The following is a 56,852-nucleotide window of genomic DNA, read 5'->3' as shown; positions in this document are numbered from 1 at the left end:
AGGAATGGTTTACCGTTCGCGAGGTTGCGGGAGAAGTCGAACGTGGCCTGTGTGGTGACTTGCGGGTTCGTGGTTCCGCTCTTGAGCTTAATCTCGATGACGAAGCTGTTTTGACCGAACATGTCCCAAGCGGTGGCCTCTTCGCCGATGACCGTTGCACGGGTAGGATCGGAAAAGAAGATGGGGATGTGGTCGGTGACAGCGACGCCGCCGAAATTGGCTTGTGCGAGCTTCACGAATTCGGCGGGCGTGAGGTCACGAATGACGACGCCGTTCACGATGAGCTTCACATAATCGATCACGTCGGCGGGATCGGTGGAGGGCGTGGCGTTTCCAGCGACGGTCTCCGTGACGGATGCAAATAGTTTCAGGCCGTGGTAACGGCGGTTGAGTGGCATGCGTAGCGAGGCGACGCCTCCAGCAGCTACGCCGCTGATGCCGTTGATGTAATTAACACGTCTCATATCGAGTGGGTTCCTTGGGTTGAGGTTTTCCGAGGCTTAGAGCTTCGGCAGTTCCTTAACGACGGGAACTTGATCGAGGCGGCGATTGAGCATGTAGCCCAGGAGGATGCCAACGGATACGGTGGCGACTTTAGCTTTTGTGATTTTCATAGCGGTGTGGATGTGTGTGAATTAAAGGTCAACGCCGAGCTTGCCGCGTAGATACCAAGCGGCGACGGCGACAGTGCCCCCGACGATGAAAACTTTAGCTGCGGTTTCGGCGTTCATTGAAAGCCCCCTTATCCACGATTCGGAACCGATCCGAAACAGTTTTGCTGTATTTGCAGGATTTGCGGTATTTGCGGTTCAAATACAAAAACGGGCACTAAAAAGCCCCCGGCCGTCATGGCTCGGGGGCTTCTGTGAATGTCTGTGCTCGATCTATGCGAACACTTTATCAATGAAGCGTTTAACCGGACCTTTTCGAATCTTTTTCAAAAGCTCTTCGCGCTCTTTCCCGTCAACTCGACGCATTTTGTTCAGGTCTGGCCCGCCGTATTCGTAGCCGTCCTTGTCTCGACGGATTTTAGTATGCCGTTTCGCCTTCATAATACTTCCTGTGTTTCCTCACCTTATTTGCTCCGAAAATACGGACTCTTTCCCGCATTGTAAAGCGAACTGTGATAATCTCCCCGTTTGCCATCCTGCCTACCGCATAAAACCTGTCTTCCGTAGTCGAATGCTTCTCGTCGTGAAAGAACATGACCCGCTCATCGTCAAAGACGCTGACAGCCTCCCGAAAATCAATTCCGTGCTTTTTCCGGTTGAGCGTGTTCTTGGGCTCATGCCATTCGTAATCTCCGTAGATTGTGTTCATCACTATATCAAATGAATGGAAGCGAACCTCCCGTTGCGCACAATCCTCATTCTTCGGATGCGCGAACAGGGCTGTTCGCTAAAAGAATTTAAAGAGTTGCTTCCATTTCTTCGATTCTCATCGCCCAAACATTAAGCATTTCGAGAAGGTTTTCTTTCGCTTCTTCTTCGGTCTTTCCTCGGCCTTCGATTTCGGTTGGCGTCGAGTTCGCTACGACACGGCCTTCTTTTTCAACTTCTCCGCTTGAAAAAGAAAGACGGCAAGTCGCCGCTTCGTATGTGAGGCCCTTTGTTATTGTGATTTCAGTTCTCATATCTCCAACTTCCTAAGCCTGGCCGGTTCATGCCTGCGTTTGTGGTAGAATAGATGAGGCGGCAGATCGGAGGCCTTCAGCAGTTCCTTATCGTTAAAGATCAGTGCCCAGTCTTTGGCGTCGTCGGGATTCACGTTGAAAAGGAACAGTTCCGAGAGTTGGTCCCTCATGGTCCGGTTCACCATTACGCCACGTTGCCCCATTAAGTGCGTGATATGGCCCCAGTGGCGCGCTCCGGTCGTCAGCCATTCAATTTTCTTCGATGGATGCAGGCCGATGTTCTGTCCCGCTTCGTCGATAAAGATCGCGCAACTTTTCGAGCGCTTTGCGATTTGCACAAGCTCCTCGATGTTGTCGGTGAAGATGTCGGCATGCCAGGCCGGGTCTTTGAATTCGTCGCAGACGAGGACCGGCACCCCCTTCGATTTGAAGGCTCGGGCTCTGGCCTGACCTAGCACTGACTTCCCGGAGAGCGATTGTCCGAAGATTCCGGCGTGTTTGAGTGTCGGCATTATTGCGCCTCCTTTCGTTGGTCGACTTGCGCGGGTGCTTTCGCGGTTCGGAAGTCGATCACCTTCTTTATCACCTTGGCTTTTAGCTTCCCGAGCTTTTCGCGGGTCTTTGGCTTATCGGCTCGGCTTGCGAAGATTACGGCGTGGGCGGCCCCGAGCTCCATCCACCAGGGCGTTTCGACGATGCCCTTTTCTTCGAAGGCTCGGCTCCAGGCCATGACCAGGCCCCGGCGCTCTTCATCGAGAAATTTCCACTCCTCGGAGAATACCATTACGGCAATCATTTCTTCCATCGCGACGAGTTGCGCGGCAGCGGCTTCGGCTTCCGCTTTATGGCTTCCGCTTTGCGAACTTTGCGAGGGTTGCGGAAGTCCGATCAGACCGCCATTAGAGAACTGTTGGCTTTGCGGTTCCGCTTCCGGTGCGGGTTCGCGGGTTTCGGGCTCTTTCGCGGGTTCTGGTTCCGGTTTGGGTTTCGAGTCTCCGAATAAGAGGCTTTTCGCCTTATTGAAGAAACTTTCTTCGCGTTCCGGGGCTTCGTCTTCGTAACTTCCGAAACCTTCCGCTTTCAGATGCAGTCCCGCTTTTTTATGTATCCGGCCCCAAGGTCGAAGATAGCCTTTATCGGATGCTCTCGGGAGGCCGTTGCTATGTTGATGCTTCTCTGGATCGAAGTATCGGCCCGATTGGTCACGGATGCCGCGCTCGGTCTTTTCGAGGCCTTCCGGTAGGCGGACATTTTGTCCGGTTTCATTCCCGGCGCGGGGTGTTTCGCTTTCGCGTTGCGGCTGCGCTTCCCGGTGTTGCGGGACATGATCGCGAACAACGTGCTCGGAGGGTTCCGGCAATTCGCCATCGACTAAGCTTTCGGGTCTCACCAGTTCGAGGGATCGGTCACCGCTCCCGGCATCCCCATCAGGCTGCATTTGCGGCTGTTTAGCCTGCGCCAAGTCATTTTGTGAGTTTTGGGCAGGAGGTTGGTCCATAGCCGGTCCTTTTGGCTCCGGCTCCGGCGCGGGATTTTCGGGAGATTGTTTATCTGCTTCATTCATCGGATGCCTTCTGTCGTTATTTTGTCTTTGTAGTAGGGGATGCCCTCCCGCTGGATGCGCTCAAAGTCTTCTTGGCTGACCAGTGGACCACTCCGGCCCACGCGGGTTATGCGGATTCCGGATTCGCGGACGGCTTTTTCAAGCGTGCGCGGATCGACCGGGATTTCACCGAGTAGGTCAAAGAGTCGTTTTCGAGGCATGGCGGGAGGGCGGTTGAATTAATCGCGCTTGTTGTTCAGTAGCGTAAAGTTCTCGACGCGAAGTTTGAGCTGGCTGCGCTTTTGGCCGCTCTCTTTATCTTCCCATTTGTCCTGTCGCATTTCGCCGGACAGTAGGACCGAATCTCCTTTCCGAAGGTACTTCGCGAGGATTTCGGCTGCTTTGCCGAAAGAGGTAAACGGGATGAAGTCGACGTCTTCGACCTTTCGGCCTTCCTTGTCTTTATAGACTCGGTTCACGGCCAGCGATCCATCGAGGACGGGAGTCGCTTTATCGCCGATTTTACGGAGTTCAGGGTCGGCCGTCAGGTTGCCGACGAAGGTGCATTGATTATAACTGCTCATGTTTTGTTTGATTTTGGTGTTTTGGTTCACGCGCCGAAGTATTCGACGGCGTTAAATTCGGGACTTCCAGGTGGAGCGGGATCGCAACTCTCCCCGGGAAGTGGACGGCAGGAACCAACTAGCTCGCTTTTTTGGCTTCGGTTGACGGCTCCGGGGGGTTCCGCTTCGACTTTTAGAGTGGTTTGGTTCGATGAAACCGCCGTTGGCGGCCCTACGGGAACTTCGCTCTGCTCGTTTTTCCCTCGATTGGGGGCTGAGAAGCAGGGAGCGCTGGAAATTACGGGTGGGGTGTGGGCAGAACGTTTAAAAGCCGCTCGATTTTCGACGAAATCGAAGCCCAAATCGGCCTTTGCCGGTGTCTGCGTGAACGCCGGTGCTCCGTTTAGAAACTCCTCTATAGTGCAGCCGTATATTAGCGGAAAGGCCTCTACAGCGGCCTCATAGGTGTCTTGCGTTTGCTGCAAAATCGCCAGCACGTCTTTTTTCGTTTCGAGCTTCGGCCAGTCGACGCGGCCACGAATGAGGAAAACCGGCTCGCTGATGGGCGAGTGATAGGGGATCGGGTCGAGCTTGGCGACCAGAACGCACTGGTCACCGTGGTAAGGTGGCTTCCAGGGCTTCTCTAAATCCTTTTTCACCACTTCGACGTGGTGCGACGGCCTTTCGACGAAGCGGGTTTTCTGTGTCTTCGCGTCCCACTCGGATTTGATGCGTATGCCGTCGCGCTCGATGCGGGCCTTGCGCTTCTTCGCGGTACCGTAGAAGGATACGAGCCGGCGCTTATAGGTCCACTTGAGGAAGCGGAGGAAATCGATGTCCCTCACGTCGTCGAGTTCGTCGCATTTGAGGACATACTTGCAGGCCTCCCGGGGATCGTAGATGAAACCGGCGTCGAGCTTCGGGGTATGGAAATGGTTCTGTGCTTTCTGGATCACCGCGGTAAAGGCATGCTCGGGATTGATCCATCCGAGCTTTTGCGGCCGCGTCAGCGCCTGATGCCTGGGGATCGGGCGGAAGGTGGAAGCCTTGCTCACACCATCGGACCACATGAGGAAGTTTGCCCAGGGGCCATAATAGCCGTCTTTCTCCATGATGATATGGGAGTGCGGGTGCCAGGTCTGGCGGTCCTCTTCGTCGCGAACAGGTATGCGGTTACCCTGCTCATCGCGGATATACGGGCGCTCGAAACGCTCCTTTTCGGGGTTCCACTCTTTTTTCGAGGCCTTGAGGACGGGGCTTCCGGCTTCCGCGCTCCGGAAGATTGCGCGCATGCCCCATTGATCCGCGAATTCGGATTCGTTCCAGTTCGTGACCTTTGCGGCCTGCCCGCTCCAACGCTTCGGCAGGTGCATAGCGTGGCAGCGGGGGCCATCATGGATGACCCACATGCGGTATCGCTTGCCGCTCTCGATGCCGTCCTGCATGTGGAGCGCAAGAGACTTGAAAATCTTCCGGCGTTTCTGACGCTGGACGTAAGGATTCGCGTTCGACCTCCAAAACTTCGGCACTTCTTTTTCGATCCGCGAATTCGCGCCAACGAAATAAACGTCGTCGCCGTCGTGGTAGCCTTTGCGGCGAAGCCGTTGCAGGCGCTCGGCTACTCGGTGCCCCATCATTTCGAGCTGACTTTCGCCCTTGTCGCGGCGTGCGTATTCCTCCGGGGGGATGATCCGGCCGGTTTCGTCAAGGCCGTCGAAATAACATTGCTCGCGAAGCTGCTTCTCTTCGTCGATTTGATCCTGAAAGGGTAAAACCTCTGGGTGTTCCGGCGTATGTCTGGCGTCGATACTCCTGAGAGCTCTATATTTCTCATTAGCATCTTGCGCGTCGCGAAGCTTATATTCGCGCTCGCGCTTCGACTTTAAGTGCACCCGCTTTTCTGGGGCACTCAACGAAGAGAATGGAATTCGGCATGAATCCTTATCCATCACTTATATAAACGCCTTTCCAGTTCCTCTAGGATCTCTTTTGCCGCTTTATATTCGTGCTCGATATGATCCTTAACGCTTCGACCCTGATTGTGCTCGGCGATAAATCGTATATGCCGAAGTCTTTCCACCATCGCGGAAACTTTTCCGTGCAACTGGAAGTCGTTCATAGAGCCATCTCCACTTGTTCCGCCTGTTCCGCTTCGGCGAGCTTACGGCAGTAGTTGAAATCGTCGCGAATAAAGAGGGGGTCTCGGGCATCCATCGGAAAGCCCGCGCGGTCGAAGGCCTCTGCGAAGTCGTGCGAGCTGTCGCCCTTCATTACGAATTCGCCGATCTGCGAGCAGGTACCGATTTCATAGACGGTGAAGCTGCGCTTTGGGCAGCTCGGGATCCGCACATTCTTTTTTCGTGCCATGCCGAACTTGCCGAAACACTTGCGCGCAAACTGGCCCGCAAGTGCTTCATCGCGTATGGGTCGAGTCGGGGCTCTCATGCTCCCGCCTCCATCATTTCGAGTTCTTCGTTGAGCAGGTCGACTTCCTCGCCCGCGTTGTTCAGCTCGTGCTCCAGCCAGAAGAAATTCACTTCCGGATGAGCCTCTTTGAGCTTGTTGAGTTCGCTCCATACTTCGGAAGTCATAGAAGCCCCCTTTCTTTTAGGTAAATTCTACGGTGGGCCTTTGCCCGTCTCGGACCTCCGAAAGCTTTCGGGCAGCGTTTGAAGTGTAACGCTTGCCAGTTCTTGCTTTGCGACCGGCTAACCCCTCTGGATGGGCCAGTCGGAAAAAATGGGAATCCTAGCCAGTTCATGAGCAAGCCTCCTTTGCATCTTTCTCCAGGCGGTAGCCGTGGAGGGCATTGCTGAGATTGCGGAAAAGCGCTTCCCCGGTCGGCACACCGTTTTGCCAGGCGTTCAGCAGGTTTCCGGCTGCATGCTCCATGGCGTCGGCGGCTTTAAGAAGATCACTCTTCGCCCTGGTTGCAGGGGCCGGAATCGAACCGGCGTCGGCGGGGTTATGAGCCCCACTTGGCGAACCAGCAGCCTCCCTACTGTGTAAAACGAGAACGTCGCCGATGCGGCAAACGCGCCAGCCCTGGCTTCCGTATTCGGCAGTGAGTAGTCGAATAAGTTGCTCCGATACGTTCAGGCGAGTGACGTGGCCCGCAGGCACATCGACGACGGTAAATTCTTTGTGGCCGCTCATAGTGAGGCCTCCTTTACAGATTGACGGCCTACGCGCTCTCCTTTGCCTTTGCTCTGATGAGTAAGTTTGAACAGCGGAAGAAAGGAAAGCGCGCGGCCAAAAGTGCTTTTAATAATCGAGTGGATTGGGAGCAGTTTCCTGATCCGCTCCGTTCCTTTGCCGAGGAACTCATGACAGAAAACCCGGAGACCTTTTGGGGCGTATCTGAGGATGGCTGTCGTCTTTTCGCATTTAATGAGGATGAAGCGAATGGAACCGTCCTCATTAATGAGGTTCGCATTCCGAACTACAGCGGCCCGCTTTTGGAAAGCTGGATAGCCGAAGTTAGCGAGCTCTGATCGGTTCCAGCGTTCGATTATCGAGCGAGAACGTGTGAATCTTTCCCCGCTCATGCCCGCACCTCCGATTGATCGTCAACCGGGGGGACGATGCCGTTCTCGTGGAGGCGTCGCCATTCGGCGCGGGTGATACGGAAGTCGAGGATTTGGCGGAATCCTTTGCGGATCCTCGTCCGGGTGGGGACGCCCTGGATTTCTCCACGGCGGAATGCCTTGATGATGGGGCGGTTGTACGGCTTCCCATCGGGGCGGTTTTCCGGTTCGCACTCGGGGAAAAACTCCCGGCGAACGTCGGCCATTTTGATCACTTTTGCCATGTCTGGTCTCCTTTCATTTGGTTTTATCTTGCGTATAGTGCGTTGCCTGCTTTTAAGGACAACATACTGGATACCAATACACCTAAACCCTGACTGGCAAGTCTGAAAACTGGAATGCAATACGTTACAGCATGTTCCAGTTCTATAACCGCTTGAACTGCAATGCACTACGTTATTGCACAAAACTGAAAAAAGTTTTCATTTGAGTGCATGACGGGAACTACAAATCTAACTATGCGCATCGCTCGGGACGAAAAAGCGCGTCTCGATGAGATGTCGAACTACACGGGCATCCCCGTTTCAACGATGGCGAAGATGGCGACGATGGCCGCCCTGGAATACTACGAGCGCAACGGCTCGATCAGTGTCCCGCTCACCATCGTCCCAAAGGACTCCTACCACCAGAAAGAGCAAGACTTCATCTCCGGAAAAGGTCACGATACCCCCACCGCTGACGAACGACCGGGGAAGACAAGCAAGGCAATCTAGCCGAGATTATCCCTTTTCCGATTCAATGAGTCGGCTCAATCAAACCCTAAATCACACAATCATTATGGAAAAGATATTCATACAAATCGGCACGACCTTCATCAATCCCGAGCATATCGCTTACGCCACAAGCACAGACATCGAAGAGAAAAACGATGCCGAATTGGTTTTGCACATGTCGGGGATGCCTAAAGCAGTTCGACTCACTGGAAGTCACGCGCAAGCGATTTACGGCGAACTCAACGCTATGACGCAGATCGAGTTGACCCCGAAGGATTAAAAAAACCTCAAAAAAGGTGTGCAAAACGGAATTGACAGGTAGGGCTTGTTTCATCCGTAATCCCGCCGTTTATGTTGCATTGCATAGCTTAAGTGCTTTATATAGCAACGGAGCATTTACAAAAATTAACCCAGTAACAAATACCCATGAAACTTGCAGAACTAAAGGATATCGTAGCTGAAATCAGAGACGAAGACGTCCCGGTATGCTCAGACATAAAAGCGCCTATGCCTGTGAACGGCATGACGGATGAGCTACATGCTGCAATCCGTGATCAAGACGGATTTAAAGCCCACCTTAAAGACCTTAAGGAAGGTGCTCTTTAAACTCTCTTCTCAATAATGAATATTACTGATGAAGAACTTAGACAAATCGAAGAAATTACCGACCTGCTGGAGGTCGCGTTTCGTTCAAATGAAGTGAGTTTTGATAAGCCTGAGTGGCGTAAGGCTGTAAAAGATTCAATTGCTCATCACGAAGGGCATTTGCAGAGTTTTGGTGTCACCCAAGCAACGGTTGATCCTTATAAGATACTCACTTGGGTCGGTTACTTTTTCGGGGAATCCGACAACTCCCAACGTCCTCGGATTGTCGAGGCGATGTTAGATACATTAAACTATTGCTTGGGTAAAGAAACCCCTCCAGGTGGGCTTGATTCGACGACGAAAAATTATCTCCATGCCTATGTCTTGAATGAGATGAATGATCAGTCGGATCACGGCATAGGCAAAAACGGTGTCTTTATGTCTTTCAATTGTGCTAGTCAGATGAAGCGCATGGCTAATAGAAGACTTCAAAAAGGATGGGGCGGCTCTTCCTCTGGTTGGGGTGGATCGCGTTAAGTTCCAAATTCTCTTATCGACCTATGGTTTATCCAGCCTCATAGATTGCTCTCATGAGCGCCAATTCCCAACCAGTAATAGATGCTATACAAGGCGCTGTCGGGCTATATTCCCTGCAGGAGGCCGCGTATTATGCTCGAATACCTGAAAATACTTTAAGGTATTGGTTTCTAGGGCGTGGTGATTATCAGCCCGTTCGCACTCCTTCTGTGGACAGAGAAGGTATTCCTTATTTATCCTTTCAGGACTTTATTGAGTCTCTAGCTATCCGCTTTCTTCGGGTTGAGAAGAAGGTTCAAATGAAAGAGATAAGGGACTCGATCCTAAGGGCTCAAGATGAGCATGGTATTGAATATCCCTTTTCGGACCGTAGACACAAACTCGCAATAGATAAAGTGGATCGTTCCCTTCATATTTATATTAACCGGGAGGGTGATCCCTTTAAACTGGCTGGATCAAACATCGGACAGCGCGGGATCCAAAAAATATTAGAGCCCTACATGAATGATCTTCTTTTCGATGATGAAGATTTCCTTGCAAGGCAATATCGCGCTTACACCAGTGGCGGCAGGAATGTCATAATGAACCCCAGGTTCCTTTTTGGTCAGCCAAAAGTTGAAAACTCTCCGTATTCTGCGCGGGCTTTGTGGGAATCTTATATCGCGGAAGGTGGTATCGACTACGTTTGCGACTATTACGACGTGTCGCGATCAGTAGTGGAGTTGTCTTGTGAATACTGTCAGCATGTCGGAATCGCAGCCTAAAACCCCTCTCTGGTTGTTCTTCGATGAGTGCATGAGCCCCAGGGTTGAGGAGCGTCTAAGAGAATTCTATCAGCATGATTATGCTCCAAAATGTACCAGCTCGGAATATGACTTTCGAACACTTCATCTTACTGATTTTACACGAGCTGGTGAGGATGATCCGGAATGGCTTCAAAAACTAGGCGATGAGCCAGACTGGGTCGTTGTGTCAGTCGATTACGGGAGGGATCGAAAAAAGCCGCGCTTGCCGCTCTTGTGTGAAGAATTAGGTCGTACCTACGTCCTTCTTTCGCCAGATCTTCGGCCTTACCTGCGCCAGAAGCAGTCTTTGGTTGAGGTTTGGAGGATGCTTAAACTTGTTCCTTTTCTCCCGAAAGGGTCTAGGGTGAAGCTGAGGCCTAGGAATATCAAAGGAGATGTGAAGGTATTCCAACTAGTAGTATACAGTCCTGGGAAAAGGGATAACTGGGAGCTTATTCATCAATGGTGTTCCAGGAACGAAATTCCCTTGGCCCCGATCCAATAAAAAGCCCCCCGGCTACGCAACAACCGGAGGGCTAAGAAAGGATCAGATATGGCTGTCTGACAAGGTAGAGCCAAGCATTTGGCCCCAACCTTGTCAAATCGAACAGCAGGCACCCGGAAGGGGAGTAAAGGCCCCGAGCTGCCGAGCTTCGGCCTCCGTCATGAGCTGGAAGTAGTTTGAATAGATCACGGCCGGGGAGTTGCCCGCTTCGCGGGAAGTCCTGTTTTCATCACCGGTGGCGGCCAGTCGGCAGGAAATCCAGGTGTGCCGTTCCAGATCGGTCCCGGTCTTTTCGATCCCGGCCGTTTTCTTCGCGCGTTCGTAGAGACGGCGGAAATTCGGGGGCGAAAAATCTGAAAATTTATTCGGATAGGCGTCCCACCAGGCGCGGAACTGCGGCGACATAGGCACGATACGCACGGAACGCCGTCCGCGAATCTTTCCGACTGACACGCGAATTCCGTCCGGAAGCATGTTTTCCGGCTTAAGGTGGTCGACTTCTTCCGGCCGGAGCCCGGCCAGCAAAAGCAGGCAGAGGCGGCGCACGATCCGGCCCTGATCGTAGTGCAGTTTTTTCCCGGTTCGATACTGGCTCCGCATGTTGGCCGCGACGTGGAGAAGCCGGTTCGCTTCTTCGACGGTGTAGACGGTCGGGTTTCCTCGGTCCAGCTTCGGCGGCTCGATCCCGTCGACGGGATTTTCGGCGATCCACTTCCGGCGCATGGCAAAATTCCCCAGGCTGGAAAGGGCCACGCGGTAACCGGCCACGGTCGACGGCTTCCAGTCTCCGGACGCGAGGAAGGCCTCTACGTTCTCCGCAGTGAAGTCGGCAAGGGAAGTTGCCCCGATGTACTCCTGATAGAGTTTGAGGCGCTTCTGAGTGCTTTTAATCGTCTTTGGTCGCCGGTTGGCCCGTTCGAGGCTTTCGACGAGCTGGAAAACGGCATCGTCCCACCGGATCGAGTCATGCACCGATCGGTGCCGATTGGCGTAGTCCTGGGCAACTTCGATCAGCGAGACCTTGAACGGCTGGAGGATATTCGTCGCGGCCCGCCATTCGGCCCGGGCGTTCGCGTCGAAGTAGACGCCTTCGGCACCTTCAACTAGAATCTTCTTTTCCAGCTCATCCAGCTTCTCCTTCGCGGCCTGTTCGGTCTTGAAGTAGTAGCGATCCCGTTTTCCCTGATGCCTCCAGGACACCATCCACGGGTGAGACTTCTTTCCCGAAGGATAGATTTTCGGCATTCCAATCCGTCGCCCACTTTTCGCCCGCTTTGCCATGTTTAAGACTCGTATCTGTCTTAAACTGCGTATGCCAATAGCAGGCAACAAAAAAACCCGCTAGGCCTTTATTCAAGGGCCATAGCGGGTGATAAAATGGAGCCACCTGTCGGGATCGAACCGACGACCTGATGATTACAAATCAACTGCTCTACCAGCTGAGCTAAGGTGGCATGTCCTACTGGATCGGGGACTCGAACCCCGAACCAATTGATTAAGAGTCAACTGCTCTACCAATTGAGCTAATCCAGCAGGTGAGCCATCACAAGTGACGACGAAGGGCGGGATATTGTGATCGAGTCCCGCTCTGTCAAGCTAGGGATGGCAGATTTTTTCCGCCTTCGCCCTGGTGGGTCTACGGCGTGACAGGGGGAGTGGGTGGACGTTTGTTTTTCGGCGCTATGGGCATGGTTTTTCAGGGGTATCGGCTGCTGGAGGCGGGGGAGTAATAAATGGCGAGCCGGAGTGTGGACATTTCTGTCCACTTTCTTTGGGCGAAGAACTGTGATCAGGACAGGAATGTTCTGACTCCGGTTCGCTTGGCCACTAAGCGAAAACGGATGAACCGGTAACTGCTGAACCCTGTGGGATTTAGTCCAAGGGTGGCGGCGGGCCTTCTTTGCCTTCGCGCTTTTTGCCGTGGTGTCTGGGCGGCATGAAGCCTGCTTCTTCCATGGCTTTGGCCCGCTGCTCCGGGCTCATATTGCGGAGCTTTTGCCGCCATTCTCGGCGTTCTTCGGGCTTCATCTCCATCCAGCGCTGGCGCATGGCTTCGCGCTTTTCTTTAGGGATCGCTTCGAAGCGCTCGCGCAGAGCTTTTCGCCTTTCGGGCGTCATGTCCTGTAATTTACCCAGACGTTTCCGCATATTGGCGCGCTCCTCCGGACTCATCGCTTCGATCCGCTCAACGGTCTGGCGGAGCTTCGTCAGTTCGGTGTCGTCCATCTTCAGCAGATGCATGAGCATGCGGGATTCGCGCTCTTTGGCGCGTTCCTCGTGGTGCTCGGCAAAACCTGCCTGTGGTAAGCTTGTCAGACTCAGGCCGAGGATCAGAATTTGAAATGTTTTCAATGTCTTCATGGCTTATATGGAGTAGAGGGTTTCGAGAGTAATTAGGAGGTCATCGCCACGGCTGAGTTCCTCGGCTTCGATTCGGGCGAAGCCGGCGAGCCCTTCCTGCAGGAGGAGAATCTCCTGGATTTCGTAGCTGTTAAGGTCTTCGTCAGATGAAATGGGGCTGTCCGCGACTTGGGCGGGTGCTTCGGTGCCGTCCGGCGTGAACTGTTTGTAGAGAATAAACGCCAGGGCAACGGCGGCAGCCATCGGCAGGGCGAAGCGAATTAATGAGGCAAGCCCGCCGGACTTTTTGAGCTCAGCGCGCGCATCAAGTTTGGCCAGGGTGCGGTCGGCAAAGTCATCCGGCGCTTTGGCTGGACGGCTGGCGAGCAAGTCGTCGATCTTTCGGTCTAGTGGGTCCATTTTAGGTATGAAGGTGGGAAGGTATGAAGGTGGAAAGGTATGAAGGTGGGAAGGTGGTTGATCCGCCTTCGCTCTAGATGAATTGGAGGCTACGGCGTGACGGGGTGGTGGGTGGTTGAGTGGTGGTTGGGATGAGCTGGAAACGGGTGAACCGCTGCGCCTGAAATCAGGTCAGGCAAAATCCTTGAGTTCCTGGCGTAGTTGCGTGCGGGCGCGGTGGATCCAGGTTTTGACGGCGCTGAGGCTGGCGTCGAGGGCCTGGGCGATTTCCTCGTAGCTGAGGCCTTGCTGCTGAAGCATGAGGATGGCGTGACGGTGGTTGTCGGGCAGGGTGCCCAGGGCGCGGTGAAACGCTTCTTCGATTTCGCGGGTTTGGTCGCTTTCTTCAGCTTGCTGCTGCATGGCGGAATCGGTGGGGTCGATATATTCCAGCGGGCGGCGGGCCTTTCTGCGAAAGCTGTCGATCATGCGGCGGCGGGCGAGGGTGAAGAGGAAGGCGTTGAAGGTACCGCGAGCCTGGTAGCGCGGGGCCACCCGATAGAGTTCGATCAAGGTATCCTGGGCGAGGTCTTCGGCGTCGGCCCGGTTGCCGGTGGAACGGTAGAAGAAGTTGATCAGGCGGTTCTGCCAGCGTTCGACAAGATCGGTAAAAGCCTCCCGGTCGCCCTCCGCGATCAAGCGCATGTCCCGGCTGTCGATGTCTTCGTCCTGCGCAGTTTTCACTTCCGGCATGCTTCGGGGGGTCGCTTTTTTGTAGGTGGGCTGGTTCGGCGTCCAAACGCCGGGTACGCAGTAACTGTTGATTATGGCCATTAGTAAGATGGAGATCGTTCTTTGGCAAAGAAAGTTGCAGATAATATAGTGGGGGTGTTTTGCCTCTCCTTCTGTTAAAGTATCCAGGCATGATTCGGTTGCTTTGATGCCGGTGTGATCTGGACGATTCGTCTGGCAAATTTCCTTGGTCGAGCGGCTCGTACGCGGTTCCCCGATTTTCTTCGGGAAAATACGAACCGACACTTGCGACTGGCCCCCAACTTGCTCACATTAATTTGTGAATAAGATGTGCACAATTACTATATCTAGTGCTAATACCTGAAAATTTTACAATATCTTGTGTTCGTTTTATTGACAGTGGAATTTTTCGCCTTCAGATTTTGGCCAGAATTTACGACTAATTTACCCTATAAGAGGCCCTAAATAACTCCTTTCCAACAACTTTCAGACGCTGCGTGAGCTGTCTCCAAATGCCGGTTCCCGCAGCCGAAAAATCTACTTTTAATTACAACACTCAACCCGCTCCTACTAAATATGGAAAAATCCTACACTATCGGTGATAAAACCTTCGTCCTCGACCAGACCAAAGCAGAAGAAGCTTTTCGCGCGAAAAAGGTCATTAACGGTAAAGATACGATGTTCTTTAACATCCTGCCGCTCAAGTACCAGTGGGCCTATGATCTTTACAAGACGATGAAGAACAATCACTGGGAGCCGGAGGATATCCCCATGCAGAAGGATGTGGAGCTCTGGCGCAGCAGTGACCTTGACGACGTCGAGCGCTGGATCATTAAGATGGCGATCGGTTACTTTTCGGCCGCCGAAGGGATCGTGGGGGACAATATCCAGCACGTGACCCGCGAGCTCGTAACCGCTCCGGAGCTCAAGCTCGTGCTCGGCCGCCACGCCCACGAGGAAAACATCCACGCCGACTCCCTGGTTTACATGATCAGCTCGCTGGGCATCAACCCGCACGAGTGTGAGGCGATGTTCGAAGATATTCCGACTATCGAGAAGAAGACCGAGTTTGTGGTGTCCAACTCCCGCGCCCTGCGTCGCGACATGGATCTGGAAACCACGGCCGATAAGCAGGCTTTTGCCAAGAACCTCTTCCTCTTCGGCCAATGCATGGAAGGCACGCAGTTCTACGGCCTCTTCGGGATGGTGCTCTCCCTTTACCGTCAGAACAAGTTCCCCGGCATCGGTCAAATGTTCCGCTACACCCTGCGCGACGAATCCAACCACATCGAAGTCTTCCGCAACCTTCTGATGGATCTGATCGAGGAGAACGAGGATGTTTGGACACCGGAATTCCGCGAAGAGCTGCGCGAAATGATGCGCGAAGCCATCGATCTCGAGAAGGAATTCATCCGCGACTGCCTGCCGGTCAACGCGGTGGGTCTCAGCGCCGACGAATTCTGCCAGTACATCGATTATATCGCGGATCGTCGCTTGGACGGTGTCGGCCTCAAGCCGCTCAGCGACGGTGTGGAGAACCCCTTCCCCTGGCTGGCCGAGATGATGGATATCAAGAAGGAGCAAAACTTCTTCGAAGGCCGCGTCACCGAATACCAAAAAGCCTCGGCCCTCGGTTCGGTCGACGACGACGAACTTTGATCGGGATACGAGATATGAGATCCGGGATACGCGATACGAGAGTCACGATCTTATATTTTTATCCTGTGTCCGGCCGTCAGACTGAAACAATTTAACGATTACCTACAACACCGCGGCGTGCGCTTTGCGCACGCTTCGTTGCCCTGAAAAAACCGTCCCCTAACAACCAGCAACTTCCAACGAACAACCACTCCATGATCCAAAAAATCTCCTTCGAAGAAGACCTCGAGCTCAAGCGCTTCGCCGCCACGCCCAAAGAAAAGAAGCCCCGTTTCGAGTGGGGCACCGTCCTCGGTGAAAATCGCCTCCATCGTCCGGAAATCAAGATCGAAGCCGACGGCTCCGAGCGCGATTTCGACCTCGCCGAGATTGCCGACACCATCGGCAACGCTTTGACCGACCTGCTGCTCTCTCGTCAGGAAGAGGAGATTTTTACGGAAGTGAACCGCAAGTTCGTCGCCAGCGTGGCTGAGAACGTGGGTGAAGTGCTGGCCAAGCAAATCGAGCAGGGCAGGGCGCTCAAGCTCTCCGCGCACGACGTGCACCTTCTGATCGAAAAGGCCCTGATTGAGAACGACGCGCACGATGTGGCCCGTAGCCTCATGTTCAGCCGCATCAAGTCGGCCAAGGATGACGAGCGGAAGCCTGTCTCCATCCGCCTGATCCGCCGCAACGGCCAAGTCGTGCCCTGGAGCGAATCGAAGATCGAGATCGCCGTGCGCAAGGCCTTCCTCGCGCTCCACCTGGATTCCGACCCGGCCGTGGACATTGCCCGCGCCGTGACCGACCGTCTCAACGCCGACGGCCAGGCCTTCATCAATATCGAGGATGTGCAGGACGCCGTGCAGGAAGAGATGATGCGTCAGGGGCACTTCAAGGTGGCCGAATCCTATATCCTTTACCGCGCCCACCGCTCCCGTATCCGCGAGGAAGAGGGTGTGCCCGCTGCCGACGAGTCGCAGCAGGAGTCCATGATCGTGGTGACCGAAGAGAACGGTGACACCAACTTCTGGGACGGTATCGACCTCAAGCGCCGCATCGACTTTGCCGCCATCGGCCTCGATCTCAGCCTTGATGCCGAGGCAATCGAGAAGGAACTCCGCCGCTCCCTCTATCCGGAGATGAAGCGTGCGGACCTGAAGAAGACCATCATTCTCAATGCGAAGACCCTGATCGAGCGCGACGCCGACTTCGCCCGCTTTGCCGGCCGCATCCTCTTGACTTACATCTACGAGGAAGTCCTCGACTGGGAGATTGTCCGCGACGGCGTGGAGAAGCTGAAGGAAGCGCACCGCCGGGGCCTCAAGCCTTATCTGAAGCGCGCGATCGAAATCGAGCGCGTCAATCCCAAGCTGCTCGACTACGATCTCGACCGGATCTCCGAGGCCCTCGATCCCTCCGCCGACCTCGACTTCGACTACCTCGGCGTGCAGACCATGTACGACCGCTATCTCATCGTCGACAAGACGAAGAAGAAGCACCGCCGCCTGGAAGTGCCGCAGTATTTCTGGATCCGCGTCTCCATGGGGCTCTTCCATCACGAGAAGTCCGACCGCGAGGGCTACGCCATCAGCCTTTACAACCTTTACAAGAGTCGCCGCTTCTGCTCCTCCACGCCGACGCTCTTCAACTCCGGCACGCTCCACTCGCAGCTCTCGTCCTGCTACCTCTACAAGGTGGACGACAGCATCGAGTCGATCATGCACCGCGGCATCGCCGACAACGCCTTCCTCTCTAAGTGGGCTGGCGGCCTCGGTGGTTCCTGGACTGCCGTGCGCGGCACCGGCGGCTTCATCAAGGGCACCAACGGTGAGTCGCAGGGCGTCATTCCCTTCCTCAAGCTGCACAACGACCAGCTTGTCGCGGTCAACCAGGGCGGCAAGCGCCGCGGCTCCGGCTGTGCTTACCTCGAGACCTGGCACAACGACATCGACGATTTCCTCGAGCTGCGGAAGAACACCGGCGACGACCGCCGCCGCACGCACGACATGAATACGGCCAACTGGATTCCCGACCTGTTCATGAAGCGTATGGAAGCCCGCGAGGACTGGACGCTCTTCCACTCCAACGAGACGCCCGACCTCCACGAGCTCTACGGCAAGGCTTTCGAAGATCGCTACTGCGAATACGAAGCCATGGCCGAGCGCGGCGAGATCTTCGGCCAGAAGCGTCCGGCTATCGACCTCTGGAAGGGCATGCTCCGGATGATCTTCGAGACCGGCCACCCCTGGATCACTTTCAAGGATCCCTGCAATCTCCGCAGCCCGCAGGACCACTGTGGCGTCATCCACAGCTCGAATCTCTGCACCGAGATCACGCTCAACACCAGCCACGAAGAGACCGCCGTCTGTAACCTCGGCTCCGTCGTGCTCGACTCCCACCTCGACGAGGATGGCAACCTCGACCACAAGAAGCTCCGCGAGACCATCAGCATTGCCGTCCGCGCGCTGGATAATGTAATCGATATCAACTTCTATCCCACAGAGGCGGCGAGGACGGCCAACTCGCGCCACCGCCCGATCGGGCTCGGTATTATGGGGCTGCAAAACGCGCTCTATAAGAAGAACATCGCCTTCGCCTCCCAGGCGGCGGTCGACTTCAACGACGAGTTCATGGAAGCCATTGCCTACTACGCGTACGAGGCCTCCTCTGATCTCGCCGCCGAGCAGGGCACCTACAGCACTTACAAAGGTTCCAAGTGGGACCGAGGCCTCCTGCCACAGGACACCCTCGACTATCTTGAGGACGAGCGCGGCGTGAAGGTCGACGTGCCCCGCGCCGGCAAGATGGACTGGAAGCCGCTCCGCGAGAAGATCGCGAAAAACGGCATGCGCAACTCCAACGTGCTCGCCATCGCGCCCACCGCAACGATCTCGAACATCATGGGCACCACCCCCTGCATCGAGCCGACCTACAAGAATCTCTTCGTGAAGAGCAACCTCTCCGGCGACTTCGTGGTCCTCAACGGCGAGCTGGTGCGTGACCTCAAGTTACGCGGCCTCTGGACCGACGAGATGCGCGACCAGCTCAAGTACTTCGACGGCGAACTCGAATCCATCCCGGAAGTGCCCGAAGACATCCGCGAGAAGTACAAGACCGCCTTCAGCATCGAATACCAATACTTCGTCGATGCCGCCGCCCGGCGCCAGAAGTGGATCGACCAGTCCCAGTCGGTCAACCTCTTCCTCGCCTCGCCCGACATCAAGACGCTCTCCCACATGTATCGCGATGCCTGGCGCAAGGGCCTCAAGACGACCTACTACCTCCGCACCCTCGGAGCCTCCAACATCGAGAAGGCCACCACCAGCGTGAAGAAGGAAGTTCGCGGCCGGGCCGGTGTCGCTACCAACGATGCTGCACCGAAAAAGGAATATACTGAGGCGGAGAAGAAAGCCTGCTCCCTCGAAGCCATGATGAACGGCGAAGAGTGTGAAGCTTGTCAGTAAGATTTAAATTGCAAAAGGCTCGCTCGAACGAGCGGGCCTTTTTGTATAAATTGCCTAATCTTTATATTTTGCGTTTGAACCTTCTGGGCCCTCGCGCTGGCCACGAGGGTACACCGGTTTTGATTCGTACGCGCACGCTGGCGCTACGTTGATCTGGACGAATGCCCATTTTCCGTGGCGTGCCCGGTGGTCGAGCGCTGTTGCGGCATCGCGCGTCGCACCCAACACTTGGGCGGGGGCGTCCGCGAGCGGACACGCCACATAGTCCATCGGGTCGAACCTTCTTTAAGAGCGTATAATTTGCTTATTGAGCCCTTTGGGAGGGTAGAACGAAAAAAGGCGGAAGAATCACTCCCGCCTTTTGATAAATTATATGTTGATGCGCTTAAGGACGACGACGGATCAATCCAAGCCCGGCAACCGCCACCAAGAGCATACCTACTGTGCTGGGCTCCGGAACGGATGTTACTATAATTCCGAAACCTCTACTTCCGCTAAAGGAGTAGTCAATTGAACTGTATCCGTCTTCATTCGTGAAATCTGCGCGGGCCAAATACCATTCTTCATTGTTGGCTTGGTCACCATTGTGCAGGCTTGCGATATCAATGTCAGACTCAGTTGAAGAACCGATCATGCTAGCTGTGAGTGAGGGTGTATTCCGATAATCTCCGTAAATGAAGTAAACGCTGCCAGTTGTCAGGCCGCTCTCGCGTTATGAATGGATCCGAAGCATGGCGCGTCAAAGCGGTCCAGCCAGCATGCAGTTTTAAATCTTACGGTATCTCAGTTCAACGACGCGCAAGCGACGCAGACCCGAATCATTCGATTAATCTCCGTAAATAATTTTCTGCAATTCTTCCTTGGTCAGGCGAGGTGGCATCTCAGAGGTAATATCTTCTGGGTAGAACCGCACGGCAAGTAGTGCCAGGTAGTCCATGTCTCGAAGCAGTTGGTCCAGGGGCGCAACAGAAACGTATTCCTCCGCACCATATATTGCGGCAATGACTGTCAAATCCCCGATCTGCGATGCCATGTTCATATTTGTGCCGCGGGTGCGTAACTTATCAGATGAAAAAATATCCCAGAAGTTGTTGTTCACCTCTGCTTGCTGGGAGGTAAAACTTGGATTAACCCGAAAGACGCTCTGCCAATCATCGTCCTTTTTCCGAATAACATACTCTGCGTGAATGGTTTTGGCGTATTCCTTTAGCCCACCTGAGTGAACGGTATGCAGGCCATTGCCGGGTTGCCATACGCTGATACCCACGACCTCCTCTTTCTCGATAAGAATCACGCCGACACAGAAACTCTTCATTCCTTCAGGCTTTTGAAATGAGTTTCTGAGCGTGTGGACGCCCAATAGCTCGCGAAGAATCATGTCATCTCCTTCGTGCCTTTCATAGTTATCGTTATAGGCAACTTTCTCTTCACAGCCCGTCAATAAAAGGAGTAGTGGAAGGAGAATGCGGATAGAGGCCGAGCTGGCTGAGGGGGGTAACCATTTCATTGCTTCAGAATCGTGCCAGCTTGTGAGTGTCATTTCAAATCATTTAACGTTAGGGATGGTTTGGAGGGGGGTAGGTCGAAAATTATCGTCTAAGGGGGGGGAGCTGGAAGCTCCCGCTACTATGGTGTCGGGTTAATGTGATGGGCCTGCTACGCGCAGCTCGGGAGAGCTGCGTTCCCGGGAACGCAAAACTCCGGTTTTGCGAGGGACGATAAAAGGGACGAACGCAATTTTTAGCTGCGAGTCAGTTCAGATGTTCCAGGTCGTCCAGGTTCCGGTGTCGCCCGGCGGCGATCTTTGCTTTTCGCAAGCTTTGGACACTGAGCAATCGGGTGGGCGCCCCATCGACCATGATGGATTCGCTACTTTGGTAGGCTTCATCAAACTCAAGACCGGCAACTTTAGTTAGCAGGTCAATGGCAACGGGCGGTCTGCCAAAGGTGAAGACGTCCTGTTTTTTGGTCGAAAGGAAATCGCTGAGGCTGATAGCATCGAGCGGCAGCCAAAGTTGGCAAAGGCGTTCTGCAGTCGTTGATAATTGGCTTCGGTCGGATTGACCCAAATGTCGATGTCGCCGGTGGTTCATGATAGCCGTGAAGGATCACGGCATAGCCGCCTACCAAAATGGCTTCAACTTCGCACTGGTTTAAGGATTTTAGGAAATCGACGAAGTCCTCGTTGAGCAGATTGGCTTCAATCTCTCTCATTTCCGGAGGCGTTTGGAGAAAGCGGTTTTATCCATTTTGGGCCAGTCTTTGCCGAGGAAGCCATAGTTCACCTGCATGAGATATTTGAAACTTTTGGATCGTTCCTCAGCTGACATCGCCTTGTAAGTCGCTTGATGCTCCGCAGCCGCTTCGGCGAAGCTTTGTTTCTTGAAGCTGGTTCGATCCAATCGCACGTTATCAGTTTCATTCTCGGGATGGGTCTGTCAAATCATGCTTTTGGGGGAGGATTCAAAGGGACAGGCTAATAATTAGTTTCTGAGTTAGTGGCAGCACACGCGCAGTTCGGGAGAGCTGCGTTCCCGGGAACGCAAAACTCCGGTTTTGCGAGTTTGTTTTCCATGGGCCGGAAAAACGGGGGCTTGCATCAAACAAACCTGAACCCATCGTCGAGCCTTTCTTTCGGCAGCTCAGGTTGCCGAAGCATTCGGGCCATCACCGTCCTGGCGACGGCGGTGGCAGATCTGAATGTCATTTCCAACCAAGAGAACCCGTCTCCATGTTTCACCGTCGATTCTTCGCCGCCCTAGCCACATCTTTTCTGTTCGTCTGCTCACTGGGAGCCGGCGATCTGCGTTTCAATCAGTACTACAGCGACGGCATGGTGCTCCAGCGGGACAAGCCCCAGGTGGTGCATGGTTTGGCGGATGCGGGCGCGTCTGTCACGGTCCGTTTTAACGGCCAGAAAGTGTCGGGCAAAGCGGACGACAACGGGGTCTGGTCCGTCAGCCTCGAGCCGATGCCGGCCAGCGACGAGGGGCAGACGCTGACGCTTGCCAGTGGCGGCGGTGAGGTGGCGATCAAGGATGTCCTAATTGGCGACGTGTTTCTGGTCGCCCGGCAGACAGCTCTTGAGGACGACATGAACCAGAAAGCGGCTGCCGCTTACGCGCCCTCGGCCAAGCTGCGTGCGATCCGGATCCAAACCGTGCCGGCCGCGGAGCCACAAGCCGACCTGCCCAATGGTGCCACCACTGGTTGGAACGTGGTGGCCGCGGAATCCGCCTCAGCGATGAGCGTTGTCGGGTTTGAGTTGGCGCAAGGGCTCGCGGGGCAAGTCGATGTGCCGATCGGCGTGGTCGACCTAAATATGGGCGATTATTTCCCCATCAGCTGGCTCAGCCGCGAAGCGCTGCTGGAGACCTCAAAGTATTTCAGTAACAGTTATGTCGACCAGATGATGAAACGCTTTGACGAGCTTCACGAGCTGGCCCAGCAGGGTGAACCGATGCCCAAAAAAGAGCCGGTCCGGACGGATCCCCTGAATTATCCGATTTGTCCGGCCGTCGGTTACAACGGTGTGCTGCATCCGCTGCGCGGCGTGGCATTCAAGGGGGTAGTGCTGCAACTGGGCAATAATTACCCCTATTCGAAATATACGAAACTGGAGCGCGAGGGACGAAATCTCGACCGCGAGGCCCTCAATAACGCTTATGTCCAGACCTATGACATCCGTAAAGTTGGCTTCCGCATGGATCCCGAGACGACTCCCCGCATTCCCGCGGTCTGGCGTTCGACATTCGGTGACCCCGACCTGCCGATCGGTTTGGTCATGACGCCGGGCTCCGATTTGACCACGCTGGCACGGCGTGCCCGTGAGATGCGTGAGCTGCAGCGTCAGATCGCCGAAGACAACGAAGCCGTGGACGTGATCATGCCGGGCATGGCGGCGACGCCCATGAGTGCCCAGCCCCGCGACCAGAAGCTCGTCGCCCAACGCAGCCTGAAGTGGGCCCTGGCTCAGGTCTACGCCCGTGAAGAAGTGATGGCGACCGGGCCGGTTTTTGATCGTGTGGAAACCTTTCTCAACACCGCTACGGTTCACTTCAAGCTCGGCACGGCCGAGGGGCTGCGCGCGACCGATGAAGTGCTCGAAGGCTTTGAGGTTGCCGGCGTGTCTGGCGATTATACCCCGGCGACAGCCCGCATCAGCGGTAAGGTCGTCGAAATTGAGAGCGACACGGTGCAACGGGTCGCGCGGGTGCGGTTCAATTGGAAGGAAAACCCCGAGGTTGAGTTGGTGAACGCTGCCGGTCTCCCTGCCTTGCCCTTCCGTTCGGCAGACGAGCTTTACGCCTGGTTCCACCGCCACGCTGAAGACGACCTGCCAATTGAATACGAGACGCCGGCCAACGAGTGGACGGGCGGCGATGTCACCCTGGTCAACGGCCAGACCAAGACTTTCGGCTACTCCAACTTTGCCGGATGGCTCGGCCCGGTCGGTGTCCGGGTGGGACCGTTTGGCCCGAACATGGCGGTTCGCGACGTGCTGGTCGACTCGCCCGCGGAGGGCAAGCTCAAGGTCGGCGACGTCATTTACAGCGCCAACGGCCACATGCTGGGAAGCGAGGCCGAGCGCGTCATGTCCGCGGCGATCACCGAAAGTGAGACGATGCAGCGCGACGGCAAGCTCACCCTCGGCCTGCGCCGCGGCGACGAGAATATGGAGGTCGAGGTAACTCTTGAGGTGATGGGGTCCTACAGCCCCACCGCTCCCTTCAACTGCCCCAAGACCGATAAGATCGTCGCTGAAATCGAACAGTGGCTGGTCCGGCGGGGTGGGACCGGTAATAACTTTCTCAGCAGCGATACCCTTTTCCTGCTGGGTGCGGGCAACCCCGAGCACCAGGGGCTGGTCCGACGCTACATCTACAGCGATCTGATCGGCAACCAACCTGGCGACAACAACTGGTATCTCGGGTACGACACCATGCTCATGGCTGAGTATTACCTCGCGACCGGTGACCGGAACGTGCTGCCCGCGATCAAACGCTACACCGATAAGATCGAGTCCAACCAGATCCGTCCCGAGGACGCCAAGGGCCTGACCGGCCGCATCGGTGGCTGGTATGGCAAGGGCCGGGATTTTCGGATGTATCCCGCGATGCCCCCTGCGGCCGCCGCCTGTATGCTGGGGCTGCACCTCGCGCGCGAGGCGGGGGTCGATGTCGATGAAGACGCCTATCAAAAGGGTCTGGAATATTTCCGCAAAAAGGGTGCGCCCGTCGGACAGGTCATTTACGGCAATGCCTGGCGGGACAAGCCGGAGCCTTTCGACCCCAATGAGATCCTCAACGGTACCGTGGGCTCGGACAACGGAAAGATCTCGGTGGCCGGCGTGCTCTTCGATCTGGCCGGGGAGGCAAGCGCCGCTCACATCTGCTCGTTGGCCAGTACCTATTCCTACAACCACACCTATCCCGGGCACGGCGGCAACTTCTGGAATAACTTCTGGACCCCCTTGGGGGCCAATGTCCACAGCACCAAGGCCTTCCTGCATTTCATGGACGGCCATCGCTGGTATCGTGAGCTCAATCGCATGTACGACGGCAGCCTGATCATTAATGAAAATGACCGGGTCGGTGCGGGCCACGGGCTCGCGCTGGTCGTTCCCGGTAAACGTCTGCGAATCATTGGTGCCGGCAGGTCGCCGTTTTCGGTCGATGCCCCGGACTTTCTCAAGCCGGCTGTCGAGGCTTACCAGGAGCGCGATTACGCCCGAAGTGAATCGCTTGCACGGGCCCTACTGGAGGACGGCACCGCCGCCAAGGCGGATAGGCCGATCGTGGAGAAACTCGTGCAGGAAGCCCGCTCAATCCAGCAGAGTATCGAAGCCGACCTTGCGCGACTGGAACGTCTCGTGGAAGCGGGGCGTTTTCATGAGGCGCAGCTCGACCTGCCGCAACTCCGAGGCGTGCTCCCCGAGGGAAGTGACCGGCTCACACGGGTTGAGAAAGGCTTGAAAGGTGAAGCCCGCGCCAATGACCAGCAGCTATACGAGACATCGCAGGCAGCCCTCGTGGCCGCCACCAGCAAACGCGTCCCACTCGAGGCCAACGAAAACCTCCAATGGAGGCCCCTGACGACCGAACTTGATGTCGAGAAGGGAAAAAAGAAAGGCATGTACGCCATGGGCAAAGTGCCGGCCGAGCAGGCCAGTGAATGGCGATTGAAAGTGATCGAACACATGTCGCAGGCCCCCGAGGGTTGGGCAAAGCCGGACTTTGACGCTTCCTCCTGGGATTCAACTCCTCTGCCGATTTCCTGGTATCTGAATCATACCGCGTTGCTGCGGACGACCTTCAATGTAGAGGACAAGGCGCAAATCGAAGCGCTGCGTTTCCGTGCCTGGCTCTTCCGCCAGCAGGCGATTGAGGTCTATTTGAACGGCAATCTGGTGGCCAAGGTCAACCAGCTCAAGAAGAAGACGGGCAATGTCAGCGCCATCCTCAACGCCGGGGCGGTGAACCATCTCAGGAACGGCGAAAACATACTTGCGATCAAAACCCGGCAAAACTGGCGCTGGGGCATGCTTTTCATGCGGGTCTACAATGACGGCTTCGGCTTCATGCTCGATGCCGGAGAAGCCGGGGAGTAATATTCTTTTCAGAAAGGTTTTGATTCGGTAGGGCGTCAGCGTCCTTGCTGCGCACAGAACTTGCAAGGGGGTACGAATGTTCGTGCGGACCGGAGCCCCGTCTTCGCTCTGAGAGCTACGCCGTGGCGCAGCGGTCCTGCGCTACCCCAATTAAATCCGATCATACCTTTGTAGATTTCGTATAAGCGCCTTTTCAGGAATCGGGATGGCCGTTCGCTTCGTAGAAAGGTTCCAGAGTTTCCAGGTGCTTGCGGATGATCCCTCCGATTTGGTCCGCCGGTAAGCGATCGCGGTGCAACTCAAAGATCGCGACCAGCAGGGCCAGTTCGATATCCAGGGGCTTGACGCTGGCCGTCTTCATTTCCTGAAGAATTTCGAGGGCCTGGCTTTCGGCTTTTTTGTAATCGTTGAAATTGGCATCTAGCGGATTCGTCATCATTCCAGAAAGCTCGGTCCGCCCCCAGCCTGTCAAGACCGCAACAAGAGCTCAAATAAAGCCGAATTAATATTTAGGGACAGGATAAATAATTTTTGCGTGCTGAGTTTTACGGGCAGGATCTTGTCGATGTGAGAACACGGAGAACAAATGTGAGTGGAGGCAATGTGGTGTATCACGACATGACGCGTTCGGTGAGCGTGAGAAGGAGATCTTGCGTAAAATGTCTGGCAGGTGGGTGAATTCTCAGGAGTAGAAATCCTGACTTACTGCATTATGGGGAATCACTTCCATGTTCTGGTGCGGGTTTTTGACGGATAGGAGGTCTCGGATACCGAACTGATACGGCACGACAAGGTGCTCTATCCGAAACCGACGAAGTATCAGGAGGCATCGGCGGTTCAAATGGCGAAGACCCATGAGGAAGGTGGCGAGGAAGCGGACGCGATTCGCCGAATGGAGGGGAACGGGCTCAAACGCAAAAACTAAATATTAAGTGCTTCATAATGAACTGACTCACGTAGTTTTCTGCCCTATTTGATGTTCTTGAGCCACTCATGGAGATAGATCGTGTTTCCTTTTCCAGTTGCGGTGATTTCGGCCTCTATCTCTTACTGCTTCGGCCTTGGGCGAGGGGAATGTGGTGAGATCTTTGCATTCCTCCTTTTTATGATGCCTGCGGCTTATAAGGGATATTAATGATTAAAATTATTGATCTAGGTTAAATTTTTTCCTTTACTTCGTATTTTAACATTTAATTTACCCACTACAATACCATACACAGCTTGGTGGCTTGTTCCGCCCGAAAGTAAATTTGAATTAGTAAGATTTCCTACCAATCGGCCTCTGATAAAGCGATTTCCTAGAAATCAATTGGCTCTGGTCCGGCGAAGCTGACCAGACTGAAGAAAAGCCATACCACCGATGTCACGGGCCAGACCGTTTCTCGTTCCTGTAGGCAGGGGCCAGATTTCGATTCTATCCCGACAGGCCATGACTTTCCTTCCTACGATCCTCCGTTACCTGATTTTCAGTCTATCCGCTCCCTTTGCTACCCTCGCCGCGCCGATTACAGTGCTGGAGGATGACTTCGAGTCTTACGCCACGGGGGTCGATACCCTGGTTTACCCGTGGTCTGTAACCGAAGTAGGTTCGGCTGGTGTGGTGGGCAGCGGGTTCGGCGTTGACGACGCCGCCGGATACCTGGGCGGAGGGGTCGCAGGTAGCCCCTCGGCTTGCTGGGTACGAGGTACGGCCTGGGTCGAGGACCCGACCAGTGACAACCGCCCGATCTGGAAGGCGTCGCTGATGATTGGACTGCGGGGCTCGACGAATGGTCAGGATGACCCCTTCTCTGTGGAAGTCTACAATCAGGATGGCAACCGACTGGTGCAGTTGGCGTTCGCCAACCTTGGGTCGACCTTTTCGCCTTTCTACCGGAGTTCGGCCGAGCCGGATGCGGTGACGAGTGGATTGGGGCTTGCGGAAAATACCGGCTACCAAGTCGAGCTTCAGCTCGACTTTGAGACGAACCGTTGGTCGGCCTGGATTGGTTCCACTGCGATTGTCACCGATCAGCCCATGGCTGCGGAAGGGGTGGCTGCTAATACGGCCAGCCTTGCTCTGGCATGGTTCATCACGAACCCGGGAACACCGGGGGACAACTTGGTCTATTTCGATGATGTCCGCGTCGAGAGGATCTCCGGTCCCTATCCATTCATCGACACGCCCCCCAGCGGAGTCGTCGCAGAGGCCGGTGAAACGGCTACTTTCGAGGTCCAAGCTTCGGGCGAGGCGACCTTGAGCTACCAGTGGTGGAAAGATGGGGCGCCATTGGATGGCGAAACCTCGGCGGCGCTTGTGATTTCCGACCTAGATCCAACCGATTCGGGCAGCTATTTAGTCGTGGTTTCAAATTCCCGCGGAAGCGTCGAGTCACCGCCCGCATCGCTTTCTGTCACCGCGCCGGGTTCGCGGAACCTTGTGGAATGGGGGCCTGCCGCGAGTGACTCTAACACCATGCCTGCGGGCATTTCCGACTGGATTCATGTCGCCTGCAGCCAGTCAACCGCAAGTGGCGGCCTGGCAACGGTCGGCGTGCGGGAAGACGGCACGGTGCTGGCTTGGGGCGATGGGGCGAATGCTCAAGTGAGCGCCCTGCCAGTTGGGATTTCGGCACGGCATGTGGCTCTGGGCACGGGCCACGGGCTCGCCGTTTTGCGTGACGGAGGGATTGTCGGCTGGGGAGATGACAGCTACGGTCAGGCGACCCCACCGACGGAACCGGACGAACCGGGTGCCCGGCGGGTGGCGGCCGGTGTGCGACACAGTATTGCGCTAATGGAGGATGGGACCTTGCGCGGATGGGGGAGTAACTACACCCCTTCTGGCTGGAGCTCGAGCTACACCGGCCAAGCGAGCCCGCCGAGCGGTTCATCTTTTGGCGCAATCGATTGTGGCTACTACCACGGCATCGCTCTGCGGGTCGGTTATGGTGGTGCCATCGAGACTTGGGGATCGAACGGCTCGGGACAGTTGGATGTTCCATACATGTCCTCGGTCAAGGCGATCGCCGCCGGGGCCTATCACAATCTCGCGGTTGATGGGAACGGCAATGTCGTCGCGTGGGGGCGGAATGCCGAGGGGCAGTGCGACGTGCCTGTAGGGCTGACGGACGTGATATCGGTCGCGGCTGGCTACAACTGGTCGGCCGCCCTGAAATCCGACGGGACGGTTGTCACCTGGGGTGGCGATGGTTCCGGCGAGGCCTCGCCTCCCGGCGGTCTTTCCGATGTTCGCCTGATCGCGGGCGGCGGTTACTCGGCGGCGACGATTTTTGGGAACCCGTTCTCACCGGTGATCGCCTCTGAGCCTGAAGACGTGACCGTGCCTTTTCACTCTCCAGCATCGTTTTCAGTCGATGCCTTTCTGCCGGTTTCCCAGGGGACGCCTGAGCCTTACGTGAACTTGCGATGGCACATCGGGGAGTCCGGCGACTTTACGCTGCCCGTCACTGGCTACATTGGTTCCCGGTCCGACTACTCCACGGGCAAGCTCGATGAACAAACCGACTTCTGGGTCCGTGCCTATGCCACGGATGACAACGGTGATGTCAGCACATCTATTTCCAGCCGGACGGCGACTGCTTTTATGGATCCTGTGCCGGTGGTTCACGATTGGAGCCCCCCAACAGCAATTGGTGATGGGGACTCCGCGACCATCGAAATTGAGTTTGGAGCTGGTTCGCCGTTCTCTGTTGAATGGTTCCGAGATGGCGTTTCTTTGGGAGCTGGAGAGGTCAATGGGTTCGTCGCACGGCTGGATATCACAGGTTTCTCGGAACTGGAGGATGCCGGTATCTATCAAGCAGTGGTCACGAATTCTCTTGGCGACGCGGCCTCCGGTGAGATTCCGGTCGAACTCCGGAGTGGACCCCCGGATCTCTCGGTCCAGTTGCTGGCCGATCTCGAAACGGCTCCGCAACTCCCCAATAGCTCGACGGCCAGCAACTTTAAGGTCGCGGAGGTGAATGGCTTGAAGGTCTTCTCTTCCCAGAGCGGTATCAACGAGAGCCACACCTATGCGATGGATGCGGCCGGGGAAGTGACCGAGATCCGGACCCGGGCTGCGACTATGCTGCGGGTAGTCAACGGCAGCATCGTCGGCCATGACTACGATGGACTCTATGCGATCTCACCGGGCGACGAGGTGCCGGTCGATCTCGCGGCCGTCAGCCAGGTCGGTTGGATCGGCGAGATCGGGGGAGTTCACTATTTCGCCGGCAGGACCGCGGAATATGGCAACGAGTTGTGGCGGACCGACGGCACGCCGGACGGCACCGAACAGGTTGTCGACCTCTATCCCGGTCCGGCTTCGGGCTTCTACAACTCAAGCTCGAACTATGTCCGGATTCTCGGTGATCGGATCTTCTTCGTTGGTTCGGACGCTGTCTCGGGTCAGGAGCCCTTCGCGTCGGACGGGACCGCCGAAGGGACCGAGCTGCTGGCAGACATCCGGGCGGGGGGTGGCAGCTCTCAGGTGCAGATTCAAGCGGTGAGCGAAGACCTCGTCATGTTCCTCGCGACCTCCGATGCGACCGGAGCCGAGCCATGGGTCACCGACGGAACCCCGGGCGGCACCTTCCTCCTTTCCGATTTTCGTCCCGGCAGCAACGGAACTTTCCTGAATGTGGCCGGTGTGTGGAATGGAGACTTCGTGTTCAGTGCCAACACCGGATCCGGCACCAAGATGTATCGGTTCGGTCCGGGCATGACATTGCCGCAAGTCATGGGCAACCACTCGGTTTCGAGAGGGAAGCTCTATCCGGTCGCCGGAGGATTTTTGTTTTCGGGATACATCGAGAATTCCGATGCCGGTACCGAGCTCTGCTTCTCAGACGGTACGCCGGCCGGGACCGTGTTGGTTATGGACGTGGATACCTCAAGATATGGTTACGTCGGCGGTTCCTCGCCCAACAGCTCGGATCCGACTTTTCATGCATCGGTAGGTTCGCGGCACCTCTTCATCGCTCGAATGAATACCTCGGCCAGCGAGCTATGGTCAACCGACACGACATCCTCCGGAACCTTGCCGCTTATCGAGTTCAATTCCGGTGAATATTCGACGTCCATCCGCTTTGCGTCCGGTGCACCATCGGGAATCGGTGCTGTCTTTCTGCTAACGTCGGACGGTGAGACCGGAATCTGGACCAGTGACGGCACTCCGACCGGGACAGTCGAGGTTGCACCGTTGGTCCGACCGGACGGATTGAGTTCCTCCGTTCTTTCCTTCGAATGGATCGGGTCGTTACTTTATTTGACCGGCAACGATGGTAGCATGTGGACGTGGAGTCCCGGCTCGGATGAGGCGGACTGGCTCGGACAGTTCGAGCTTGCGACGACCAACAACACGGTTTCACCCCTGACCGAGATCGACGACGAGGTGTGGGTCTACGCCTACGACAAGGGCGCCGGACCGGAATGGTGGAAGACGGATGGCACGGCGTCATCGCTGCAGCAGGCGACGGATCTCTACGGGGCGAGTTCGACGGCCTCGAGCAATCCTACCCTGCTGGCGCCACTGGCCGGGGGCGTGCTCTTCACGGCGGAGTCGGAGGGATCCCGGAAGCTGTGGGTCACCGACCCCGTCAACGCCGAGCCTAGGTTGGTGGGCGACTACCGACCCAGTTCGGTCGTGTTACATGGCGAACATGCTTATTTTTCGTGGATTGGCGACAGCGGTTGGGACCTGTGGCGCACCGACGGAACCGCGGACGGAACCGAGCGGGTGACCTTCCGGAATTTCGAGGCCATCCGCGAGATGGCGGCGGTTTCTTCGATGGACGGGATCGTCTTCGGTGCCAGACCGGAGAATACAAGCTCGTACTACCACGAGCCGTGGTTCTGTGACGGAACCGACGCCGGAACGGTAGCCATGTTGGAAGGCATCACGGAAATCCAAATCCGTGATCCGAAGTTTGACGATACCCGTGAGATTGGCGGTTCCATCGTGTTTCCCGTCGACTACTGGGTGGACGTCTCCGGCGGCACCAATTACGGGCGCGGCAAACGCATGGTCTCGTGGGACGGGGGCACGCCGGTCAGGCTCGTGACCGATCCCTATGGAACATCCTACCAACCGGAGCCTTTTGCCAGCGACGCGACACGGGTCTTCTTCAGGCGCTACGACAATCAAACGGGCTGGGAACCGTGGGTCACGGACGGAACGGTTGCAGGGACCGGCATGATCAAGGACACCGTCCCGGGCTCTTCCTCCAGCCAGATCGAACAAGCCGTCTGGCTGGACGGCGAACTGTTCTTCGTGAACCAGAGGACGAAGCTTTGGAAGACCGACGGCACCGCGGCAGGGACCTCAGAGGTATGGGGCGGTGACGGGAACCTGATCCGCAATCTCACGGTATTCCGGAACGGCCTGTATTTTACGCTTCGCGATGACCTGTGGACCAGCAACGGCACGGCGGCCGGTACGGCACTGGCTGTCGCGGATGTCGGGTGGTCGTACTATTCCGACGGAGGCTTCTCGGGGATGGTCGAATTCGATGGGGCTCTCTTCCTCTATGGATCGATCGGTTTGGTGCGTTCCACCGGAACCACTGGCGGAACCTACAAGATCGAGACCCACCGGATTGACGAGATGATCTCTTCTGAAGACCGACTTTTCCTCAGGCCGGGTACGGGCTGGAGCGATGTGGGAACCGAGTTGCTGGTGCTGACACGTGCGGTGCCGGAGGCGGAAATCGCCGGATCGGCCAGTTCGACCAGCGTGGGCGCCGAAGGCCTTGTCCTGGAGGTCGACTCCGACGACCCCGATCTCTCCTTCCAGTGGTATCAGGGCGAGGTGGGAGATCGGTCCCAGCCTGTCGGCGAAGGCCTGGCTTCCTTCGAGCCGGGCGCCGGTCTCGGGTGGCGGCGGTTCTGGGTGAGTGTCTCGGCGGACCTCGCCACGACCGAGGTCGGGCCCTTCGATGTGGAGGGTGTGACCGAGCTCGAAGCTTGGGCGAGGTCGATCGAACCGGCGTCACCCGGAGGTATGTCACCCTTGGATCTTGATTCCGATGATGACGGAGACGGCCTCGAGGCCATCCTTGAGTTCGCCCTTGGAACTGATGTGGAGGTGTCCGACGCGCCTCCTGAACCATTGCGTCTGGAATGGGTGGAGGTCGAGGGCATTGAGGTGCTCGCCTTTGTCCATGCGCTCCGGACCGGACAGTTCAGCGGGGTCACGTATATCGTCGAGCACTGTGGTCGGTTGGGAACTGATCCATGGGTTCCTCTATCTGACCAGACATCACGGTTTACGCTGCGGACGCTGGGTCCTGATTTTGAAGAATCGGGACTCGTAATCGGAGTGGTTCGGGGCACGGAGGAGGCTGGAGAATTCTACCGCCTGAACGTCGAGCCATCTGTGATCCCCTGACTGTAAGTAGTCAGTGTGAAAATATGGCCTCAAAAGGGGCAAACGCAAAATCTCAAGCTCACGCACCTGGTACCCATCGGGCCACGGTAGATAATTTGGATTCAAACTTTTCTCGAACCATGCCGTTTACAGTTCTTCGCTGAATATTTTCTCGGTAATTTTCCAAAACTTGCCCTGCTTGCGGGCGATGAGGAATGCGGGCATCCTGAGGTTTGATTGTATGTCGACGACATCGCTCACCGAGCTGATGTTGAGCTTCGATTCGGGCCTTCGCATGTGCGACCTCAAAAAGTTGATCGTAAACTTCTTCAGCCGGGTTGGATCGTTGAGGTAGTGTACTTCGGAGAGGAAGTTGGCGTCGTAATCGTAATACTTTACCTGAAGGAAAGGATTCCCGTTTTTGTCGACGCGCTCCAGCATCTCGATCGAATCCGGCGTGAGCACGTGGGCGTCTTTTGAGAGCCTCGCCTGCTTGAGCTTTTCGTCGGCGTCGATCAACACACTGCCGCAGCGACGGCACTCCCGGGCGGTGATATCATTTTCAGCCGAGCATTGGTTGCAGACCTTGAAGCGGAAACGATAACTGCAGGGCGTGAATTCGTAGGTTTGCGGATTCGTCTGCCCACCGCGGCACTTCCGCCCATAGTGCTCCAGCAGATTCCCGTCCTCGTCGACGATCCCCCAGAAGTCATTGACGAAGCCGCATTCGGGGCAGGGCACCTGCACGGCGACCGATTCCGATGCCGGCTTCCTCTCGCCAATCTCCGGACTGAAAATGCTGTGCCCCATCCCGGTGTAATCCAAAACCAGACAATCCTTTTTATCGGTATCCAAACGCAAACCGCGGCCGATGATTTGCTGATATAAACTCACCGATTCGGTGGGCCGCAGAATGGCGATGACATCGACATGGGCGGCGTCGAAGCCGGTCGTCAGCACGGAGACGTTGACCATATATTTGAAGGCTTTCCTCTTAAACTCATCGACGATCTGGGCGCGCTCGCTCGCCTCGGTGGTCCCCACGACCAGTCGCGCATGCCCCGGTGGCAGATTTTCCATAATTTCTTCCGCGTGTTTCACCGTGGCGCTGAAAATCATTACGCCCTGCCTCTGGTCACTCTCCGTGATATCAATAATGTTTTTGATGATCAGGGGCGTCAGTCGTCTCTGCCGTTGGAGTACTTCCTCCAGTTGTGCCATGGTGTAGCTATCGCTTCCCTCGGTTAGCTCCGAGAAGTCGTAAGAGGTCACAGGGTTGTCGACCTTGACCGGGGGCGTCAGGTATCGGTTTTGGATCATGTACTGCAGTGGCAGGTCGTAGATGCAGTGCTTGAAGAAGCGGCGCTCCTGCGTTTTCACCTCGCCGCGGAGCGCGTAGTTGTAGATCCATCCGAGTCCCAAACGATAGGGGGTCGCGGTCAGCCCCAGGATGCAAATGCGCGGATTGTTTTTCTTAAGTTGTTCCAGGACTTTCGCGTACTGGCTCTCCGGTTCCACCCCGACGCGGTGACATTCATCGATCACCACCAGTGTGAAATCACCAAAAAAGGCATCATCCGCCTTGGCGACCGACTGGATGCTGCCGAAGATGACCTTTTCCGAGCGATCCTTCTGATTCAATCCGGCCGAATAGATGCCGGCCTTCAGGCCGTAGCTTTCATACTTCAAGTGGTTTTGCTCGACCAGCTCTTTAACATGCGCGAGTACCAGGACCCGGCCCTTGGCGATCTTGGCCAACTCAGCAATGACCAGGCTCTTCCCCGCACCCGTCGGCAAAACGATTACCGCAGGGCTCCGTCGCTTCCTGAAGTAATTGAGGGTGCGATCAACAGCCTCCTGCTGGTACGTTCTGAGTTCATACATGGGGCGGGTAAGCTATTTGAACCTTACCTTAAATTGCTACTCAAATCGTGCTTGTTTTCCGGATGGCTGACCTAAGTTGGGTGGCCCTTTTATCCCTGGTCGAATCATTCCCTTTTGCGTTCGACCTGGTTATCGTTCCCTTTAGGAAAGGGAACGATATCAATTTAGTGTTCATCCGTTAAAAGAAACCGTTTTGTTCCATCATCGATTCATTCGTACGGGCAATGTTGCGCTGACTGTAAGCATTCTCGCCTTATCCTTGTGCGCCTGCCGCTCCGCTTCGAAGCAGGGCGCCCCATCCGAAGTGCCGGACTTCCGGGACCCGATCCCGGCGTCGTCCAGCACGAGGATGCCCGAGAAGATCCACGACGACTACTGGCATGGACAGTTCCAACGCGTGAACAAAGCGGTCGCGGCGGCGGAGGATGTGCAGCTCGTCTTCTTTGGCGACTCCATCACCATGGACTGGACGATGCTGAGGGGCTCAGGTCAAGCGGTCTGGGACGCGCGATTCGCCAAGTACAACCCGATCAATATGGGCAATTCCGGTGACATTACTCCGGTCATGCTCTATCGGGTGAACCACGGCAATCTCGACTTCCCGAAGGGGGGAGCACCGAATGTGGCCGTCCTGCTCTGCGGCACGAACAACTATGTGGTTACGCAGAGCGATGGCGGGAATGTTCAGTGGGATCTCGGCATCGACACGCCGCCCAGCGAGGTCGCGCACGGCATCCGTGCCGTGGCCCAGGCCTTCCGTAAGAAGCTGCCGACGACGCGGGTGATTGTGCTGGGCATCCTTCCGGTCCAGCAGGAGGTTAAGTGGGCCAAGTGCCGGGAGACGAATCGTCTCCTCGCAAGCTACCATTACCCCAAAGACGAGGTCGTATTTCTTGACTTGGAAGACCGGTTTATCGACGGGAACGGCAAGCTTAAGTCGGAGCTGTTCACTGATGGCACGCATCTGACGCCCAAGGGTTACGAAATAATGGCCGATGCGATCCAGCCCGAGATAGAGCGCCTGATCGCCTTGGGGCCGATTTAGTGAGGCGTTAAAGGGTCTGAACCGATAGAATTCGGTCAGGCTTTTTTTTGATCTGCCTACACGTCAGAAGTACCGGGTGCTAATCGTAGCTGATCTGGGTACTTGCGGTTGCCTCGTCATCCGTAACGAATCGAATCCAATATGCCTGAAATGCATCGGGTAATCCGTCATGAATGATACTATCTTTTCCGGTTTCCAGGGTGAGGTAGGGAATCTATTTTCCTGCGCGATCTTTGATTTTACTAGGTAATTACGGATCCCTGAATCTGTACGGTCACACACTTCGGGGACCTACGTTCATTTCCTGAACCGGGCTGGCTTTGATCCCTCAAACTCTTTTCGGGAGCCTGAATTCCTTTTCTGGGGTCTTGTGTTTATTAGGCGTTAATAACTTCTTATACTGCTCACTTCCAGTGGTTTACGATTGTTTTTATCAGTCTTGTTCATTGTGTCTGCGATAGCCAAAACAAGCTATCCATTATGCAATTAACACGAACCATTCAATACCTCGGACTTCTTATCCTTAGCTTATGTGCTCTCGTTACTGTAGGTGCAGAGCAGTTTAAAATCAGCTCCGGCGTAGACTACAGCTCCGGTGATTATGGCAGCGATGTGGATACGGAAATTCTTTTTGTTCCGCTTACTTTGAGCTATGCCAACAATCCCTGGAAGGCGAAGGTGACGATACCCTGGATTCAAATCAAAGGACCGGGCAATGTTGTCGGAGGAGGTGATGGTGGTGTCATTATTGGTGACGGGGGCACCCGCACGACGACGGAGTCGGGTCTCGGTGATATTTGGACCTCCTTGAGTTATAGTGTGGAGGAGATTCCCGCCGAGTGGTTCTACCTGGATTTGGTGGGTAAGGTAAAAATTCCTACAGCCGATGAAGACCGGGGACTAGGAACCGGGGAGTTCGACTACACCTTGCAGCTGGATTTTTTCAAGCCACTCGGCCAGCTCACGCCGATCGCTACGGTGGCCTACAAGATCAAGGGTGACCCGGACGATTACGAGCTGGACAACGTATTCTACATCTCGGTTGGTGCTGATTACCGGCTTAACGACAAGACCAATATTGGAGCGACTTTGGATTTTCAGGAAGCCAGCAGTGATTCCTCTGAGGACTCCGTTGAGATCTTCAGTTATTTATCCCACAGCCTGAACGAAGACTGGAAGTTAACCGGTTATACCTACTTCGGCTTAACCGACGGCAGCCCCGATGCGGGTGGTGGTCTTTCGCTTAGCTACTCTCTATAGTCCCCAAAAACAACAAAGACATTATGAATACAAAAAAGACATATATCTCCATCGCTGCCATCATCGGCAGTACAGGTCTGGTCAGCGGTCAAACCGTGACTGAAACGGAAGATCCGACCTTCATCTCGACAGGCGAGCAAAAGGTCATCGACAGTCTGTCCAACGACTTTGAAGACTTTGCCGGTGATGATTCGACGACACTGGTTGAAGCACTTCGAACGGGTAGTGATCTCAGTTATGACGTGGAAACCGAAGTTGAAGTTGAGGTTCCGCTGGTGGACGATGAGGGCAATACTGTTTATGAAACAGTTGAAGTCGAAGTGCAGGAACTTGATGCCAACGGTGATCCGGTTTACGAATTGGACGCCGATGGGAACGAGGTTCCGGTGATGACGATGGAGACGCAGACTATTCTGGATGCCGATGGCAATCCGGTTCCTGTGACGACGACAGAAACACAAACCGTCGTTGAGACCGTGACGGTGGAAAATACTTCCGAACCGCTCGGATTTGGGGAAGTTAATATTGCAATGTTATTGGCTGAGGAAAGTTTGAGCCAACTGGAGATCGAAGGGGACCTTGCCAGTATCTCAGGCACCCTGTTCGGCACGGATCCGGCGGTGGCTGATGGAATTATGGAAATGCGTGCCGAAGGCGCAGGTTGGGGAGAAATCAGCATGGAGCTCTATGGTGTGAGCCTCGGTTCACTCGTTTCAAACGGTGCCGGCGCCCAAGGCATTGGTGCACAACCCTCCGCCGGGCAGTCTGCGAATGCCCGCTCTGCAGAGGCCGGTGCTCCTTCCGGTATTCAGGCTCGCCCACAATTCGCCGGAAAGCCCGAAAGCGCAGGTAAGCCCGAGGGGGTCGGCCGTCCGGAACTTCCGGATCGCCCTGAGAAGCCCGAACGGCCTGAAAAGCCAGAGCGCCCTGAGAAGCCCGAAAGACCTGAAAAACCCGAACGCCCCGAAAAGCCCGAAAGACCGGAGCGTCCTGAAAAGCCGGAACGTCCGGAAATACCCGGTCGCCCGAACCGATAGGATTATTTTAGTATTGTGATCTCAAAGGTGCCTCGAAGGAGGCACCTTTTTTGTGAGATCAGCGGGGAGCGTTTTGAAGCATGACACATCGCCTAGAAAGCGAGCAGGGAACCCAACCTGTGTAGACACTCCGGTATCAAAAAAGAGTTAGGCGGATCATGCCTGCTGTGAAAATCAAGTGACTACCGGATCGGGATAGTGCCGGTTTCGGTGATCGTAGTGGCGGGTAACCAGCGGGAACTGCTGCCGAGTTTGACCCGAAGCGAGTAGGGGAGTTTGTTACCGCTGCTTTCCATGAGGCGGGAAGCCAGGCGCACGCTGTTGATCAGTCCGGCGGCAGAGCGTACGGAAACGACGGCATCGCTGTAGCCTTCGATGGTCGGCAGGTTATTGGCGGTACCGGTAATGACTTCGAGTCCGTCGAGGCTGAGCTCGTAGTAAAGCCCGCCGAGTTTGATTGGTGTGGCGTTGGGGTTGAGGATGCGGAGCCGAATGGTGAATTGCAGGGCGTCCGAATCGCTATCCGTCTTGGTGATGCCGACGAGATCGACTTTAGGCTTTTCCTGATCTCGGTCGAGGGTGGTGCAGGCACCGAGTAATAAAAAGAGTGGCAGGCAAAGGAGCAGGAAAATTTTTCTCATGCGTTAAGGATCGTTGATTTGCCCGTGAGGAGCGAGCGAAAGTTTTATTGCTCAGATGTCAGGGCGAAAAAAGGAGGGCAAAGGCAAAAGATAAAGAAGGGAATCTTTTGCCTGGAAGACTCTCCAATTGACTCCGGGATAGCGTATTTGTCTTATTGCGTTAGGCTGATGCCTCTTATGAACTTCCGCAAAAATTATGCATAGCATTAAACCAGGACGCGGCCCATCGATGGCCGGGGGGATTGGCGGCTTGGCCGCGGCGGGCTTTGGCGTGTTATGGATGGTGGCCGCATCATCGATGGGTGCGCCGCCGATTTTCGTCGGGTTCGGGGTGATCTTTATTTTGGCGGCCCTGGGCAGTGCCGCCTACAATTTTTATAACGCCACTTCGAAGAACCGGTTCAGTCATTTTGACATCACCGGACCGGGGGAGGAGGTCGATCCCTTGGAACGCCGGCACCGCGATGCCCCGCGCGACCCGGTGGAGGGCGGCAAGAAGCCGGCCTTCTGTTCTGACTGCGGCACTAAGATGGAGCCCAACTACGAATATTGCCCGAACTGCGGGAAGGATATTTAACTGACGAAGGCCTCACTGCGGAGCGCAGGAGCATCCGAATTATCGCGATTTTTTTATTTCAGTTCTCGCGTGTTTCTTAGCGTCGATCCCTCTTTTAAGTATATGGTCTGGCACCGGGTGGTTTTCGGGCTAATATCTCGAATTATGATAGAGATACAACGGGCTGACCTTTCGACGCCAGAACATGCGGCGGCCGTGACGCGGCTCCTTGACGCCTACGCTTCCGACGAGATGGGAGGCGGTTCGGGCCTAAGCGATTTTACAAAGGAGCATCTGGCTTCAACCTTGCACAAGCGTCCCCAGACCTACGTGTTTTTGGCATACGAGGACGAGGCCGCGGTAGGTCTTTCGATTTGTTTTGAGAGCTTTTCGACCTTTGAATGCCGGCCGATTCTCAATATTCACGATGTCTTCGTGGCGGCCGAATTTCGTGGTCGAGAAATCGCTCAGGGAATGTTGGCGGCGATTGAATCGCTGGCGGGTGAGCTCGACTGCTGCAAACTGAGCCTTGAGGTTCTCGAGGGGAATCGTCGGGCAGAATCCCTCTATCGACGCTTCGGCTTCGCCGGATACGAACTGGATCCGGCCCTAGGGCGTGCTCTTTTTTACGAAAAGAAGCTTTCTTAGCACTTTAGTTAGAATCTTGTACCGAAGGATTCCCGTAGCCAGGCCCGGGAATTCAGAGGGGCTTAACAGGGGTGGAACGAAAAATCGAAAGACTCGGTTCCAGGTGGATTTTATAAAGGGGGGCAGTCGAAAGAAAGCCCAGTTAAGTCAGGAACCGATTCATCGCCGATATGGATCTTGGCGAGTAGCCATTATTTATCGGGTCTTGGAATCGCCGCCACCTTCTCATGTCCGAAATAGAGTTCCCATTGTTCAGTGTCGGGATCGACGAGAAAGAGAATGGTTAGATCCGTGCCTTCCTTGATGGGCTCTCCCTCGAGTTGTGCCCTCAAGACAAGCTCCGGGTCGTCGCTGGGCAGAGTGCCGTCGGAGAAGAGTGAACCGGTCATGAAGTTTTGCCGGCCTAGCAAAGTGTGAAAAGGGATGACCTGACGGCCATCGCTTAAATAGAAATCGGATGGCTTGAAAACGTAGCTACCGCCGCCAGCATCCTTGTTCGATTTGCTCGCATCCACGTTGATTGTCAGTGCCAGCACAGAACCTACCGGCGGGTCCAGAACTTCGGCGGTTCCGGGGACTGCGGAAAAACTCGTTGTCGGAGCTTTCTCAAAACGATCGACCAGAGACGCTTCGACAATCGTAATTTTTGGTTGGTAGTCTTGCTGTAGGGTGGCGACGGGGCGAGCTGACGCTTCTTTGGATTGCCCCTTCAGGGCGATGTTAAAACTCTGCTCCGGGTTGAAATGAAAGATTACGCAGAGGCGAATTTCCTCAGGCATCGGTCGTCGCCCTCCGGAAAAATCTCGCATGCGAAACTTGGATCGCACGGGAACGCGAAAATCTTTAACGCGGCCATCCAGATTAAATGTGCCGACCGGCACTAATGTTTCATCACCAGTGGTGAGGGTTACTTCGCTGTAGGGTAATTCAAGCTGATTACTGTCTCCCCAATCCACATTCAGAAGCAAAGTAATGAAAACAAACTGCTCGTCCCCATTGTTCTCAATAATTCGTAAGCCATCAAGATGTGCCGAAGTACTGGGGATACTGAAAACTTCCGGGACCCGCGCATCGACGGCTTGGATACTCAATATCTGAGACCTGCCAACGTTGAAGAGAAAAAGTGAAGATAGTAGTATGCTGACGGCTTTTGATTTCATGGATGCGTATGGTGTGATGTTCGAGTGTTCTATGTGTAATTAAATTTAACTGTTTTGAGAGGATTAAATCCAGATATTGTGTTCCCAGTCCGTGTGCTTGAAAGGCGCTCGGACGGACCTTTATCGCCGGAGCAGCTTTTCGCTGCAGGATATTGATGTCGGGAAAGGACAGCAGGAAGCTTTCGCTTCGTTACCTGTCCGGTTATGTTCATGCTCTGTTCCGCTTTATGATGGCCAGCTCCTGCCTGGTTGCTTTCCTCAAGCCTTCACGATAAAGCGATGATGTCGTCATTGCGCCGCAAGGAGTTTACCCGAAATTTGATCTTACTTTCATGAATAGAATTACACGCCATTACTCAGTTGCCTCAATTTCCTCTCTCGGTGCCGCTTTGGCCCTGGCTTGTTTATCCTCTGCGACTGCTGAAGTCGTTTTCGCGGAGAGCTTTGAAAGCCCCGAAGTGAGCGGCTTCCAGAGTAAAACGGTTCCGGACAACGGGCACTGGGTCGGCTCTGCCGGCGCCTACAACGCTAACCTGCGCGGTCTTTATAATGAAACGGTTGCCTGGCCAGACACACCGGAATTTACCACGCCTTATGGTGACCAGGGCTACTTTTTGAACTATTCGACGACCAGTCTGACCACTGCCGAAGGGGCCACCGGTCAAACCATCACAGCCGGAGTCACTTACACGCTGACGTTCAATGCAGCGGTGTTGAAAGACGCGAGTGGGAATTACCGCGCTGAACTGGTGGCCTTCGGCCCCGAGGATGACAATAAAGCACGTAAAAATCCCAATGCCTCTGCGGGTACGGTGGTGGCCAAAGCCGGCGGGCCGATCACGGGCAGTGACATGTCGGACAGTTTCTCGATTACATATACTCCGGAGGAGGACAGCGCTCATTTGGGTAAAGAATTGGGCATCCGTTTTGACGATGCCGATGGGGACGCCCTGTATGACAATGTCCGGTTGATTGTGGGGCACGATTATGCGCCGACTCCGGCGAGCGGAGAGAATCTTTTCAACGGGGGCGAGGTCACACTTACGTGGACAAATATGCCGGCCAGTGCCCCCTCGAACAAGACCTGCGTCGATATCCGCTTCGGTACGGATCCGGATTCGCTGAATCTGGTGGTGGACGGTAAGTTAACTGACACTGCCGTGGTCAATGCACCGACTGCAGGTACGTATTACTGGCAGATCGATTCCTATCCCGAAGGCAATCCCAACGGTATTGCACGCTCCAGCACGATTTACACGTTTACGATTGCGGATACCGATGGCGACGGCCTTCCGGACGATTACGAATTAGCGCAAACCGAGCCTGTCTCGAACACGGCACTCGATCCGGGGTCCGATCTCGATAGCGACCAACTGACTGCTCTGGAAGAATACAAATTCGGCACGAATCCGAACGATCCGGACACGGATGGCGACACTCTTTCCGACGGAGCCGAAATCAAAGGCCTTGCCGGGAAGCGCCCCTTCACAAACCCTCTTTTGGCGGATACCGACGGGGACGGCTTGAGTGATCTTATTGAGACAAATACGGGCGTTTGGAAGAGCGCTGCCGACACCGGAACGAATCCGATGGATACCGACTGGGATGATGACGGCCTCGTCGATGGAGTGGAGACCAACGACAAAAACTACGTTGATAAGTCTGCCACTGGTTCCGATCCATACATGGCCGACACTGATGCGGACCAGGTCACCGACTGGTATGAGGTGACCTCGGCACACACTGATCCAAGTGATGCTTCATCGAAACCGCCGCTGCCATACCCGTTACCCGATCCGGACGGCTCGGCCGGTTCGGTCGACAAGCCGGTAAAGGTCTACATTATGTCCGGCCAATCCAACATGGTTGGCTTCGGGAAGGTCAAAGGATCGGGAGAGGGCAGCCTTGAGACCATGGTCATCCGGCAGAACAAATTCCCCAACCTGATCGATGGATCGAACAAGTGGACGGTTCGAAAGGATGTCCGCTATCGCGGGGTCATTTCCGACCATGAGAACGCAGCGCTTTCCCCGGGCAAGTTAGGTTCCATGTTTGGTCCCGAGTTGGGCTTTGGTTACATCATGGGCTGGTATCACGACGAACCAGTTCTGCTGCTTAAATCATGTACCGGCAATCGTGGACTTGGCTGGGACATTTTGCCTCCGGGCAGCCCGTCCTATGAATACGATGGTCAGATCTATGCCGGTTATGGCGAGGGGCCGAGTAAGCGCCCGATCGGTGAGGCGCCGGCGGAGAATCCCGGTTGGTGGGCCGGCAGGGAGTATGACCGCTTCTTCCTCGATGAAAGCGAGTGGGGCGTTGCTGCCGACCCCGTGACGAATGTCGTCGATGTGCTGGACAACTTCGCGACCGAGTACCCCGACTGGGCCGATCAGGGCTTCGAAATTGCCGGCTTTGTCTGGTGGCAGGGGGATAAGGATCGCTATGATATGGCTTATGCGACCAAATACGAAGAGAACCTTGTCAACCTGATCGATTCGCTGCGGAACTATTATTCAAAACGCTATCCCGGAAAAGTCGTATCCAATGCACCGTTCGTCCTTGCCACGCTCGGACAAACACCGAAGGACGGCGAGAACCCGGCCGAGAAAGCGATTCTTGAAGGGCAGCTCGCGGTCGATGGATCAGCGGGCAAATACCCGTCCTACGCCGGTAATGTGAAAACTGTTTATGCGCACCCGCTCAATCAGGGTGGCGCTTCCAACAGCCATTATAACAAGAATGCTCATACTTATATGCTGGTTGGCGACGCACTCGGGAGTGCGATGGTAAGTCTGCTCGAAGAAGGCTCGGCGTCCGAATAAGTTCAAATGTATCGAAGAGCTTTCCCGCTAGTTGCTTCCAACTAGGCTCATTACTTTGAGATTGGCCCGGGACTGAGATGCGAGCACGGTAGCGTTCAGTTTACATTCGGACCGATACAAATCGTTCGGTTTTCAACTCTCCAACATTATGTCGACCACTTTTCTCAGCTTATGCGCCCGGTTTCTGGGCATCTTCGTCTTGGCGGTTCTATTCAGCGCTCCAACTGAAGCGGCGCGAAAACAAAAAATGGATCACCCCGACCTGACCAAAGGTGAGTCCATTCCCGAGGGCGCCACGCATGACTGGAATCTGGGTGCGACCGGTGCGCGCGGGTGGATGTACAGCGAGAATTTGACCACCTCATATGCGCGGCAGGTTGCGGTGACCGTGGTGGCCGAAGACTCGCCTGCCGAGGGCGTTCTGGAAGTGGGTGATGTAATCCTGGGGGTGGCAGGTCAGCCGTTTTCCTATGACCCGCGCGAAGAATTCGGCCGTGCGCTCACGGCAGCGGAGACACCGCGGGGCGGCGGCGAGCTGGAGCTCTTGCGCTGGCGGGACGGCCGGACCGAAGGTGTGCGGATTCAGCTTCCGGTGCTCGGTGCTTATAGCGATACGGCGCCCTACGGATGCGCCAAATCGAAGGTGATTTTTGAACAGGGTTGCGAGGCCTTGGCCAAGCGCATGGCTAAGCCCGATTACAAGGGGAATCCCATTACCCGCTCTCTGAACGCGCTGGCCCTGCTCGCCAGCGGCAAGTCCACTTACTTCCCTGTGATCAAAAAGGAAGCGGAGTGGGCGGCTCAGTATTCCACGAAGAGTATGGCGACCTGGTGGTATGGTTATGTCATTATGTTCCTTGCGGAATATGTCATGATTACTGACGACCAGTCCGTCATGCCCGGACTCCAGCGTCTGGCGATGGAGGCGGCCGAGGGGCAGAGTATCGTGGGTTCCTGGGGGCACAAATTTGCCGGACAGGACGGTCGGCTGGTCGGCTACGGAATGATGAATGCACCGGGGCTGCCGCTGACCACCTCGCTGGTACTGGCTCGCAAAGCCGGGGTCGATGACCCTGTCGTTCAACGGGCGATTGAGCGCAGCGCCAAGTTGCTGCGTTTTTACACCGGCAAGGGAGCCGTGCCGTACGGTGACCATTCGCCCTGGATCCAAACGCACGAAGACAATGGCAAATGCAGCATGGCAGCTGTTCTCTTTAGTCTTCTGGATGAGCCGGAGCCTGCGAAATACTTCAACCACATGAGTGTCGCCGCCCACGGAGCCGAACGTGATTACGGGCATACCGGCAACTTTTGGAACATTACCTGGGCGATGCCCGGCGTCGCCCAGGGTGGGCCGCACGCGACGGGAGCCTGGATGGATACCTATGGTGCCTGGTATTACGATCTGGCCCGCCGCTGGGACGGCAGCTTCCTCCACCAAGGGCCGCCACAGATGCGTGGTGACAAAACCAAGGGTTGGGATGCCAGCGGAGCCTTTCTACTTGCCTATGCGATGCCGTTAAAATCACTTGTCCTGACGGGTCGGGAAGGGAGCTATGCACCACAGATGGATCCCCGAACTGCCCAATCACTCATCGAGGATGGTAAAGGTTGGACCCGGCACGATCGCCACAGTTTCCACGATGCCTTGAGTCAAGAGGAGTTGCTCGACCGTCTCGACAGCTGGTCGCCGGTCGTCCGGGAACGGGCGGCGGAAGCCTTGGCCCGGCGTAAGGGCGAAGCACCGATGCGTGACTTGATCCGTAAACTTGAATCGGGCCGTCTCGAATCACGCATCGGCGCATGTCAGACATTCATCAAGCTCGGTAAGCGATCGGCACCCGCTTTTTCCGAGCTGCGCGAAACACTGCATGCCGACGATCTATGGTTGCGGGTCAAAGCGGCCGAGGCCATTGCGGCCATGGGTGATGCCGGTATGCCCGCGCTGCCCGATCTTTTGGAGCGTGTGGCCGAGGGGCCGAGAGAGGAAGACCCGCGTGGTATGGAGCAGCGTTTTCTCAGTTTTACCGTGTTCGGGAAAATGTTGAAAAAACATGACCTTGAGAATGTCGACAAAGACTTGCTCCGCAAGGCGGTGGCTGCCGGCCTTAAGAATGAAGACGGACGGGCCCGCTCCTCGTTTACCGGCATCTATCAGCAGCTCTCGATCAAGGAACTCGAACCTCTGCTGCCTGCAATCTATGATGCGATTGTGAAGCCCGCACCCAGTGGGATCATGTTTGCCGATGGGATTCGCCTCGCCGGTCTCCATCTTTTTGCCGACCACAACATCAAACAGGCTATTCCACTCTGCCTTGATCTCATGGATATTCAGAGATGGAACAAGCGCAGCCGCATCAACAGCTGCCTCGACGCTCTGGAAAAATACGGTAGCGCGGCCAAACCGATGCTTCCCCGATTACGCCAACTGGAAAAAGACCTGATGGCCCACTGGGAGGCCAAGGGCCTGCAGCCCATCATCGAGCGGGTCAGAAAGATGATTAAAGATTTGGAGGAGTCCGCTTAAAGAATGAAACTTAGTTAAGAGTATTTACCGTAGTCGCTCTGCTTATAGCCGTGCGACCCGAATCGGCCAAACGGCAGCACTTGCAAGCCCGGGTGACCGGCTGAAGCAGGTCACTTACGTCCAGCAGCAGAAAACAAACTTCTACCGCTTAACGAAGTGCCATTGCACTTAGAGAGTTTTCAGAAATTGCCGGAGCGCTCTTTAGAAAAAGAGCTGAAGGCCAGGAAAAGAAAAATGGGCAAAGTGATATGCGGCATTCGATAGACAGCCTCGTGCAGGAACTGGTCGGCGCCCCACCAGGGCAAGGCTAGCGACATGCCAGCTGCTGGGCGGCTGAGGCTCGTGAGCAAGCCCCAAAGGGCTGCATAGGCGAGACCGATACGGCGGAGCGGGGGCACGACAAGTGCCGCGCAAACCAGGAAGTCCATCACACCCGCAAACTTAAGGAAGAGATCGGTCGCCTCTGCTCCGGTACGGAGGATCCCATAGGTGAGTCCATAAAAGTGGCCGGGTGTCGGAGCCCAGCCAATCGCGTAAATCCCATGTCCGACGAATGTGGCACAAAATGCGATGATAGCTAAACCGATGGTAAGGTGATCTTTTACACCGCGCTGCAAAGCCAGTAACAAGACCCAGGGCGCGAGGACTTGCCCTCCCTGTTCAACAAGGATGGCCGCTACGTATCCGGAATTTATGAATTTACAGAAGGTCAGGAAGGCCAGTCCTAGGGAACCCAGCGCCAAAAAGCTGAGCTGCACGAATCGATCCCGTCTGGCAGTGATCGACACTACGGCCAAGGCCGCGTAAAAGAATCCAAGCAAACGGACGCCGAAAAGGATCCGGCTGTCGGTGACAACCTCGGCGACATAGGCTTCCCAGGAGACGCCAAGCAAATCTGCGAGCCATCCGCAATAGTTAGGGTTCCAGAGCACTGCATCGTAGGGCCCACCCCAGCGCAGGTGTTGCCAGGCCCAGCCGAGAAAACAGGCACAGCTACCCAGACGAAGGATGCCGATCAACCGGCACCGGTTTTCCTTATCTGTCGACAAGGGTGCCGGATCGGGATCACACATTACCGTTCGTGGCGCAATTGATCCAGAGTGAGTTCGAAGGTGCCATGTTCATGATTGTCGATATCGATGATTGAGCCGTGCAGCGTTGGCGGTTTGGCTTTCGTATCGAAGGTCAACTTGGCAAAGGCCGGTGTGGCGTTGTAGCCCAGAATAAATTCCGAGCCCTTGGCGTTCTTTACCAGGCCGTGAGTATGCACGTTGGTCAGTCGGGAACTCATGATTTCATAGAGGTCATAGCCGCCGACACGTTCCGTCTTGCGAACATCCACCCGGTGACGATCCGCAGAGATCAGAACCGCCCCGTCAATTTGATTGGCTTCAATGAAACTAAAAATCGACTCACGCTCTGCGGGGAAGCCGTCCCAGGTGTCGCGACTGCCCGGTTTGACGCCGGCGCTCCAGGGGACGGAGGAGGCCAGGACCTTGAAAGTTCCCTTGGAGTGCTTGAGTGTTTCGAACAACCACTCCTTTTGCACCGGCCCCAACATGGTGCCCCCCGAACGGTCACGATAATACCGGCAGTCCAAAAAAATGAAATGGACGTCGCCGATGTAGGTATCAAACCAGCAACCCGGTTGGGCGTCGCCACCCCCGTAGTAGGCGTTGGCCCAGTTGTTGCGGAAAGTTTCCCAAACAGGGCGCTTCCAGGCGGGTTGGTCGATAAAGGGACCCGGAATGCAATCGTTCATCCCAAAATCATGATCGTCGTAGATGGCGTAAGTTGGTGTCTTCGAGACGAGCGAGCGCCAACCCGGTTCCGACTGCCGTCGATAATAGATATAGTCCTGAGTCAGCTGATGGGTCGGGTCATCGATGTAGACATTGTCTCCCAGCATGAACAATGCATCGGGATGGTGACTCTCAATCGTCGCCCACATTCTTTCATATTGCGGGGTGTAGCCGGCACCGCCTCCGAGCACCAGGGTGAACTTGCTTGCCTCGCCCCGGGCGGCTGTGGTGCGAAATGAACCCTGTCCGACCTCGCGCTGTTCAATGCTGAGTGATACCTCGTAAGTGGTTTCGGGCTCCAGACCGTCAAAATGGACTACCGCGGTAAAATCCGTCTCCGCCGAGGTGGTGGCATGCATCAGCTTATCCGATTCGGAGCAGCTTAAATTAACGGAAACCCTGGCGGCACTTTCAGTCCGCAGCCATATACTGGCCGAGTGCCCGGTAACGGCTCCGATCATGGGGCCGTGCACTAAATCGAGATCGAAGGACGAAGCCCATTCTTCGTACCCCTTTGCTTGGTAGAGTGCGGCAAAAGCATCCTTCGGTCCCGCAGCAAAGCGGCCGGGGTGTGCCCCGTGTTGCACAGCCAGTTTGGCTTCCTGCAGTGCGGTCTTACCATCTCCCTGCAGACTGGCCGACAGAGCCCGAACCACGTACTTCTCCGCTTCATCCACCGGGCTGTTCCGTTTTCTTGACTTATGCAACTCCTGTACCGCCGCTTCGTGATCACCTTTGGCCAGCTTGCGCACAGCGTTGCGTCCGGGATCGTGCTGGGCTCCCAAAGCCATTGGTACAAAGAGGCTCGCGAAGAAAATACGTCTTAACATAGGGCAGAGCGTGCAAAGCTTAGCTGACTCGACAAGGAGTTTGTGCCGTCGTTCCCCGTTCAGCTTAACGGGATAACAACAGCTATGATTACTGAATCAGCCGAATGGAGTAGGGGTATCTATAATTAGTGCCCTCGCTGGCTTTGATGGCAGCGATTACGGTGAAGACGATGACTGCGACCATTAAGGCGAGGCCGGCCAGGGCAATCAGTGGTAGAAACAGAAAGCTAATCAGCCCGATGATGGGAATTGCTGCGATAAAAGTCGTCACCACAGCGACCACGCCTAGCGCCATACCTGCCAAGGTGGCGGTAATCTGGAAGTTCAGCGATTCCTTTCCGCACTTATCGATAAAAGGGTGATCCTCCTTTTTGATCAGCCAAATGACCAGAGGGCCGAGGATATTGCCAAAGGGCACACCGACCAGAGCGGTGAGTGCCAGCAGGTGGCAGAGCATGCCCATCATGTACTGCGGTTTTTTAGAATTTGAGTTTTTGCCCGTGTCCGCTTGCTTCTCGGGCGTCGAATTTTCAGACGATTCCATATGTTATAGATAACGTCTCCGGATCAGGAGCCAACGGTAATTTTCAATTGATACCATCTTGGCCTGAAGCCCCGGAAGAAACTGCGACCCGGCTATGGCAACTTCGCGACGAGGATCGATTATTCAAAGAAAACTTCTGCAAAATGCTATTAAGTTAGGTGATAGGGCATACGGCAGCGGCGGCGTAAAAGAAGCGGGCACAAAAAAGCCGCAGAGTTAACTGCGGCTTTTGAAAAAATCTTTGTCGGACTAGTAGCCGCCACCGAAGCCCGGCGCGCCTCGTTCCCAGTCGGCGGGACGACTCCAGGGGACGGATTGCTCATCGGGTGAGCTATTAAAGCAACCGGTGACACCGAGCGTGCTCATTGCGATGGCGATAACTAGGAATAGTCGGATCATTTTCGTCAGGCCCCGCCGATTAGAGAAGTAATTGAACCTTGCTGCCGGAGCTCAGCTTCTTGGTGCCGGTGCTGCCCGGAAGTATGTTGGCCACAGCGTAGTTTTCTTCAATTTTCTGGATCTGTACCTTCCCCACAGCCTTCAAGTCTTGAACCAGAGTAATGGTCTGGCCAGCGGAGAGGCCGAGTTCAGGGTTGCTGTCGAGGACGATCAGACCGTCGTTCGTGCTGATGGAGTTGACTGTCGTTTCCAGACGAATCCTTTGAATAGGCTCACCACCCACGGACAACGAGGAGATTGTAGTATCAATACCACCTTGGCCATTGGGGCTGGACTGCTGCTTCTTAGCGGTAACTGCGTCGGCAATAGCAGTCTTAGACTCAAGATCGACCATGAGCTCTTCATTCTTGCTTTCGAGTTCCGCAATGCGCTCGTTCAGCTGATTGATTTCTGCTTCGCGACTTGCATTGGCCAGTTCTTCCTGAGTGGCGACTAAGTCAGCTTTGAGTTCCCTGGCGTCGTTCTCCAAGCTGGTTATTTGAGTATTAGCTTCTTCAAGAGCATTCTTGGCTCGGGTGGCTTCCTGTTGTGAGGCGTAGAATTTGGACTCGGTCTCTTCCAGCTCGGCTTTCGTCTCGGCCAGATTGTTTTGCTCCCGTTTCAGCTGCGTCTCTGTACGTTGGAGGACGTTTTGTGTGTCGCTCAACTCTGTTTGGGTCGAAGATAGCACCTGCTTTGTTTGGGTGAGTTCGGTATCCATATCAGCGAGTTTACCTTTGCTGATAAAGAACAGGGTCGTGGCAGCGACTGCGGCGACTATCGCGAGAATGCGAAGGATAAGAGATAGGTTTTTCATATGAGTGACAGTGGCGATTTATTCGTAATAAAACTGTGTTTCTGGGGTGGAAAATTTATCTTCTGCAATGATGCCACGCTGGTTTGCAGCAAGACGATTCAGTAGTTTAAAAATGATTTCTGTTTGCGACTCAAGGCCCAAGTGTTGCGCAATTGTGACGGTATTCAAGCGTTCTCCTGCCTTTTCACGCAGGAGGCTGATTATTTTGCTTTCGATCCCGAGTACGCTGGCGGCGGCTTTCTTGCCGGCTTCGACACCCGGCTGGTGGTAGGCGTTAATGTTGACCAACGAGGCGTAGAAGCCGACCGCACGCTCGAAGAGCGCGATGAGCTGGCCGACGGCCTCGGCCGTGACCTCGGAAATCGTGATGGTGATCGATTGGCGGCCGTTCTCGTAGAGTGCGTCACGCGTGCCGAGGTAGAAGCCCTGGAGGAAGTCGCCGGTTGTGATACCATCTTCGACTTCGATCGAGTCTCCTTCGCGGTCCTTGAGTACTTCGATGAAGGTGACGAAGAAGTTATGCACCCCTTCCCGTAGCTGCTGGACGTAGGCATGTTGATCGGTCGAGCCCTTGTTCCCGTATACGGCGATCCCCTGATTGACGGTGTTGCCGTCGAGGTCGAACTCCTTGCCCAGCGACTCCATGACGAGTTGCTGGAGGTATTTGGAAAAGAGCATGAGGCGGTCCTTGTAGGGGAGGACGACCATGTCCTTGGCACCTTTGCCCTCGGTGGCGTAATACCACATGAGGGCGAGGAGGGCGGCGGGGTTCTTTGTTGTTTCCGTGCTGCGAGTGGCGGCATCCATGGCGGCGGCACCGGCCAGCATGCGGTCGATTTTCAGACCCTGGAGCGCAGCCGGAAGGAGGCCGACCGCGGCGAGTTCGGAGGTGCGGCCACCGACCCAATCCCACATGGGGAGCCGGGTCAGCCAGCCCTCGGACTCGGCGACTTTGTCGAGCTTGGAGCCTGCGCCGGTAATGGCGATGGCGTGTTTGGCGAAATCGACTCCGGCAGACTTGTAGGCGGCCTGGGCCTCCAGCATGCCGTTGCGGGTCTCCGGCGTGCCGCCGGATTTGGAAATGACCACGGCGAGGGTTTCGCCCAGCTCGCCATCCAGTGTGGCCAGAGTGCGGTCGATGCCGTCGGGGTCGGTGTTGTCGAAGAAGTGGAGCTGCATCTTATCCCTATCCGGATTACCGAGAGCGTCGGCTACAAACTGAGGTCCTAGTGCCGATCCCCCGATGCCGATGACGAGACAGTTCTTAAATTTACCTTTAGCGCCCGCCAGTTCCCCGGAGTGGACCTTGGTCGCGATTTGCCTGATATCGGCCAGGCACTTTTCGATTTCGGTGGTCAGCTCCGGTTCCGGGGCCAGCGAGGCATCGCGCAGCCAGTAGTGGCCGACCATCCGGTTCTCATCCGGGTTGGCAATGGCACCCGCCTCGAGATCCGCCATCGCCTTGTAGGCCTCTTGCATCTTGGGCTCCATTTCGGCCAGAAAGCCGTCGCCGAAATCAATGCGGCTGATGTCGAGCGCGAAATCGAGCTCTGGCAGTGTGAGATAGTGTTTGGTGAATTTTTCCCAGGACATGATCTTTCTATTAATGATCTATAGGAAGTAGGGAAGTAAAGAAGCTTCGCAGGTAGATCATTTGCAGGGGAATGCGTCAATCACGGCGGGGAAACTGCAAAAAATCTTTTTGTGTAGGCCGGTGCACGTAAATGATCAGCGGCCCAATACAGAGTATTACCTATTCCCAGCTTAAACGCCCTTCTTCTATATCGCTAAAGATGCGTCTGAGCTGGCCAAAGCGAATTCCTTTCAGTTGCAGAAGCTTTGCTTGTATATAAAGAATTGCCCGGACATTCTGCTTATCTGAAACGTAATCAAGTACCCCTGTGATGAATAAATTGATTCAAACCCTGACATTACTGTGCCTGTTGTGCACCTTATCCGCGGGATCGACTCGTGCCGCTGAGAAAAAAGCCTCGGTGACAGGTCTTTCCGGGCCGGCTCTCGCCTGGTGGTGTTTCAGCAACGACGGTGGTGCGGGGCTGTTCTCGCTCGACGAAATGATTGCGATCGCGAAGGAGCACGAGATGGCGATCGACATTCCTCCGCATAAATATGTCGAAACGATTCAGGATGCCGGCGTGGCGGTGCCCTGTCTGGTCAAAGAGATCCCGGATCTCCCTCCTTTTGTCTTGAGTCCCGGAAACCCCGCCGAGAGGGAGCAAGTGACGAAGGCGCTCAAGGACACGATCGATCACGCGTCGAAGCATGATGTACCCATGGTCATCTGTTTCACCGGCAACAAGGCGGTCGACCTCAGTTTTTCCCGGCAGTTTGACAATCTGGTTGCGGCCTACCGCGACTTAACCGCCTACGCCAAGAGCAAACAGGTTCGATTGGTGCTGGAGTGCCTCAATGACAACTTTTTTGCTGGCGAGGGCGGTGCGATGAAGGGGCATCCCGGTTATTTCGGCACCAACCCCTGGGTCTGTCTCGATTTGGTCGAGGAGGTGGGAGAACCCGAATGGTTTGGCCTGGCCCTGGACTGGTATCATTTGGGGGTGGAGGATTACGCCTTTGGTCACGGCAACAGCCAGGATATGTCCGTTTTTATCGAGAAGGCGAAGGACTATATCATTCACACCCACGTTGCAGGGGTCTATGCCGACGAAAAACTCATGCGGGGGCCCCTCCACCTTCAGGGCCAGAAAGTGGATTTCCCCAGAATCTACCAGGAGTTGGGACTCGAAGTCCCCTACACCTTGGAATTTCCCGTTTACGGGGGGAAGGGGGATGCCCCGGCCGCAAGGGAGTCAATCGCGGAAGCGATCAAACTGATGGAGTGAAGCATCGGGCGGTCCGCCCGGTTTGCTCACTCGGATTAAAGGCTTTCCCTAAAGATTTTTATCGGTGACGGCCCCCTCGGAGGCGGTGGCAACAAGGGCGGCGTATTTGCCCAGCACTCCCCGTTTTTCGCCCGGGCCAGTCGGCTTGAAGGCATCCATACGTGCTTTGTATTCCGCCTCGTCGATCAGGAGGTCGATGGTGTTCTTCTCGGCATCAATCTCGATGGTGTCGCCGTTCTTGACGATTCCGATGGGACCACCGCAGGCCGCTTCCGGAGTGATGTGACCGACATCAAAACCGTGGCTGCCGCCGGAGAAACGTCCGTCGGTGATAAGGGCGACTTCCTTGATCAAGCCGCGACCGGCCACTGCGCTGGTGGGGGAGAGCATCTCGCGCATGCCGGGACCGCCAACAGGGCCTTCATTGCGAATCACAACGACATCGCCGGCCACCACATCGCCGCGGAGGATACCGATAAGCGCTTCTTCCTCGCCTTCGTAAACTTTGGCTGTGCCCTTGAAATAAAGCCCTTCCTTGCCGGTGATCTTGCCGACCGCCGCTCCGGGGGCGAGATTACCGCGCAGGATGCGCAGGTGTGTGCTGTCCTTGATCGGATTATCCCAGGGGCGGATGATATCCTGCTCGTCGGGGAATGTGCCGTAGGGCTGCACGTCTTTAAGCGATTCCGCGATGGTCTCGCCGGTTACGGTCAGGCAATCGCCATGGAGCAGACCACGATCGAGCAGCATCTTCATCATCGGGCGGATGCCACCGATACGGATAAGATGATTCATGCTGTACTTCCCGAAAGGTTTCACATCAGCCAGCAGCGGGATGCGCTGGCCGATCTCACGGAAATCATCGATAGTGAGTTCGACCTCGGCGGAGTGGGCGATGGCCAGAAGGTGGAGGATGAGGTTGGTCGAACCACCGAGGGCCAGGCAGGTCATGATGGCGTTTTCAAAGGCCTTGCGCGTCATGATGTCGCGGGGCTTGATTCCCTTTTCCAGCATGTTAACGACGGCAGCACCGGCCATTTCGCAGTCCTTGCGCTTGGACTCGCTGATCGCGGCCTGTGCGGAACTGCCGGGCAGGCTCATACCCAGCGCCTCGATGGCGCTGGCCATGGTGTTTGCGGTGTACATTCCGCCGCAGGAGCCGGGGCCGGGGATGGCGTATTTCTCAACTTCCTTGAGTTCCTCGTCGGTCAGTTCGCCTTTGGCGTGTTTCCCGATCGCCTCGAAAACCGAAACGATGTCCATCGGATTGCACTCCTCTTTTTCGTCCTTCGGGCGGAAGCCGGGAAGAATGGTGCCCCCGTAGACAAAGACCGCCGGGCGATTGAGCCGGGCGATAGCGATCATGCAGCCCGGCATATTTTTATCGCAGCCCCCGATGGTGACGAGCCCGTCAAATCCCTCGGCCGCGGTCGTCGTCTCGATGGAGTCGGCGATCACGTCGCGCGAAACCAGACTGTAGCGCATGCCTTTGGTGCCCATGCTGATGCCGTCGGAAACGGTGATGGTGCTGAAATTGACGGCCTTGCCGCCCGCGTTGTTGATTCCGTTGGAGGCGTGCTCCGCGAGGTCACCGAGGTGCATGTTACAAGGGGTGAGGTCGCTGGGGGAACCGGCGACGGCGACCTGCGGCTTCTGGAAGTCGGCATCTTCGAAGCCGACAGCCCGCAACATGGAGCGGGCGGCTGCGCGGTCGTTACCGTCGACAACGACGGAAGAGTGGGGGCGTGTATTCTCTTTGGACATGTCTAATTTGAATTTAATTTCTTGTCTGGGTCTTTCTCGTTGCAGAAAAACGTGGATTCCAATCAATAGCGGATTGTTCGACAACTCCCTTTTTACTCTACAAGCCCGATATTTGCCCATTCTATAGACGACATACATGGAATTTAATCTGCAAAAGACCCTTGAAGCCCTCTTGCTTTCCACCGCCGAGCCGATTTCGATGAAAGATCTGGTGAAGCTGTTCGCCCGTTATCACGAGGAGGCTTCCGCTGCAGCCGAAGAAGCCAAGGAATCCACCGAGGAGGATGCCAGCGAAGTGGAGGTGCCCAGCTTGGTGACACAGGCACAATTGCGAGAGGCTCTCACCGCCCTGACGGACGCCGCCGAAGTAGAGGATAAGACCTACCGCATCGTTGAAGGACCGAACGGCTACCAGATCGTGACGGCGCCCCAGTATGCCGAATTCGTGCGTTTGCTCCGTGGCGAACCGCGCCCGATGAAGCTCAGCCCCGCCGCGCTGGAAACCATGTCGATCATCGCCTACCGCCAGCCTGTGACCCGGGCCGAGATGGAAGCCATCCGCGGTGTTTCCGTGGATAGTGCACTCAACAAACTGCTCGAGCTCGAGCTCGTGCACGTCACCGGACGGGCGGAGCTTCCCGGTCGTCCGATTCAATATGGCACCACGGAAAAGTTCCTCGAATTTACCGGGATCAAGGAACTCGATGAGCTTCCTGCCTCGGATGTGTTGACCAATAATCAGATCGATGAGTGGATGCGTCACACGGACGAACCGGTTGAAGAAATTTCCGACGAAGATGTCGGGCTTTCCAAAGAACCGAAGCCGGATGAGTTGCCACTGGATGAGAGTTATGCCGAGATCGACTGGAAGAAGGAAAACGCCGAGAGCGATGCGGCCGATCAAATCGCAGAAACCGAGGAAAAATAGAGCGGCATGGCCGAAGATATCAGCTCAGAACTCAAGCGTCACCGTGATGCGATCGACCTAATCGATACGCGGTTCGTGAGTTTGCTCAACGAACGTGTGCAAAAGGAGGGTGGCTACAGCGAAGAGCAGGTGCTGGAAAAAGTGGTCCGCTTCAATCAGGGCCCGCTGACCGCGGACAGTTTACGGGCGATTTACCGCACGCTCATGCTGGCGGGCCTAGCACCCAATGCGGTCGAGACGGATCCTAAGCTGGTGGATGAACTCGACCACGAGATT

The 56,852-nt window shown here is 55.6% G+C and carries 53 protein-coding genes and 3 tRNA genes (2 of these 56 running past the window's edge); 22 read left to right on the top strand and 34 right to left on the bottom strand.

Features of this window, described 5'->3' with window-relative positions:
• The 12 genes from DDZ13_RS06575 to DDZ13_RS15465 form a co-directional block, all read right to left on the bottom strand.
• Positions 1-464: the 5' portion of a major capsid protein P2 gene (locus DDZ13_RS06575; RefSeq protein ID WP_110130629.1), read on the bottom strand. It extends 361 nt beyond the left edge of the window; the window shows 464 of its 825 coding nt (coding positions 1-464); the start codon lies at positions 462-464; its stop codon lies off the left edge, out of view.
• 565 nt (positions 465-1,029) lie between these two features.
• Positions 1,030-1,320, bottom strand: a complete 291-nt coding sequence (locus DDZ13_RS06570) for a BrnT family toxin (RefSeq protein WP_199221068.1) — start codon at positions 1,318-1,320, stop codon at positions 1,030-1,032.
• A gap of 88 nt (positions 1,321-1,408) precedes the next feature.
• Positions 1,409-1,633 carry a hypothetical protein gene (locus DDZ13_RS06565; RefSeq protein ID WP_110130628.1) on the bottom strand — a complete coding sequence of 75 codons (225 nt, stop codon included), beginning with the start codon at positions 1,631-1,633 and terminating at the stop codon, positions 1,409-1,411.
• Complete coding sequence (locus DDZ13_RS06560; protein WP_110130627.1) at positions 1,630-2,145, bottom strand: hypothetical protein; 516 nt, start codon at positions 2,143-2,145, stop codon at positions 1,630-1,632. The genes DDZ13_RS06565 and DDZ13_RS06560 overlap by 4 nt, the downstream gene beginning before the upstream one ends.
• The gene (locus DDZ13_RS06555; RefSeq protein WP_110130626.1) at positions 2,145-3,197 is read right to left on the bottom strand and encodes a hypothetical protein; all 1,053 of its coding nucleotides are present in this window, start codon (positions 3,195-3,197) and stop codon (positions 2,145-2,147) included. The genes DDZ13_RS06560 and DDZ13_RS06555 overlap by 1 nt, the downstream gene beginning before the upstream one ends.
• Entirely contained in the window at positions 3,194-3,397 is a 204-nt protein-coding gene (locus tag DDZ13_RS06550) for a hypothetical protein (RefSeq protein ID WP_110130625.1), read from the bottom strand. The genes DDZ13_RS06555 and DDZ13_RS06550 overlap by 4 nt, the downstream gene beginning before the upstream one ends.
• An 18-nt stretch (positions 3,398-3,415) precedes the next feature.
• Positions 3,416-3,760 carry a single-stranded DNA-binding protein gene (locus tag DDZ13_RS06545; protein WP_146209278.1) on the bottom strand — a complete coding sequence of 115 codons (345 nt, stop codon included), beginning with the start codon at positions 3,758-3,760 and terminating at the stop codon, positions 3,416-3,418.
• 26 nt (positions 3,761-3,786) lie between these two features.
• On the bottom strand, positions 3,787-5,688 hold the full coding sequence (locus DDZ13_RS06540; protein ID WP_146209277.1) for a hypothetical protein: 1,902 nt from the start codon (positions 5,686-5,688) through the stop codon (positions 3,787-3,789).
• Positions 5,689-5,854: 166 nt separating this feature from the next.
• A complete protein-coding gene (locus DDZ13_RS06535) occupies positions 5,855-6,184 on the bottom strand; it encodes a hypothetical protein (protein ID WP_110130622.1) in 330 nt (109 codons plus the stop codon).
• Positions 6,181-6,330: a hypothetical protein gene (locus DDZ13_RS15470; protein ID WP_158279822.1), complete on the bottom strand. Its 150-nt coding sequence runs from the start codon at positions 6,328-6,330 to the stop codon at positions 6,181-6,183. The genes DDZ13_RS06535 and DDZ13_RS15470 overlap by 4 nt, the downstream gene beginning before the upstream one ends.
• 166 nt (positions 6,331-6,496) lie before the next feature.
• Positions 6,497-6,631: a hypothetical protein gene (locus tag DDZ13_RS15825; RefSeq protein WP_269845167.1), complete on the bottom strand. Its 135-nt coding sequence runs from the start codon at positions 6,629-6,631 to the stop codon at positions 6,497-6,499.
• 35 nt (positions 6,632-6,666) lie between these two features.
• Positions 6,667-6,742, bottom strand: a tRNA-Met gene (locus DDZ13_RS15465).
• 209 nt (positions 6,743-6,951) lie between these two features.
• On the opposite strand from DDZ13_RS15465, the gene DDZ13_RS06525 reads away from it, so the two are divergent.
• Positions 6,952-7,233 carry a hypothetical protein gene (locus DDZ13_RS06525; RefSeq protein ID WP_146209276.1) on the top strand — a complete coding sequence of 94 codons (282 nt, stop codon included), beginning with the start codon at positions 6,952-6,954 and terminating at the stop codon, positions 7,231-7,233.
• A 50-nt stretch (positions 7,234-7,283) separates the two neighbouring features.
• On the opposite strand, the gene DDZ13_RS06520 is transcribed toward DDZ13_RS06525, so the two are convergent.
• Complete coding sequence (locus DDZ13_RS06520) at positions 7,284-7,550, bottom strand: hypothetical protein (RefSeq protein ID WP_110130619.1); 267 nt, start codon at positions 7,548-7,550, stop codon at positions 7,284-7,286.
• A gap of 234 nt (positions 7,551-7,784) precedes the next feature.
• Here DDZ13_RS06520 and DDZ13_RS06515 point away from each other — a divergent pair, with 234 nt between their 5' ends.
• The 6 genes from DDZ13_RS06515 to DDZ13_RS15980 all read left to right on the top strand — a co-directional run bounded on the left by DDZ13_RS06515 (position 7,785) and on the right by DDZ13_RS15980 (position 10,451).
• The gene (locus DDZ13_RS06515; RefSeq protein WP_110130618.1) at positions 7,785-8,039 is read left to right on the top strand and encodes a hypothetical protein; all 255 of its coding nucleotides are present in this window, start codon (positions 7,785-7,787) and stop codon (positions 8,037-8,039) included.
• A gap of 64 nt (positions 8,040-8,103) precedes the next feature.
• Positions 8,104-8,319 carry a hypothetical protein gene (locus DDZ13_RS06510; RefSeq protein ID WP_146209275.1) on the top strand — a complete coding sequence of 72 codons (216 nt, stop codon included), beginning with the start codon at positions 8,104-8,106 and terminating at the stop codon, positions 8,317-8,319.
• A 146-nt stretch (positions 8,320-8,465) separates the two neighbouring features.
• A complete protein-coding gene (locus DDZ13_RS06505) occupies positions 8,466-8,645 on the top strand; it encodes a hypothetical protein (protein WP_110130616.1) in 180 nt (59 codons plus the stop codon).
• 15 nt (positions 8,646-8,660) lie between these two features.
• Positions 8,661-9,161 carry a hypothetical protein gene (locus tag DDZ13_RS06500; RefSeq protein ID WP_110130615.1) on the top strand — a complete coding sequence of 167 codons (501 nt, stop codon included), beginning with the start codon at positions 8,661-8,663 and terminating at the stop codon, positions 9,159-9,161.
• Between the two features lie 53 nt (positions 9,162-9,214).
• On the top strand, positions 9,215-9,925 hold the full coding sequence (locus DDZ13_RS06495; protein ID WP_110130614.1) for a hypothetical protein: 711 nt from the start codon (positions 9,215-9,217) through the stop codon (positions 9,923-9,925).
• Positions 9,906-10,451, top strand: coding sequence for a PIN-like domain-containing protein (locus DDZ13_RS15980; RefSeq protein ID WP_110130613.1), 546 nt, complete (start codon positions 9,906-9,908; stop codon positions 10,449-10,451). Before DDZ13_RS06495 ends, DDZ13_RS15980 begins: the two co-directional genes overlap by 20 nt.
• A gap of 93 nt (positions 10,452-10,544) precedes the next feature.
• Here the strand turns inward: DDZ13_RS15980 and DDZ13_RS06485 are convergent, their stop codons facing one another.
• The 6 genes from DDZ13_RS06485 to DDZ13_RS06460 all read right to left on the bottom strand — a co-directional run bounded on the left by DDZ13_RS06485 (position 10,545) and on the right by DDZ13_RS06460 (position 13,943).
• Positions 10,545-11,696 carry a tyrosine-type recombinase/integrase gene (locus DDZ13_RS06485; RefSeq protein ID WP_110130612.1) on the bottom strand — a complete coding sequence of 384 codons (1,152 nt, stop codon included), beginning with the start codon at positions 11,694-11,696 and terminating at the stop codon, positions 10,545-10,547.
• Between the two features lie 133 nt (positions 11,697-11,829).
• Positions 11,830-11,905, bottom strand: a tRNA-Thr gene (locus DDZ13_RS06480).
• A 6-nt stretch (positions 11,906-11,911) separates the two neighbouring features.
• Positions 11,912-11,984: transfer RNA gene (locus DDZ13_RS06475), tRNA-Lys, on the bottom strand.
• 339 nt (positions 11,985-12,323) lie between these two features.
• Positions 12,324-12,812, bottom strand: a complete 489-nt coding sequence (locus DDZ13_RS06470; protein ID WP_110130611.1) for a DUF3106 domain-containing protein — start codon at positions 12,810-12,812, stop codon at positions 12,324-12,326.
• Positions 12,813-12,815: 3 nt separating this feature from the next.
• Positions 12,816-13,211: a hypothetical protein gene (locus tag DDZ13_RS06465; protein ID WP_110130610.1), complete on the bottom strand. Its 396-nt coding sequence runs from the start codon at positions 13,209-13,211 to the stop codon at positions 12,816-12,818.
• Positions 13,212-13,382: 171 nt separating this feature from the next.
• Positions 13,383-13,943: an RNA polymerase sigma factor gene (locus DDZ13_RS06460; RefSeq protein WP_158279819.1), complete on the bottom strand. Its 561-nt coding sequence runs from the start codon at positions 13,941-13,943 to the stop codon at positions 13,383-13,385.
• Between the two features lie 576 nt (positions 13,944-14,519).
• On the opposite strand from DDZ13_RS06460, the gene DDZ13_RS06455 reads away from it, so the two are divergent.
• Together DDZ13_RS06455 and DDZ13_RS06450 are read left to right on the top strand one after the other, a co-directional pair.
• A complete protein-coding gene (locus DDZ13_RS06455; RefSeq protein WP_110130608.1) occupies positions 14,520-15,602 on the top strand; it encodes a ribonucleotide-diphosphate reductase subunit beta in 1,083 nt (360 codons plus the stop codon).
• A 194-nt stretch (positions 15,603-15,796) separates the two neighbouring features.
• Positions 15,797-19,048, top strand: a complete 3,252-nt coding sequence (locus DDZ13_RS06450) for a ribonucleoside-diphosphate reductase subunit alpha (RefSeq protein WP_110130607.1) — start codon at positions 15,797-15,799, stop codon at positions 19,046-19,048.
• Positions 19,049-19,433: 385 nt separating this feature from the next.
• Here the strand turns inward: DDZ13_RS06450 and DDZ13_RS15975 are convergent, their stop codons facing one another.
• From DDZ13_RS15975 to DDZ13_RS06425, 4 genes are all read right to left on the bottom strand, one after another.
• Complete coding sequence (locus tag DDZ13_RS15975) at positions 19,434-19,682, bottom strand: PEP-CTERM sorting domain-containing protein (protein ID WP_110130605.1); 249 nt, start codon at positions 19,680-19,682, stop codon at positions 19,434-19,436.
• Positions 19,683-19,874: 192 nt separating this feature from the next.
• Entirely contained in the window at positions 19,875-20,588 is a 714-nt protein-coding gene (locus DDZ13_RS06435; protein WP_110130604.1) for a hypothetical protein, read from the bottom strand.
• A gap of 211 nt (positions 20,589-20,799) precedes the next feature.
• Positions 20,800-21,141, bottom strand: a complete 342-nt coding sequence (locus DDZ13_RS06430) for a hypothetical protein (RefSeq protein WP_199221067.1) — start codon at positions 21,139-21,141, stop codon at positions 20,800-20,802.
• 117 nt (positions 21,142-21,258) lie between these two features.
• On the bottom strand, positions 21,259-21,456 hold the full coding sequence (locus tag DDZ13_RS06425; protein WP_110130603.1) for a hypothetical protein: 198 nt from the start codon (positions 21,454-21,456) through the stop codon (positions 21,259-21,261).
• Between the two features lie 323 nt (positions 21,457-21,779).
• Between DDZ13_RS06425 and DDZ13_RS06420 the strand changes: the two genes are divergently transcribed.
• Entirely contained in the window at positions 21,780-25,658 is a 3,879-nt protein-coding gene (locus DDZ13_RS06420) for a DUF6288 domain-containing protein (protein ID WP_110130602.1), read from the top strand.
• A 193-nt stretch (positions 25,659-25,851) separates the two neighbouring features.
• Here DDZ13_RS06420 and DDZ13_RS06415 read toward each other — a convergent pair whose 3' ends face one another.
• Positions 25,852-26,094: a hypothetical protein gene (locus DDZ13_RS06415; protein ID WP_233246101.1), complete on the bottom strand. Its 243-nt coding sequence runs from the start codon at positions 26,092-26,094 to the stop codon at positions 25,852-25,854.
• A gap of 357 nt (positions 26,095-26,451) precedes the next feature.
• On the opposite strand from DDZ13_RS06415, the gene DDZ13_RS15820 reads away from it, so the two are divergent.
• Positions 26,452-26,583 carry a hypothetical protein gene (locus tag DDZ13_RS15820; protein ID WP_269845166.1) on the top strand — a complete coding sequence of 44 codons (132 nt, stop codon included), beginning with the start codon at positions 26,452-26,454 and terminating at the stop codon, positions 26,581-26,583.
• A 504-nt stretch (positions 26,584-27,087) separates the two neighbouring features.
• Entirely contained in the window at positions 27,088-33,030 is a 5,943-nt protein-coding gene (locus DDZ13_RS06410; RefSeq protein WP_158279818.1) for an immunoglobulin domain-containing protein, read from the top strand.
• Positions 33,031-33,156: 126 nt separating this feature from the next.
• Here DDZ13_RS06410 and radD read toward each other — a convergent pair whose 3' ends face one another.
• Positions 33,157-34,893, bottom strand: coding sequence for a DNA repair helicase RadD (gene radD / locus DDZ13_RS06405; RefSeq protein WP_110130599.1), 1,737 nt, complete (start codon positions 34,891-34,893; stop codon positions 33,157-33,159).
• A 193-nt stretch (positions 34,894-35,086) separates the two neighbouring features.
• Here radD and DDZ13_RS06400 point away from each other — a divergent pair, with 193 nt between their 5' ends.
• The 3 genes from DDZ13_RS06400 to DDZ13_RS15720 all read left to right on the top strand — a co-directional run bounded on the left by DDZ13_RS06400 (position 35,087) and on the right by DDZ13_RS15720 (position 38,235).
• Positions 35,087-35,938, top strand: a complete 852-nt coding sequence (locus DDZ13_RS06400) for a GDSL-type esterase/lipase family protein (RefSeq protein ID WP_146209272.1) — start codon at positions 35,087-35,089, stop codon at positions 35,936-35,938.
• A 480-nt stretch (positions 35,939-36,418) separates the two neighbouring features.
• Entirely contained in the window at positions 36,419-37,198 is a 780-nt protein-coding gene (locus DDZ13_RS06395; protein ID WP_110130597.1) for a transporter, read from the top strand.
• A gap of 23 nt (positions 37,199-37,221) precedes the next feature.
• Entirely contained in the window at positions 37,222-38,235 is a 1,014-nt protein-coding gene (locus DDZ13_RS15720) for a hypothetical protein (RefSeq protein ID WP_146209271.1), read from the top strand.
• A gap of 182 nt (positions 38,236-38,417) precedes the next feature.
• Here the strand turns inward: DDZ13_RS15720 and DDZ13_RS06385 are convergent, their stop codons facing one another.
• Positions 38,418-38,876, bottom strand: a complete 459-nt coding sequence (locus DDZ13_RS06385; RefSeq protein WP_110130596.1) for an LEA/WHy family protein — start codon at positions 38,874-38,876, stop codon at positions 38,418-38,420.
• 196 nt (positions 38,877-39,072) lie between these two features.
• Between DDZ13_RS06385 and DDZ13_RS06380 the strand changes: the two genes are divergently transcribed.
• Positions 39,073-39,453 (top strand): zinc-ribbon domain-containing protein, encoded by a 381-nt coding sequence (locus DDZ13_RS06380; RefSeq protein WP_110130595.1) that lies wholly within the window; start codon positions 39,073-39,075, stop codon positions 39,451-39,453.
• Positions 39,454-39,597: 144 nt separating this feature from the next.
• A complete protein-coding gene (locus tag DDZ13_RS06375) occupies positions 39,598-40,080 on the top strand; it encodes a GNAT family N-acetyltransferase (protein ID WP_110130594.1) in 483 nt (160 codons plus the stop codon).
• Positions 40,081-40,271: 191 nt separating this feature from the next.
• Here the strand turns inward: DDZ13_RS06375 and DDZ13_RS06370 are convergent, their stop codons facing one another.
• On the bottom strand, positions 40,272-41,240 hold the full coding sequence (locus DDZ13_RS06370; RefSeq protein ID WP_146209270.1) for a hypothetical protein: 969 nt from the start codon (positions 41,238-41,240) through the stop codon (positions 40,272-40,274).
• A gap of 332 nt (positions 41,241-41,572) precedes the next feature.
• Here DDZ13_RS06370 and DDZ13_RS06365 point away from each other — a divergent pair, with 332 nt between their 5' ends.
• A complete protein-coding gene (locus DDZ13_RS06365; RefSeq protein ID WP_146209269.1) occupies positions 41,573-44,065 on the top strand; it encodes a hypothetical protein in 2,493 nt (830 codons plus the stop codon).
• Between the two features lie 247 nt (positions 44,066-44,312).
• A complete protein-coding gene (locus tag DDZ13_RS06360) occupies positions 44,313-46,592 on the top strand; it encodes a DUF6288 domain-containing protein (protein ID WP_233246100.1) in 2,280 nt (759 codons plus the stop codon).
• 179 nt (positions 46,593-46,771) lie between these two features.
• Here the strand turns inward: DDZ13_RS06360 and DDZ13_RS06355 are convergent, their stop codons facing one another.
• From DDZ13_RS06355 to DDZ13_RS06335, 6 genes are all read right to left on the bottom strand, one after another.
• The gene (locus DDZ13_RS06355; RefSeq protein ID WP_110130590.1) at positions 46,772-47,665 is read right to left on the bottom strand and encodes a hypothetical protein; all 894 of its coding nucleotides are present in this window, start codon (positions 47,663-47,665) and stop codon (positions 46,772-46,774) included.
• Positions 47,665-49,224 (bottom strand): alkaline phosphatase D family protein, encoded by a 1,560-nt coding sequence (locus DDZ13_RS06350; protein WP_110130589.1) that lies wholly within the window; start codon positions 49,222-49,224, stop codon positions 47,665-47,667. The genes DDZ13_RS06355 and DDZ13_RS06350 overlap by 1 nt, the downstream gene beginning before the upstream one ends.
• An 88-nt stretch (positions 49,225-49,312) precedes the next feature.
• Positions 49,313-49,768, bottom strand: a complete 456-nt coding sequence (locus DDZ13_RS06345; RefSeq protein WP_199221066.1) for a DUF4870 domain-containing protein — start codon at positions 49,766-49,768, stop codon at positions 49,313-49,315.
• Positions 49,769-50,017: 249 nt separating this feature from the next.
• On the bottom strand, positions 50,018-50,167 hold the full coding sequence (locus DDZ13_RS15610; protein WP_199221065.1) for a hypothetical protein: 150 nt from the start codon (positions 50,165-50,167) through the stop codon (positions 50,018-50,020).
• Positions 50,168-50,186: 19 nt separating this feature from the next.
• On the bottom strand, positions 50,187-51,023 hold the full coding sequence (locus DDZ13_RS06340) for a hypothetical protein (protein WP_110130588.1): 837 nt from the start codon (positions 51,021-51,023) through the stop codon (positions 50,187-50,189).
• A gap of 18 nt (positions 51,024-51,041) precedes the next feature.
• Positions 51,042-52,616, bottom strand: coding sequence for a glucose-6-phosphate isomerase (locus DDZ13_RS06335; protein ID WP_110130587.1), 1,575 nt, complete (start codon positions 52,614-52,616; stop codon positions 51,042-51,044).
• 311 nt (positions 52,617-52,927) lie between these two features.
• Between DDZ13_RS06335 and DDZ13_RS06330 the strand changes: the two genes are divergently transcribed.
• Positions 52,928-53,884: a sugar phosphate isomerase/epimerase family protein gene (locus DDZ13_RS06330; RefSeq protein WP_110130586.1), complete on the top strand. Its 957-nt coding sequence runs from the start codon at positions 52,928-52,930 to the stop codon at positions 53,882-53,884.
• Positions 53,885-53,932: 48 nt separating this feature from the next.
• Here DDZ13_RS06330 and ilvD read toward each other — a convergent pair whose 3' ends face one another.
• On the bottom strand, positions 53,933-55,648 hold the full coding sequence (gene ilvD / locus DDZ13_RS06325) for a dihydroxy-acid dehydratase (protein WP_110130585.1): 1,716 nt from the start codon (positions 55,646-55,648) through the stop codon (positions 53,933-53,935).
• A 136-nt stretch (positions 55,649-55,784) separates the two neighbouring features.
• Here ilvD and scpB point away from each other — a divergent pair, with 136 nt between their 5' ends.
• Together scpB and pheA are read left to right on the top strand one after the other, a co-directional pair.
• On the top strand, positions 55,785-56,576 hold the full coding sequence (scpB, locus tag DDZ13_RS06320; protein WP_269845165.1) for an SMC-Scp complex subunit ScpB: 792 nt from the start codon (positions 55,785-55,787) through the stop codon (positions 56,574-56,576).
• A 6-nt stretch (positions 56,577-56,582) separates the two neighbouring features.
• A protein-coding gene (gene pheA / locus DDZ13_RS06315; RefSeq protein ID WP_110130584.1) for a prephenate dehydratase crosses the window boundary here: on the top strand, positions 56,583-56,852 show its beginning. Its footprint extends 1,020 nt past the window's final position; only the first 270 of its 1,290 coding nucleotides appear in the window; the start codon lies at positions 56,583-56,585; the stop codon falls past the right edge of the window.

Source organism: Coraliomargarita sinensis (genome assembly GCF_003185655.1).
Taxonomy (GTDB): Bacteria; Verrucomicrobiota; Verrucomicrobiia; order Opitutales; family Coraliomargaritaceae; genus Coraliomargarita_B; species Coraliomargarita_B sinensis.
The sequence above is the reverse complement of the archived record's forward strand: the minus strand, read 5'-3'. Positions and strand labels throughout refer to the sequence as shown.

Bases quoted from the DNA above. Each gene is read 5' to 3' on its own strand.
- DDZ13_RS15470 (WP_158279822.1), bottom strand. From the start codon at position 6,330: ATGACTTCCGAAGTATGGAGCGAACTCAACAAGCTCAAAGAGGCTCAT.
- DDZ13_RS06420 (WP_110130602.1), top strand. From the start codon at position 21,780: ATGTTTCACCGTCGATTCTTCGCCGCCCTAGCCACATCTTTTCTGTTC.
- DDZ13_RS06560 (WP_110130627.1), bottom strand. From the start codon at position 2,145: ATGCCGACACTCAAACACGCCGGAATCTTCGGACAATCGCTCTCCGGG.
- DDZ13_RS06330 (WP_110130586.1), top strand. From the start codon at position 52,928: ATGAATAAATTGATTCAAACCCTGACATTACTGTGCCTGTTGTGCACC.
- DDZ13_RS06450 (WP_110130607.1), top strand. From the start codon at position 15,797: ATGATCCAAAAAATCTCCTTCGAAGAAGACCTCGAGCTCAAGCGCTTC.
- DDZ13_RS06565 (WP_110130628.1), bottom strand. From the start codon at position 1,633: ATGAGAACTGAAATCACAATAACAAAGGGCCTCACATACGAAGCGGCG.
- DDZ13_RS06380 (WP_110130595.1), top strand. From the start codon at position 39,073: ATGCATAGCATTAAACCAGGACGCGGCCCATCGATGGCCGGGGGGATT.
- DDZ13_RS06355 (WP_110130590.1), bottom strand. From the start codon at position 47,665: ATGTGTGATCCCGATCCGGCACCCTTGTCGACAGATAAGGAAAACCGG.
- DDZ13_RS06385 (WP_110130596.1), bottom strand. From the start codon at position 38,876: ATGAGAAAAATTTTCCTGCTCCTTTGCCTGCCACTCTTTTTATTACTC.
- DDZ13_RS06550 (WP_110130625.1), bottom strand. From the start codon at position 3,397: ATGCCTCGAAAACGACTCTTTGACCTACTCGGTGAAATCCCGGTCGAT.
- radD (WP_110130599.1), bottom strand. From the start codon at position 34,893: ATGTATGAACTCAGAACGTACCAGCAGGAGGCTGTTGATCGCACCCTC.
- DDZ13_RS06535 (WP_110130622.1), bottom strand. From the start codon at position 6,184: ATGAGAGCCCCGACTCGACCCATACGCGATGAAGCACTTGCGGGCCAG.
- DDZ13_RS06435 (WP_110130604.1), bottom strand. From the start codon at position 20,588: ATGACACTCACAAGCTGGCACGATTCTGAAGCAATGAAATGGTTACCC.
- DDZ13_RS06430 (WP_199221067.1), bottom strand. From the start codon at position 21,141: ATGAACCACCGGCGACATCGACATTTGGGTCAATCCGACCGAAGCCAA.
- DDZ13_RS06350 (WP_110130589.1), bottom strand. From the start codon at position 49,224: ATGTTAAGACGTATTTTCTTCGCGAGCCTCTTTGTACCAATGGCTTTG.
- DDZ13_RS06365 (WP_146209269.1), top strand. From the start codon at position 41,573: ATGAATAGAATTACACGCCATTACTCAGTTGCCTCAATTTCCTCTCTC.
- DDZ13_RS06555 (WP_110130626.1), bottom strand. From the start codon at position 3,197: ATGAATGAAGCAGATAAACAATCTCCCGAAAATCCCGCGCCGGAGCCG.
- DDZ13_RS06360 (WP_233246100.1), top strand. From the start codon at position 44,313: ATGGATCACCCCGACCTGACCAAAGGTGAGTCCATTCCCGAGGGCGCC.
- DDZ13_RS06500 (WP_110130615.1), top strand. From the start codon at position 8,661: ATGAATATTACTGATGAAGAACTTAGACAAATCGAAGAAATTACCGAC.
- DDZ13_RS06485 (WP_110130612.1), bottom strand. From the start codon at position 11,696: ATGCCGAAAATCTATCCTTCGGGAAAGAAGTCTCACCCGTGGATGGTG.
- DDZ13_RS06520 (WP_110130619.1), bottom strand. From the start codon at position 7,550: ATGGCAAAAGTGATCAAAATGGCCGACGTTCGCCGGGAGTTTTTCCCC.
- DDZ13_RS15720 (WP_146209271.1), top strand. From the start codon at position 37,222: ATGAATACAAAAAAGACATATATCTCCATCGCTGCCATCATCGGCAGT.
- DDZ13_RS06540 (WP_146209277.1), bottom strand. From the start codon at position 5,688: ATGGATAAGGATTCATGCCGAATTCCATTCTCTTCGTTGAGTGCCCCA.
- DDZ13_RS15825 (WP_269845167.1), bottom strand. From the start codon at position 6,631: ATGGAGCATGCAGCCGGAAACCTGCTGAACGCCTGGCAAAACGGTGTG.
- DDZ13_RS06345 (WP_199221066.1), bottom strand. From the start codon at position 49,768: ATGGAATCGTCTGAAAATTCGACGCCCGAGAAGCAAGCGGACACGGGC.
- DDZ13_RS06465 (WP_110130610.1), bottom strand. From the start codon at position 13,211: ATGGACCCACTAGACCGAAAGATCGACGACTTGCTCGCCAGCCGTCCA.
- scpB (WP_269845165.1), top strand. From the start codon at position 55,785: ATGGAATTTAATCTGCAAAAGACCCTTGAAGCCCTCTTGCTTTCCACC.
- DDZ13_RS06545 (WP_146209278.1), bottom strand. From the start codon at position 3,760: ATGAGCAGTTATAATCAATGCACCTTCGTCGGCAACCTGACGGCCGAC.
- DDZ13_RS06340 (WP_110130588.1), bottom strand. From the start codon at position 51,023: ATGAAAAACCTATCTCTTATCCTTCGCATTCTCGCGATAGTCGCCGCA.
- DDZ13_RS06495 (WP_110130614.1), top strand. From the start codon at position 9,215: ATGAGCGCCAATTCCCAACCAGTAATAGATGCTATACAAGGCGCTGTC.
- DDZ13_RS06395 (WP_110130597.1), top strand. From the start codon at position 36,419: ATGCAATTAACACGAACCATTCAATACCTCGGACTTCTTATCCTTAGC.
- DDZ13_RS06415 (WP_233246101.1), bottom strand. From the start codon at position 26,094: ATGACGAATCCGCTAGATGCCAATTTCAACGATTACAAAAAAGCCGAA.
- DDZ13_RS06505 (WP_110130616.1), top strand. From the start codon at position 8,466: ATGAAACTTGCAGAACTAAAGGATATCGTAGCTGAAATCAGAGACGAA.
- DDZ13_RS06470 (WP_110130611.1), bottom strand. From the start codon at position 12,812: ATGAAGACATTGAAAACATTTCAAATTCTGATCCTCGGCCTGAGTCTG.
- ilvD (WP_110130585.1), bottom strand. From the start codon at position 55,648: ATGTCCAAAGAGAATACACGCCCCCACTCTTCCGTCGTTGTCGACGGT.
- DDZ13_RS06515 (WP_110130618.1), top strand. From the start codon at position 7,785: ATGCGCATCGCTCGGGACGAAAAAGCGCGTCTCGATGAGATGTCGAAC.
- DDZ13_RS06335 (WP_110130587.1), bottom strand. From the start codon at position 52,616: ATGTCCTGGGAAAAATTCACCAAACACTATCTCACACTGCCAGAGCTC.
- DDZ13_RS06460 (WP_158279819.1), bottom strand. From the start codon at position 13,943: ATGCCGGAAGTGAAAACTGCGCAGGACGAAGACATCGACAGCCGGGAC.
- DDZ13_RS15980 (WP_110130613.1), top strand. From the start codon at position 9,906: ATGTCGGAATCGCAGCCTAAAACCCCTCTCTGGTTGTTCTTCGATGAG.
- DDZ13_RS15610 (WP_199221065.1), bottom strand. From the start codon at position 50,167: ATGATCCGACTATTCCTAGTTATCGCCATCGCAATGAGCACGCTCGGT.
- DDZ13_RS06455 (WP_110130608.1), top strand. From the start codon at position 14,520: ATGGAAAAATCCTACACTATCGGTGATAAAACCTTCGTCCTCGACCAG.
- DDZ13_RS06375 (WP_110130594.1), top strand. From the start codon at position 39,598: ATGATAGAGATACAACGGGCTGACCTTTCGACGCCAGAACATGCGGCG.
- DDZ13_RS06410 (WP_158279818.1), top strand. From the start codon at position 27,088: ATGACTTTCCTTCCTACGATCCTCCGTTACCTGATTTTCAGTCTATCC.
- DDZ13_RS06570 (WP_199221068.1), bottom strand. From the start codon at position 1,320: ATGAACACAATCTACGGAGATTACGAATGGCATGAGCCCAAGAACACG.
- DDZ13_RS06525 (WP_146209276.1), top strand. From the start codon at position 6,952: ATGAGTAAGTTTGAACAGCGGAAGAAAGGAAAGCGCGCGGCCAAAAGT.
- DDZ13_RS06510 (WP_146209275.1), top strand. From the start codon at position 8,104: ATGGAAAAGATATTCATACAAATCGGCACGACCTTCATCAATCCCGAG.
- DDZ13_RS15975 (WP_110130605.1), bottom strand. From the start codon at position 19,682: ATGATCGGTTCTTCAACTGAGTCTGACATTGATATCGCAAGCCTGCAC.
- DDZ13_RS06370 (WP_146209270.1), bottom strand. From the start codon at position 41,240: ATGAAATCAAAAGCCGTCAGCATACTACTATCTTCACTTTTTCTCTTC.